The following is a 53,606-nucleotide window of genomic DNA, read 5'->3' on the forward strand; positions in this document are numbered from 1 at the left end:
CGATCTTGACCAATTCCCAGACAAACAACCCCACCAAAGCAGAGCCCGCTTGTCGCATGCGCATTTGTCGGGACAAAGCCCTGACAAACACGACGGCAGGAATCACCACCGCCACTGCACCCCAAGCCACCGATGCCGCCAGTCGAAACTGGCCGCTGAACCAACCGGTCAGCACGGCGATCAAACCACCCACCAGCACTTGGAGCCACAAAACACGCCAAGGCGATGCCATCGGGTGTTGTTGCCGCCAAGCCTGCGCCTGTTCGGCCGTCAGGGGCTTGAAATCGGACTCAAGGTCTTCATTTGCAAGATCAGCGCTGTTGCCATCGGCCAAAACGCTGTGGGTTTGCACTGTTTCTGTGCTCGGCCGAGGGTCTGAGGAGATTTTCACCATCTCAAATTACACCGAGGTTACGTACACGGCAAATCCCGCAAAGCCTTCGATTATACGTAGAAACCCCCGCCTGACCACCCAATTCCCGCGTGTTTGGTCGGACTCTTGTCAAAATTTTGTGCCGACAAGAGCGACAATCCTTGTTTTTACGGCTGTAACAGCCGGCTACTTTTTGCCCTGACCAGGAGTTTCCATGTACGAATGGCTCAAATTTTTCCACCTCAGCGCCGGTGTCATCTGGCTCGGTGGCATGGCCTTGGTTATCTTGGCGCTTCGCCCAGTGGCGATGGCCCGCCTGTCGCCACCCGAACGTTTGCCGTTGATGGCCGACGTGTTGTCTCGTTTTTTCGTGATGGTCTGGCTCAGCATTGCGGTGCTGTTGGCTTCTGGTTTTTGGATGCTGTCGGGTGCCGACATGAAACTCGCCCCCAAAGGCTGGCATGCCATGTCGGGCATCGGCGTCTTGATGTGCGTTGTTTTTGCCCACATCTGGTTTGCGCCTTTTCGCCGTCTGAAAGCGGCCGTCTTGGCCGCCGATTGGCCCACCGCGGGCAAAGCCCTCGGTCAAATACACCCCTTGGTGTTGACCAATTTCGCCTTGGGTTGGTTGGCCGTGGCGACCGTCCTCATCTGGCGCTGAGCGCCAAACGTTCACAGGATTTTCATGAGTGCATCCATCACCCCCCCTGAAGGCATCGACCCGCGCAAGGACAGCCTGATCGAATACCCCTCGATCTTCCCCATCAAGGTCATGGGCGCCATGGTCGACGGTTTTGCCGAAGCCATGGTGCAAGTGGCTTTGCAGTTTGACCCCGGCTTTGATGCTTCCACGATGGAACTGCGCCCCAGCAAGGGCGGCAACTACTTGGGCGTGACGCTCAACATCACCGCCACCAGCCGGGCGCAGCTCGACGATTTGTACCGCGCTTTGACCGGCCACCCCATGGTGAAAATCGTCCTTTGACCATGCTCGTTCGCAACCTAGGGCGTGTGGACTACTTGCCGACCTACGAGGCCATGCAGGCTTTCACGGCGCAGCGGCAAACCGACACGCCCAATGAACTGTGGGTGTGCGAGCACCCCCCTGTGTTCACCCAAGGCTTGGCGGGCCAAGCTTCACATCTCTTGATGCCTGGCGACATCCCTGTGGTGCAAACCAATCGGGGCGGCCAGGTGACCTTTCATGGGCCCGGGCAGGTGATGGCTTACCCCTTGGTCAACCTGCAAAACGCGGGCTACTACGTCAAGGAATACGTCTACAAACTCGAAGAGTCGGTCATCCGCACGCTAGGGCACTTCGGAGTGACCGGGCACCGTGTGGCGGGCGCTCCTGGCATTTATGTGCGCCTGGACGACCCGTTTAGCCACGCCGCATTGGTTGGCCCGGCCCTGCCCAGCGACCCCTTCAAAGGCCTGGGCAAGATCAGCGCCTTGGGCATCAAAGTCAGCCGCCACTGTACCTACCACGGCGCCGCACTGAACGTGGCCATGGACCTGGAGCCCTTTGACCGCATCAACCCCTGCGGCTATGCAGGACTTAAAACCGTAGATCTTTCTACAATCGGGGTTGAAACCACTTGGGATGAAGCAGCCCAAGTGCTGGCCCAGCAGCTGGCCGCCCGTTTATGACCATCGGCTTTGCGCGCAACGCAAAAGCCATGACCGAAAGACCCTGATGAGCAACAACCCGACCGATCGCAACGTGGTGCGCGAAGCACAAAGCGTTGAAAACTACGACCCTCTGGCCAAGCAAAAAGCCGCCGCCAAGCTCTCACGCATCCCGGTCAAGGTCGAACAGGCCGAAGTGCTCAAAAAGCCCGAATGGATCCGCGTCAAGGCCGGCTCCCCGACCACACGTTTTTATGAAATCAAAGACGTGTTGCGCGCCAACAAGCTGGTCACGGTGTGCGAAGAAGCCAGTTGCCCCAACATCGGCGAATGCTTTGGCAAGGGCACAGCCACTTTCATGATCATGGGCGACAAATGCACCCGCCGCTGCCCATTTTGCGACGTGGGCCATGGCCGCCCTGACCCACTGGATGTGAACGAGCCCGACAACCTGGCCAAGACCATTGCGCAGCTCAAACTGCAGTACGTGGTCATCACCAGTGTCGACCGTGATGACCTGCGCGATGGCGGTGCAGGCCATTTTGTGGAATGCATTCGCAAGACACGCGAGCTGTCACCCACCACCCAGATCGAAGTGCTGGTGCCTGACTTCCGCGGCCGCGATGACCGCGCGCTTGAAATCCTCATAGCCGCGCCACCCGATGTGATGAACCACAACATGGAAACCGTGCCACGCCTGTACAAAGAAGCACGCCCCGGCTCGGACTACCAGTTCTCACTGAACCTGTTGAAAAAATTCAAGGCCTTGTTCCCGAACGTGCCCACCAAGAGCGGCCTGATGGTGGGCTTGGGCGAAACCGACGAAGAAATTCTGGAGGTCATGCGCGACATGCGCGCGCACAACATCGAGATGCTGACCATTGGCCAATACCTTGCCCCCAGCAACAGCCACCTGCCCGTGCGCCGCTACGTGCACCCCGACACCTTCAAGATGTTCGAAGCCAAAGCCTATGAAATGGGCTTCACACACGCTGCGGTCGGTGCCATGGTGCGTTCGAGCTACCACGCTGACCAGCAAGCCCACGCAGCACTGAACCGCTGAACCTCCAAGGCGGCCAAGCCACTGCCTCAGCGCGTGGCGGGCATCAGCGTCGCAGGCTCATCGGACGCCAGGACTTCTTGGGCCCACAGCGCCAGCTTGGCGGTGTCCGAGCGCAAGACCTGGTGCTTGATGGACAAAACCTGTGAAGGGTGCATCGAAAAACTGCGCAGACCCAAACCCAAAAGCAAACGGGTCATGGTCACATCGCCGGCCATCTCGCCGCACACCGACACGCCTTTGCCTTGCCTGACGCATTCGGCGATCGTGTCGGCCACCAGACGCAGCACGGCGGGGTGAAGCGGGTCGTACAAGTGCGCCACCGATTCATCGGCCCGGTCAATGGCCAGGGTGTACTGGATCAAATCGTTGGTGCCGATCGACAGGAAGTCGAAGTACTTGAGGAACAAGCGCAAGGACAAGGCGGCTGCGGGAATTTCGATCATGGCGCCCAGGTGCACGGGGCCATAGGCCACGCCTCGACGGTCCAGGTCTTGCCTGGCCTGATCGATCAAGGCAATGGTCTGACGGATCTCGCTGCCGTGGGCCAGCATGGGGATCAACAAATTGACTTTGCCATGCGCCGCAGCGCGCAAGATGGCACGCAGCTGCGTGAGGAACATGGAAGGGTCTGCCAGGCTCCAGCGGATGGCGCGCAAACCCAGGGCCGGGTTCAGGTGCGCCGCATCGTGTCGGGCTTCGTCCAGCGGCTTGTCGGCCCCCACGTCCACCGTGCGGATCGTCACTGGCAAGCCATTCATGCCATCGACGGCGCGGCGATAGGCCTCGTATTGTTCGTCCTCGCCGGGCAGGTTGCCCTGACGGCCCATGAACAAAAATTCACTGCGGAACAGGCCGACACCCACAGCGCCCGCGTTGATGGCGGCTTCGGTGTCTTCGGGCATCTCGATGTTGGCCAACAGTTCGATTTTTTGACCATCCAGCGTGATCGCTGGCGTGTGACGCAAGCGGGCCAGGCGTTCACGCTCCAGGTCGCCTTGTCGTTGTTTGAAACCATAGTCGGCCAAGATGATGGGCGACGGGTCCACGATGACCACACCGGCGTCACCGTCAATGATGACCCAGTCGTCTTGCTTGACCAACTGGCTGGCACTGCGCGCACCCACCACCGCCGGAATGTCCAGGCTGCGGGCCACGATGGCGGTGTGTGAGGTTTTCCCCCCCACATCCGTGACAAAACCGGCGAACACACTTTGCTTGAACTGCAGCATGTCTGCGGGCGACAAGTCATGCGCCACCAGCACCAAGGGCACATCCATGGTGTCGCCCAATTGCAGCTCTTGCTGGGGCCTTGCGGGGCGTTTGGCCTGTGTCACCAAGGAGCTCGTGCCTTTGAGGCAATGCAAGACCCGCTCTGCCACTTGCTCCATGTCGGCTTTGCGTTCCCGCAGATAGGGGTCTTCCATCTCGTCAAACTGGCGCGCGATGATTTCCAGCTGGCTGGTCAGCGCCCATTCGGCGTTGTACAGCCGCTCTTCGATCCACAAGCGCACCCCAGAGGTGAGCTCGACGTCTTGCAGCAGCATCAGGTGCACATCGAGCAAAGCCACCAGCTCGTGCGGCGCATCCTTGGGCATGTCTTTTTGCAAACGCTGCAATTCATCGACCACCTCGTCGCGGGCTTTGCGCAGACGCTCGATCTCGCTGGCCACTTGGTCGGGCTTAATGAAGTAGTGGGCCACATCGACCCGGCTGGACGCGACCAGCACCGCACGCCCGATGGCAATGCCCCGCGCAACCGCCAAACCATGGATGCTGAAGGTCATGCGCTCACCTCATGGGGCGTGCAAGAGGTGTGCTTCATTCGCCCTCGCCAAATTTGTCGGCCATCAATGCCAGCAATGCGTCCAGGGCTTCCTGATCGCGCTCGCCATTCGTCTCCAACGTCACTTCGCTGCCCAGGCCTGCGGCCAGCATCATCACGCCCATGATGCTTTTGGCATTGATGCGACGTTCGCCCTTGCTGAGCCACACTTCGCAAGGAAAACTGCCCGCCAGCTTGGTCAGCTTGGCCGATGCGCGGGCGTGCAGGCCCAGTTTATTGCTGATGGTCGTGGTGGCTTGGGGCATGTCTCTTTCCTGTTTGATTTTGGGGGGCGGTGCTGCCCACGCTCATGACGCCTTGGGTGCCGCCAGCCTGTGCGCGGGTCACCAATTGGTCCAGACCTTCGTGCCGGTAGCACACACTGCGCAGCAACATGGGCAAATTGGCACCCGCCACCAAGCGGGTGTGGACACTGTCGTTCAATTGTTGCGCCACATTACAAGGCGTGGCCCCGAAGACGTCGCTCAGCAGCAAAACTTCTTCGCAGCCCAGTTGGTCCATGGCCCGGCGTGCGTCGGCCAGGCTGACTTCGGGGGCATCGTTGGGCAACACATCGATGGCCAAAACGCCCGATGCACAGTCAGGAAAGACGTGCAAGGCACATTCGCGCAAAGCGGTGGCCAAGGGTGCGTGGGCGATGATGAGGATGCCGATCATGAGGGTTTGATTATCGGGTCTGATCGGGCCGGCTGAGCACAAAATACAACCAAGACACAAAGGAACACAGCGCAAAGCCGGCCATGGCCACTTGGTAGGCGGCCGGTTTGTCCAGGCCAGCAGCGCGGGCAAAGTCAACCACCAGCCCAATGCCCCACTGCACCACAAAAATACCTGCAAAAATCACCAGGTTGTAGGCCGACAAAGCCCGCCCCGCCAGATGCGAGGGAAACGCCATGCCCACGGCGGGCTGCGCCAGCGCCACAAAGGTGCTGCACACACAAAACAAGGCCAATGTTGCCGCCGCGGCATCGCCCAAAGACGGACCGTGCCAGATCAAATAGGCCAGCACCGCGAAGGTCAAGGGCAAGCCCCAGGCGATCAGCCGGTCGGCATGGATGCCGCGCCTGGCCAGTTTCGGCGTGACCAGGCCCCACAGCCAAAAGCTCACCAACATGCTCAGGTTGATGGCAAACAAGCCCGTCGCTGCCTCTTGGGCCGACCAGCCGACCACCTGTGTCATCCAAGGGCCCGCCCACAAGGTTTGAATGGCCACCATGCCGCCGTAACTGAAGAAACCAATCGGCGTCATGCGCCAGAAATATCGGTTGCGCCAGATCTCGCGGTACGAGCCATCGTCGTCCACCGGCGTGCTGGCGCTTGGGGCTTGTGCGGTTTGCCACCGAGGCACCAACAGCGCGATCAACACCATCGCCACCGCGATCATGATGCCCAGCATCAGAAACAAAGCGCGCCAGCCCCAGATCGGCATCAGCCACTGCACAGGCAAAGTGGCGGCCACCATGCCAAAGGAGCCGGTCATCAGCATCCAGGAGTTGGTGCGCAACTGGGTGGGTGCGTCAAACCAACGCCGGTAGCCGGTCAACGGGGCCATCAGGCAAGCGCTCACGCCCATGCCGCACAGCACACGGGCGGCCAGCAAGCCTTGGAAACTCTCGGCCTTGGCAAAGGCCAGACAACCCAGCACCGCCACCGACAGGAAAGCCAAAATGACCTTTTTGGGGCCATGCCTGTCCAGCCAACGGCCCAGCGGCAACTGAGTCAGTGAAAAACCCAAAAAGTAGCCGCCAGCCAGCAAGCCCAGATCTTGGGCATTGAGCTGGAATTCGGTGGTCAGCGTGGGCGACAAGGTGGCCGTGATGGCCCGGACCAAGGCCGAAAAGAAATAGGCCAAGGCGAAGGCCAAAAAGACCACCACCGCCATGCGGCGTGGCAAATGTTCTGCATGTGTCTGCGTGCTCATGGACGAATCCCATCAAACAATGTTGTGGCCAATTCAGACGAATCGCGCCGGTCGTACACCACGGCATGCACCACGCGCACATGGTCACCTTCGGCCACAGCACCCCAAACCGCCTGCAAATTCACCGCCTGACCATCGGGACTTTGGCCTGAGGCCTGCACCCGAGACGCACTGGCCAGTGGCAAGAAACCAGGCCGCGACCAGGCTTGTTGCTGTTTGGCGGACAAAGGTTGCGCCACACCCGCATGGCTGAGTGTTGCCTGCTGCCAACCGGCCAAGATGGCTTGTGCATCGGCCCCAGCGGGCAGCGGCGCGGTCATCACGGCCACCATGGCACCCCCACTTTCACAACCGGCCACCTGCAAATCCACCGGCATCCCCCCCAGGGGCACGGACCGGGTGGTGCGGTCCGGTTTGCAAGGCAGTTGCGCTTTGAGGACAGCCCCCTCAAAGCCGACTTCGCGCCAGTTTTGATCTGGGCTGCAAGCGCCCAACAAGAGAACGCCGGACAGGCTGGCCACCAGGGCCTTGGAATGGATTCGCATGGGGTGATTATCCTGATCAGCCGCGGTCTTGGTTTTTCGCGACAATGGCCCCATGAATTCACTCGATGGCATCCGCGTTCTCGACCTGTCCCGCGTATTGGCAGGCCCTTGGTGTACACAAACGTTGGCCGACCTTGGCGCCGACGTGATCAAGATCGAACGCCCCGGCAGTGGCGACGACACCCGCAGCTGGGGGCCGCCCTTCTTGAAAGACGCCCAAGGGCAAGACACGGCCGAAGCCGCGTACTACTTGGGCGCCAACCGCAACAAACGCTCGGTCACCTGCGACATCGCCCAGCCCGAAGGCCAGGCCATGATCCGCGAATTGGTCAAGCACTGCCATGTGTTTGTTGAAAACTTCAAAGTGGGTGACATGGCCCGTTACGGCTTGGACTTTGCCAGCCTGAGTGCCATCAACCCACGGCTGGTGTATTGCAGCGTGACCGGTTTTGGCCAGACCGGCCCCTACCGCGAGCGTGCAGGTTACGACTACGCCGTTCAAGGCATTGGCGGCTTGATGAGTGTGACCGGCGAGCGCGATGACCTGGGCGGCGGCCCGCAAAAGGTGGGCGTGGCGGTGGCAGACCTGTTCACCGGCATGTACGCCACGGTTTCCATCTTGGCAGCCCTGCGCCACGCCGAGCGCACGGGCGAAGGCCAGCACGTGGACATGGCCTTGCTCGACACCCAAGTGGCGATGCTGGCCAATCTGGGCTCCAACTACCTGGTCAGTGGCAAGGTGCCGGGCCGCGCTGGCAACGCCCACCAAAACATCGTGCCTTACCAAGTGTTTGAAGTGCAAGCCCCTGAAGGCTCCGCACCAGGTACACGTGACCACCTGATTCTGGCTGTGGGCAACGACGGTCAATTTGCCAAATTCTGCGCGGTAGCCGGTCGGCCCGAGATTGCCCAAGACCCGCGCTATGCCTTGAATGCGGACCGGGTGCGTCACCGCGCCGAGTTGGTGCCTCTGCTGGAAGCCATCATGCTCACCCGCACCAAAGCCCAATGGTTGCCCGCGCTGGAAGCCGCCAAAGTCCCTTGTGGCGCGATCAACCACTTGGGTGAGGTGTTTGAAGACCCGCAGGTGCGCGAACGAGGCATGGTCACCGACTGGGTTCACCCCGTCAAACCCGATTTGCGCTTGGTGTCCAGCCCCATCAAGATGAGCCGCACCCCGGTGCGCCAAGACTTGCCGCCGCCCATGCTGGGCCAACACACCCAAGAAGTGCTGACCGAAGTGCTGGGCTGGTCGACCGAACAGCTGGGGCCCTTGCGCGGCAAAGGGGTGATTTGATGGCCCACTTCCTTCTGGTCCATGGCGCCTGGCATGGCGCTTGGTGCTGGCAGCGGGTGTTGACGCCTTTGATTCAAGCAGGGCACCGCGCCCATGCCGTCACTTTGACAGGGGTAGGCGAGCGCTCGCATTTGCTTCGTCCGGGCATTGACTTGGAGACGCATATCCAAGATGTGATGTCGGCCATGGATGCCGAGGAAATGGACGGTGTGGTCTTGGTGGTGCACTCCTATGCCGGCATGATTGGCACCGCCGTGGCAGACCGCCGACCCGAGCGCCTTCGTCATCTGGTCTATTTGGATGCTGTTTTGCCTGCGCCTGGCGAAAGCTGGAGCAGCACCCATGCACCTGAAACCCGCGCGGCACGCATGGCTGCATCTCAGGCAGACCCTTTGCACAGTTTCCCTGCACCCGATCCGGCTGTTTTCGGCTTGTCCGGTGTTGACCACGCGTGGGTCGCTCGGCGCCAAACCCGGCATCCGGGCGGCCCCTATGCGCAGGTGCTGAACTTTGAACCCCAGAGGGTGGCGTCAGTGGCGCGCACCTTCATCAACTGCACACAGCCACCCTTGGCCACGATCGATGTCAGCCGGCAACGCATGCTGGATCCGCAGTTTTGGGACGGCCATTGGCTGCCCGGCTCACGGGTTTTGGACATGCACACCGGCCACGACCCCATGGTCAGCGCCCCCGAGGAGCTGACCCGTTTGCTGATGGACTGCACGCGCTGAGCTGGCGGTGCTCAGCGCAACGGGCCCACGTCTGACCTCATGACGCAATGCCCCAAGGGTTCACGGCCATGCCCTTGGCCTTAAACTCTTGGCGATGATGCAATTGAACTTTTCACGGAATTGGCGGCTTTTTTCAAACCGCTTGTGCTTTTGGCTGAGCGCCTTGACTCTGGTCAGCCTGCTGAGCGCTTGCGCTTCAGACCGCGCGCCCGAATCTTCATACGTTTTGCTCGATGGCTCGAAAATCTCCACGTCGCAATTGCAAGGCAAAGTATTTTTGGTGAATTTCTGGGCCACCAGCTGCACCACTTGTGTGGCCGAAATGCCCGAATTGATCGCCACCCACAACAAATTCAAGGAGCGGGGATTTGAAACCCTGGCCGTGGCCATGAGCTACGACCCACCGAGCTATGTGGTGAACTTTGCCCAAACCCGCCAACTGCCTTTCAAAGTGGCCATTGATAACACGGGGGCGGCCGCCAAGGCCTGGGGCGAGATTCAACTGACGCCCACCACGTTTGTGGTCAACAAACGCGGTGAGATCGTCAAACGGTATGTCGGCACACCCAACTTCAGCGAACTGCACCAACTGATCGAGCAATTGCTGAGTGCATCCTGAACGGGCATGGCGCCTCGTTCAGGCAAAGGCTTCAGTCTTTTCTGAAAGTGTCGTGGCAAGCTTTGCAGCTTGCGGCAGCTGGACCAAAGGCCGCTTTGAGCGCGTCCACATTGCCCGCTTTGGCCGCCACATTGAGTTTGCCAATTTCAGCTTGCATCTTGTCCGATGCTTCCTTGAATTTGGCTGCATCCTTCCAGATTTCAGGCTTGGCTCGGGTTTCGCCTTTGTCTGTGCCTTCGCCAAAGGCTGCCCAAGGCAATTTGGCCAATGCAGCCACCAAGTCTGCGTTCTCCACAGCGGCTTTGGCGTCATAAGGCGCCCGGCCACTGGCCATGGCACCCAAACGACCGAAATGCGCGCCCATCACCGTGAAGCTGGCTTTTCGGTATTTGACCGCGTCTTCGGGTTTGGCAAATTGCGCATGGGCTGGCACGCTCGCGGCCAGTGTCATGCACACTGCGGCAGTCACTTGAATCAGATTTTTCATGGCGTCTCCAATAGGTCTGGGTTGGCGAATGTTGTGTTTACACTCGATTCAGTCTCGCACATTTCCAACAGGTCTGCATGAGTACCCCTTCCACCGTCACTGTTCGCATTTGGGATTTGCCCACACGCGTTTTTCACTGGGCCTTGGCCATCTGCGTCTTTTTACTGCTCATCACCGGCACGATGGGCGGCAATGCCATGACCTGGCATTTTCGTTTGGGCTATGCCGTGATGACGCTCTTGCTTTTCAGAATGGTTTGGGGGATCGTCGGTGGCCATTGGTCCCAATGGCGTCGTTTGCCCTTGAGTCCAAGCCTCATTAGGGCGTATCTGAAAGGTCGCTCTGACTTGGCCCATGTGGCAGGGCACAACCCCATGGGCTCATGGTCCGTGCTCGCCATGCTCTTCATTTTGATCTTGCAGGTGAGCTCAGGACTGGTGAGCGACGACGAGATTGCCAACGCAGGACCCTTGTCTTCACGGGTGTCTGGCGCTTGGGTGTCATTGGCCACCCAATGGCACAAATCACCGGGCAAGTGGATCATCGTCGCCTTGGTCGCATTGCATCTTCTGGCCATCCTTTGGTACCGTTGGCGCAAGGGTCAGTCGCTGATGGGCCCCATGTGGCATGGCGACAAACAATTACCTCGAGGCCTTTCCCAATCAGTCGATAACTGGTCCACTCGACTGGGAGCCATCGTTATCCTTGGGCTTTGCGCCACTGGGGTTGGGTACGTGATCGGCTTGGGCAGTTGACCCTTTCCCTCCTCCTTTGGCTCGCCTGGTACAGAAGCTACACTGGTCACACTTTCATTTTTTCCTGTCTATCTTGGAAACGCCATCCGTTCAATTGCTTGCACCTCAATCGACCACCGACTGGGCAGAGGTTCGCAGCATCTTCGTTGAATACGCTCAGTCACTCCCTGTGGACTTGGACTTTCAAGGCTTCGATGCTGAACTGGCGGATCTGCCAGGCGAGTATGCCGATCCTCGGGGAGCATTGTTGCTGGCCTGGGTCGACGGAGTGGTTGCAGGCTGCTGCGCACTACGGCCTCTGGATGCATCTGACTACAGCAATGCGGCAGAAATGAAGCGCTTGTACGTTCGCCCCCCCTTTCGCGGTTTGCGTCTGGGCAGGCAGCTCACTGAAGCCATTTTGGATGCTGCACGAAGCCGCGCTTACAGCTGCGTTTTGCTCGACACCTTGGACGACATGGAATCGGCTCGGGCCTTGTATGAGGACTTAGGATTCGAGGAAATTCCGCCTTACTATCACAACCCCTATGCAGGGGCCCATTACCTCAAAGTCGAGATCGATTGACCTTGAAAGACGCGCATAAAAAAGGAGGCTTCAGCCTCCTTTTTTTCTGTCATCTCAGCATCAAGCTTTGGCTTGCGCGAGCAGGGTTGCCGCATCGCTCACTTCAAACTTGCCAGGACCTTCGATGTTGAGGGTCGCCACTTTGCCATCTTTGACGAGCATGGAATAGCGGTTGCTGCGCAAGCCCATGCCACGGCTGGTCAGGTCCAGCGTCAGGCCTGTGGCTTTGGTGAAGTCAGCGCTGCCATCGGCCAGCATGCGCACTTTGGTGCCGGTTTTCTGATCACGCGCCCATGCCCCCATGACGAATGCATCGTTGACGCTGACGCACCAGATCTCGTCCACACCTGCGGCTTGCAGGGCGTCAAAACCTTCCACGTAACCGGGCACGTGTTTGGCTGAACATGTAGGTGTGAATGCACCGGGCAAAGCAAACAAGGCGATGGTCTTGCCTGCGCTGGCCTTGGCCACGTCCACGGGGTTAGGGCCGATGCTGCAGCCGTTGCCTTCCACTTCGACATATTCCATCAGCGTGGCAGCAGGCAGGGTGTCTCCAACTTTGATCATGTGAGCTCCATTCAAGTGATGGCCCTAGGGGGCCAGTTAAAAAAAAACGACCCACAATTGTGGGTCGTTTTCGAGAAGTTTGCTTGTGCTAAAGCTTTTGGGCTTAAACAGCAGCAGCCTTTTCAACCAGGCGCGTAGCGACCCAGTTCTTGGTCTTCGAAATCGGCTTGCTTTCAGTGATTTCGATCACGTCGCCCAGGTGAAATTCACCCTTTTCGTCGTGAGCATGGTATTTGCTCGACTTGGCCACGATCTTGCCATAGAGAGCGTGTTTCACACGACGCTCCACCAGCACGGTCACGGTCTTGGCGCGCTTGTCGCTGACCACCTTGCCAATCAAGGTGCGCTTGAGGGATGTTTTAGCTTCCGTCATGGTCACTCCTTACTTGGCGGCTTGCTTTTGGGCAAGGATGGTTTTGGCACGAGCGATGGCACGGCGAGTCTGGCTCAACGTACCGGTGTTGCCGAGTTGTTGCGTGGCTTTTTGCATGCGGAGACCAAAGTGGGCTTTTTGCAGCGCTTTGATTTCGTCTTTCACACCAGCAACGTCTTTTTGGCGCAGTTCAGCAGCTTTCATTTCTTCTATCTCCTGAATTACTGGCCGATCATGCGTGCCACGAAAGTGGTACGCAGGGGCAACTTGGCAGCGGCCAATTTAAAGGCTTCACGGGCCAACTCTTCAGGCACGCCCACGATTTCGTAGAGCACCTTACCGGGTTGGATCTCAGCCACGTAGTACTCGGGGTTACCTTTACCGTTACCCATACGCACTTCAGCAGGCTTGGTGGAAATCGGCTTATCAGGGAACACGCGAATCCAGATACGACCACCACGCTTGACGTGACGGGAAATCGCACGACGTGCGGCTTCGATCTGGCGGGCCGTCAAACGGCCGCGATCTGTGGACTTCAGACCGAAGTCACCGAACGCCACCGTGTTGCCACGGGTAGCGACGCCGGTGTTACGGCCTTTCTGTTCCTTGCGGAACTTTCTGCGAGCAGGTTGCAGCATGTTGTTACTCCTTATTGACCGTCAGCTGCTGCAGCTGGCGCGGCGACTGTGCGTACGCGCTTAACGGCGGGTTTGGCATCACCACCTGCACCGGCGGGCTTGTCGCTGCCATCGGTAGGTGCTGTGTTGGTGCCTGCGGGACGACGAGGGCCACCACGACGATCGCCTGTTGGGCGGTCGCCAGGACGGGCATCACGACGAGGACCACGTGGACGGCGCTCTTCTTCGGCACGTGGCTCAGCCAGTGCAGGAGCGTCATTGCGGCCCAGTGTGTCGCCTTTATAGACCCAGACCTTGACACCGATGATGCCGTAAGTGGTCTTGGCTTCGGAAGTGGCGTAGTCGATGTCAGCGCGCAGGGTGTGCAATGGCACACGACCTTCGCGATACCACTCGGTACGCGCAATTTCGATACCGTTCAGACGGCCAGCGGACATGATCTTGATGCCTTGGGCACCCAGACGCATGGCGTTTTGCATGGCACGCTTCATGGCGCGGCGGAACATGATCCGCTTTTCGAGCTGCTGAGTGATGCTGTCAGCGATCAGTTGAGCATCGATCTCGGGCTTGCGCACTTCTTCGATGTTCACTGCCACAGGCACACCCATGCGAACAGCGAGTTCTTTTTTCAAGCTCTCGATGTCTTCGCCTTTTTTACCGATCACCACACCTGGACGAGCCGAGAAAATGGTGATGCGGGCGCTCTTGGCTGGACGCTCGATCAGCACGCGGGAAACCGCGGCGTTCTTGAGCTTGGCCTTGAGGTACTCACGCACCTTGATGTCTTCGGCCAGCATGCCGGCGAAGTCTTTGTTGCTGGCGTACCAACGGCTTGCCCAGTTACGGCTGACAGCCAGGCGGAAACCGGTAGGATGGATTTTCTGTCCCATAGTTCTTCCTGATTAATTGCCGACCGTCACATACACATGGCATGTGGGCTTGCTGATACGGTTGCCACGGCCTTTGGCGCGGGCGGTGAAACGCTTGAGCGTGGTGCCTTGCTCGACGTAGATGGTTTTCACCTTCAACTCGTCGATGTCGGCGCCGTCGTTGTGCTCAGCGTTGGCAATAGCGGACTCGAGAACCTTCTTGACGATGCCCGCAGCTTTTTTCTGCGTGAAAGTCAAAATGTTCAGAGCTTGATCCACTTTTTTGCCGCGAATCAAATCGGCGACCAGGCGGCCTTTATCGACCGACAAACGGACGCCCCGGAGGACTGCACGTGTTTCCATGGTCTTTCCTTATTTCTTCTGGACTTTTTTGTCCGCAGGGTGACCCTTGAATGTGCGGGTCAATGCGAATTCGCCCAATTTGTGGCCAACCATCTGGTCAGTCACGTAAACAGGAACGTGTTGCTTGCCGTTGTGAACGGCGATGGTCAGACCGATGAACTCGGGCAGAACCATGGAGCGACGCGACCATGTTTTGACGGGCTTTTTATCTTTGGTGGCAACGGCTTTTTCAACCTTGGCCAACAAATGGTGGTCAACGAATGGACCTTTTTTGAGTGAACGAGTCATTGGCTACCCCTTACTTCTTACGACGCGACACGATCATGACCTGTGTGCGCTTGTTGTTACGGGTACGGTAGCCTTTGGTCAGGTTACCCCATGGGTCAACTGCATGACGGCCTTCACCGGTGCGACCTTCGCCACCGCCGTGTGGGTGATCCACAGGGTTCATGGCCACGCCGCGAACGGTTGGGCGAATACCCATCCAGCGCTTGACACCGGCTTTACCCAGTTGGCGCAGGCTGTGTTCTTCGTTGGCAACTTCACCAATGGTGGCACGGCACTCGATGTGGATCTTGCGAACTTCACCGGAGCGCATACGCACTTGGGCGTAGATGCCTTCGCGAGCCAGCAAGGTTGCCGAAGCACCAGCCGAGCGAGCGATCTGAGCACCAGCACCGGGCTTGAGCTCGATGCAGTGAATGGTCGAACCCACGGGGATGTTGCGGATCGGCAAGGTGTTGCCAGCGCGGATCGGGGCTTCAGCACCCGACAACAATGTTGCGCCCACTTCAATGCCACGTGGGGCAATGATGTAGCGGCGCTCACCGTCGGCGTAGCACAGCAAAGCGATGTGCGCGGTACGGTTTGGATCGTACTCAATGCGCTCAACTTTGGCCGGGATCGCGTCCTTGTTGCGTTTGAAGTCAACCACGCGGTAGTGATGCTTGTGACCACCGCCTTTGTGGCGAGTTGTGATGTGACCGTTGTTATTGCGGCCCGACTTCTGGTGCTGGGGTTCCAGCAACGGAGCGTAGGCTTCGCCTTTGTACAGGTGGTCACGGGTGACCTTCACCACGCCACGACGGCCTGGGGAGGTAGGTTTGATCTTGATGACAGCCATGATTACGCAGCCTCCCCAGACAGGTTCAGCTCTTGACCGGCTTTCAGCGTGACATAAGCCTTGCGAACGTTGTCGCGACGGCCAATGGTCTTGCCAAAACGCTTGGTCTTGCCCTTGGTGTTCACCACAGACACGCCTTTGACCTCAACCTTGAACATCAATTCCACAGCGGCTTTGATTTCAGGCTTGGTAGCGTCCTGCAGCACTTTGAATGTCACAGCGTTGGATTTCTCAGCAACCTGCGTGGCCTTTTCGGACACGATGGGAGCCACCAACACCGACATCAGACGACCTTCGTCAAACTTCACGGCGCTCATGCGAACATCTCCTTGAGTTTGTCCATGGCACCTTTGGTCACGAGGACTTTCTTGAAGTTCACCAAAGACACGGGATCGGCGTAACGTGGCTCAACAATCAGGATGTTGATCAGGTTGCGGGATGCCAGGTACAGGTTTTCGTCGACTTCGTCAGCGATCACCAGCACGTTGTCCAGGCTCATGGCCTTGAACTTGGCAGCCAGTGCCTTCGTTTTGGGGGTCTCGACTTTGAAGGAATCCACCACAGCCAGACGGCCTTCGCGGGCCAGCTGCGAGAAGATCGAAGCCATACCAGCGCGGTACATCTTCTTGTTGATCTTCTGGGTGAAGTTTTCGTCAGGCATGTTCGGGAAAATCCGACCGCCGCCACGCCACAAAGGCGAAGACGTCATACCAGCACGGGCGTTGCCTGTGCCTTTTTGCTTGAACGGCTTTTTGGTGGAGTGCTTGACCTGTTCACGGTCTTTTTGAGCACGGGTGCCTTGACGGGCGTTGGCCTGATAGGCCACCACGATCTGGTGGATCAGGGCTTCGTTGTATTCACGACCGAACACAGTTTCAGGCGCATCCACTTTGGAAGCGGCTTGACCTTGGTCGTTCAGGAGTTCGAGCTGCATCAGTTCGCTCCTTTAGCTTTAACGGCGGGACGCACAGTCACGAAACCACCTTTGGAACCGGGAATAGCACCCTTGATCATCAACAGACCACGGGCTTCGTCGACGCGGACCACGGCCAGGTTCTGGGTGGTGCAAGTGACATCACCGAGGTGACCCGACATTTTCTTGCCAGGGAACACGCGGCCAGGATCTTGCGCCATCGAAATCGAACCAGGCACGTTGTGCGAACGGCTGTTACCGTGCGATGCGCGCTGCGATTTGAAGTTGTGACGCTTGATGGTGCCGGTGAAGCCCTTACCGATGGATGTGCCCTGCACGTCCACTTTTTGGCCCACGGCAAACACTGCAGCCACAGGCACAGTAGCGCCTGCGGCGTACTGGGCGGCCGTGTCAGCGGTCACGCGGAATTCTTGAATAATTTCACCGGCTTCGACGCCGGCTTTGGCCAGGTGACCAGCGATAGGCTTGGTCACACGCGATGCCTTGCGGGCACCAAATGTCACTTGCAAAGCGACATAGCCATCGTTCTCTTGGGTTTTGACCTGGGATACGCGGTTGTTAGAAACATCCACCACTGTGACAGGCACTGCGTCCCCATCATCAGTGAACAGACGCATCATGCCCACCTTGCGACCCAGCAACCCGAGGGAGTTGCTCAGACTCATTGTTTTCTCCAAAACTTCCACCGTGACCACTTCAATTGGCAGGCACGTTTTTGCGTGAAAGACTGTTAATAAATCTCACCCCAAATCGGAGTGAGCCTGAAATTATAGCCCGCCTCACCATTTCTGGCAAGTCAGGCTATTTTTCAAGTGATTTGGGTGACTCTGGATCACCCCAAACCGCATTACTGCAGCTTGATTTCGACGTCCACGCCAGCGGGCAGATCGAGTTTCATCAAGGCATCCACAGTTTTATCTGTAGGGTCCACGATGTCCATCAAACGCTGGTGCGTGCGAATTTCCAACTGGTCACGGCTGGTCTTGTTGACGTGAGGTGAACGCAGGATGTCGAAACGCTTCATGCGGGTTGGCAATGGCACGGGGCCCTTGACAATCGCGCCGGTGCGCTTGGCAGTGTCCACGATCTCAGCAGCAGACTGGTCGATCAGTTTGTAGTCAAACGCCTTCAGGCGAATGCGGATTTTTTGCTTGGATGACATGTCAATTCCTTGTGGTGAGTGTTCTGATGACAGCGCGCAAAGGCCAGGCCTTTGCGCCACTGATCCACAAAAAATTAAGCGATGATCTTGGCAACCACGCCAGCGCCGACGGTACGGCCGCCTTCGCGGATAGCGAAACGCAGACCTTCTTCCATGGCGATGGGGTTGATCAACTTCACAGTGATCGACACGTTGTCACCAGGCATCACCATCTCTTTGCCTTCTGGCAATTCGATCGCGCCGGTCACGTCAGTCGTACGGAAGTAGAACTGAGGGCGGTAGTTGTTGAAGAAAGGCGTGTGACGGCCACCTTCGTCTTTGGACAAGACATAGATCTCGCCCGTGAAGTGGGTGTGGGGCTTGATCGAGCCGGGCTTGCACAGCACTTGGCCGCGCTCGACGTCTTCGCGCTTGGTGCCGCGCAACAAGATACCGACGTTGTCGCCAGCTTGACCTTGGTCCAGCAGCTTGCGGAACATCTCAACGCCTGTGCAAGTGGTCTTGACGGTGTCTTTGATACCCACGATTTCGATTTCTTCGCCGACTTTGACGATACCGCGCTCGATACGGCCAGTCACCACAGTGCCGCGACCAGAGATCGAGAACACGTCTTCCACGGGCATCAAGAATGCACCGTCCACTGCGCGGTCAGGCGTAGGGATGTATGTGTCCAAAGCTTCGGCCAACTTGAAGATGGCTTGCTCGCCCAGAGGACCTTTGTCGCCTTCCAGAGCCAGCTTGGCGGAACCTTGCACGATGGGGGTGTCGTCGCCTGGGAAGTCGTACTTGGACAACAACTCGCGAACTTCCATCTCGACCAGTTCCAACAACTCAGCGTCGTCAACCATGTCGCACTTGTTCAGGAACACGATGATGTAAGGCACGCCCACTTGACGAGCCAACAAGATGTGCTCGCGGGTCTGAGGCATAGGGCCGTCAGCAGCGGAGCAAACCAAAATAGCGCCGTCCATCTGAGCAGCGCCAGTGATCATGTTCTTCACATAGTCAGCGTGGCCAGGGCAGTCCACGTGAGCGTAGTGACGGTTTTCTGTTTCGTACTCAACGTGAGCGGTGTTGATCGTGATACCACGAGCTTTTTCTTCGGGCGCTGCGTCGATCTGGTCGTACGCTTTGGCAGCACCGCCGAACTTGGCAGCCAACACGGTGGTGATGGCAGCAGTCAGTGTGGTCTTGCCGTGGTCAACGTGACCGATGGTGCCGACGTTGACGTGCGGTTTGGTCCGTTCGAATTTTTCCTTAGCCATTTTTCAATCCTTAAAAAGAGCAATGCCCGTGTGTTGGTTTTATGTTTGCATCAGGTTGCTGGATCACTCCGCACGGGCACAGAGTGGCACTTGATCGCAGACAGTTTTTGAATCACTGACAAGTCATCCTGATGACTCAGGATGACTCAGAAGCATTTACTTGGCACGTGCCGCAACAATGGCTTCTGCCACGTTGCGAGGTGCTTCAGCGTAGTGCTTGAATTCCATCGTGTAAGTTGCACGACCTTGCGACATAGAGCGCAGGGTGGTCGAGTAACCGAACATTTCGGACAAGGGGACTTCGGCCTTGATGGCTTTGCCGCCACCGACCATGTCGTCCATACCCTGGACCATGCCACGGCGTGAGGACAAGTCACCCATCACGTTACCAGCGTAGTCTTCAGGTGTTTCAACTTCCACGGCCATCATGGGTTCCAAGATGACGGGGTTGGCTTTGCGGCAACCTTCTTTGAAACCAAAGATGGCGGCCATCTTGAAGGCCATTTCGTTAGAGTCCACATCGTGGTACGAACCGAAGTGCAAAGTGACCTTGACGTCCACTACGGGGTAGCCGGCCAACACGCCTTGACCCAAAGCTTCGATCACGCCTTTTTCCACCGCAGGGATGTATTCGCGAGGAACCACACCGCCCTTGATGGCGTCGACGAATTCAAAACCTTTGCCGGGTTCTTGAGGCTCAACTTTCAGCACCACGTGGCCGTATTGACCCTTACCACCGGACTGACGCACGAACTTGCCTTCGGCTTCGTCCACGGTCTTGCGGATGGTTTCGCGGTAAGCCACTTGAGGCTTGCCCACGTTGGCTTCCACACCGAATTCACGCTTCATGCGGTCAACGATGATCTCCAGGTGCAATTCGCCCTGACCACCAATGATGGTCTGGCCGGATTCTTCGTCGGTTTGCACGCGGAAAGATGGATCTTCAGCGGCCAGACGCGACAGGGCCATGCCCATTTTTTCCTGGTCGGCTTTGGACTTGGGTTCCACGGCCTGACGGATCACGGAGTCAGGGAACACCATGCGTTCCAAAGTGATCACCGAGTTGGGATCACACAAGGTCTCACCGGTGGTCACGTCTTTCAAGCCCACGCATGCGGCGATGTCACCAGCGCGGATTTCGTCGACTTCTTCTCGGTTGTTGGCGTGCATCTGCACGATACGACCGATACGTTCTTTCTTGCCGCGCACGGCGTTGTACACGGTGTCGCCCTTTTTCAGAACGCCGGAGTACACGCGCACGAAAGTCAACTGGCCCACAAAGGGGTCGGTCATCAACTTGAATGCCAAAGCGGAGAATTTCTCTTCGTCGTCGGCCTTGCGAGTAACTTCTTTTTCTTCTTCGTCGAAGCCTTTGATGGCTTTCACGTCGAGGGGCGAAGGCATCAGTTCGATCACGGCGTCCAGCATGCGTTGCACGCCTTTGTTCTTGAACGCGGTACCGCACAGCATGGGCTGGATTTCACCAGCGATGGTGCGCACGCGCAGACCGTGGGTGATTTCTTCTTCGGTCAAGTCGCCTTCTTCGAGGTACTTGTTCATCAGGTCTTCCGACGCTTCGGCAGCGGCTTCAACCATCTTCTCGCGCCATTCTTTGGCGGTCTCGACCAAGTCGGCCGGGATTTCTTCGAAGTTGAACTTCATGCCCTGGGAAGCCTCGTCCCAGATGATGGCCTTCATCTTGCGCAGATCGACCACGCCAGTGAAGTTTTCTTCAGCGCCAATTGGGATCACGACGGGCACGGGGTTGGCCTTCAGGCGCAACTTCATTTGCTCGACAACTTTGAAGAAGTTGGCGCCGGTACGGTCCATCTTGTTCACGAAGGCCAAACGTGGCACTTTGTACTTGTTCGCCTGACGCCACACGGTTTCAGACTGGGGTTGCACGCCGCCCACAGCACAGTAGACCATGCAAGCGCCGTCCAGCACGCGCATCGAACGCTCCACTTCAATGGTGAAGTCCACGTGTCCGGGGGTGTCAATGATGTTGATGCGGTGCTCAGGGAAGGAGTTGTCCATACCCTTCCAGAAGCAGGTGGTCGCAGCCGAGGTGATGGTGATACCACGCTCTTGCTCTTGCTCCATCCAGTCCATGGTGGCAGCGCCGTCGTGCACTTCACCAATCTTGTGGTTCACGCCGGTATAAAAAAGGATACGCTCAGTCGTCGTGGTCTTGCCGGCGTCGATGTGAGCCGAGATACCAATGTTGCGATAGCGCTCGATGGGGGTAGTGCGAGCCATTTATTTCTCCAATGATTAAGTACCAAAGCCCGCGACCCCAAAGGGACCAGCGGGCTGGCTTCTGAGAGTGTCGGGCTTCTTTGTGAAGCCCTTGTGAATCAGAAGCGGAAGTGCGAGAACGCCTTGTTGGCTTCGGCCATGCGGTGAACTTCGTCACGCTTTTTCATGGCACCGCCGCGGCCTTCGTTGGCCTCGAGCAATTCGTTGGCCAAACGCAGGGCCATGGACTTCTCACCGCGCTTGCGAGCGGCTTCTTTGATCCAGCGCATCGACAAGGCCAAGCGACGTACAGGGCGCACTTCAACAGGCACCTGGTAGTTCGCACCACCCACGCGGCGGGATTTCACTTCCACCATGGGCTTGACGTTGTTGATGGCGATGGAGAAGAGTTCCACAGGGTCTTTGCCTGTTTTCTTTTCCATGGTGTCCAGAGCGCCGTAAATGATGCGTTCTGCGACCGCTTTTTTGCCGCCTTCCATGATCACGTTCATGAATTTGGACAACTCGACATTGCCGAACTTGGGATCCGGCAGGATTTCACGTTTAGGGACTTCGCGACGACGTGGCATATTTCACCTCATATTGCTTCAGTTGGTATCTTTTCAGACACCGCGAGCGTTAATCAAAACACTCACTTACTCGACCCACCTGGACAATTCCGGGCTTCGGGTCACTTCGCTGAATCACCGCGCCACGCGGGAAACAGCACCGAAAAATTTCAACCCGAGAGGGCTTACTTGGCCTTTGGCTTCTTCGCGCCGTACTTGGAGCGAGACTGCTTGCGGTCTTTCACGCCTTGCAAGTCCAAAGAACCGCGGACGATGTGGTAACGCACACCTGGCAAGTCTTTGACACGACCGCCGCGCACCAGAACCACCGAGTGTTCTTGCAGGTTGTGGCCTTCACCGCCGATGTAGGAGATGACCTCAAAACCGTTGGTCAAGCGCACTTTGGCAACTTTACGCAGAGCGGAGTTAGGCTTTTTAGGCGTTGTGGTGTACACACGGGTGCAGACACCACGACGCTGTGGAGAGTTTTGCATCGCAGGGCTTTTGGACTTGATCGTTTCGACCTCGCGCCCCTGACGCACCAATTGATTGATGGTTGGCATTTTAAAAAACGTCCCTAAACGTTTGGATTAGACAAAAGAAACTTCCCCGCCCCAAAAGCGGAAAAGCCCACCAGTATAACCGTCTGGTGGGCTTGTGGCAAGTTATCCACAGCCGGGGCATCCAGCAATGCCCTGGAACTCACTTGATCCAGAGGCGCAAGGCGTCCCAGGCTCGCCCCAAAACACCCGCTTGCTCAACCCCTTCCAGGGCAAACAAGGGCACGTCCAGCAGCGGCTGATCGCCCCGCAAGACTTTGACAGCACCCACGGCTTGGCCTTTGGCAAAAGGGGCCACCAAGGGATCCGGGCGGACCAGTTGGGTTTTGAGCTGGGATGCACTGCCCGCTGGAACGGCCACCACCAAGGGGGTAAAAGTGCCCAACTTGAGCACATTGGCCTGGCCTTTCCAGACAGCCGGCGTGGCCACAGCCTGGTTGGCTTCAAAAAGTTTGACTGCATCAAAGGCGGTGTACCCCCAATTGAGCAGCTTTTGGCTTTCATTCGCACGGGCGTTTTCACTGTCGGTGCCCACCACGATCGACAGCAGGCGGCGCGCGCCCACATTGGGAAAGTCACGCTTGGCCGTGGCCACCAGGCAATAGCCCGCATTCTGGGTGTGGCCTGTGGCGAGCCCGTCGACTGTGGGATCGCGGAACAAGAGCAAGTTGCGGTTGGACTCGTTGGCCGCTGGCGTGCCGGGGTAGCGGTACTTTTTAATCGCAAAGTACGTCTGTTGTTCTGGGAAGTCGCGCATCAGGCGGGTGGCCAAGATGCTCAGGTCCCGCACCGAGGTGGTGTGGCCTGGTGCCGCCTGCCCCTCGGGGTTCATGTAGCGTGTTTGCTTCATGCCCAGCACTTTGGCTTGGTCGTTCATCATTTGCACGAAACGCTCTGCACTGCCGCCTACACCCTCGGCCAGGGCCATGGTGGCGTCGTTGCCGGACTGCACGACCATGCCTTTGACCAGGTCTTCCACGGGCACTTTCATCTTGGGGTCGATGAACATGCGGGAGCCAGGCATCTTCGAAGCACGTTCAGACACAGGCAAAGTCTGTTTGAGGCTGATCTTGCCGGACCTGAGCGCATCAAAGACCAGATAGGCCGTCATCAACTTGGTCAAAGAAGCGGGTTCGACCGCCGTATCCGGGTCTTTGGCCGCGAGCACCTGGTTGGCGGTGACGTCCAGCAGCAAATAGGCCTTGGCCGCTACGTCCGGGGCCTGTGGCATTTGAGCTCTGGCCACAAGTGAGGCCACGCCCCAAGCCAAAACGAACAATGTTTGAATCAATCGTTTCATGGTTTCCGTCTTGCCCCCAGGAAAGGCCCGCTCAAAGATCAAGCCCTCAGGCCTGAAGGTGGCGCACCACCAATGATTTCAACAATGGCAATTGGCCGTGAAAGAAATGCTCGACCCCGGGAATCACGGTGACCGGCAAGGTTTGGGGTCTGGCCCAGTCCATCACGCTCGCCAGCGCCACGGTGTCGTCCTGCTCCCCGTGGATGACCAAGGTGCGCTCGTGCAAATCGGGCGGCACGGGCGCCACGGCAAAGCGCGAAGCCGCTGTGCCCACCAGCACCAGCTTGTCCAGAGGACGCTGCCCATGCAAGGCCTGCGCCACATGGCTGGTCACAAAAGCCCCAAACGAAAAACCGGCCAAAGCCAGCGGCCCCTCTGGGGCCACTTGGGAAACCACCGACAGCATGTCCTGTGCTTCACCGCGGCCTTCGTCGTAGATGCCAGCGCTGGCACCCACACCCCGAAAATTGAAACGCACCGCTTGCCAGCCGCATTGCACAAAAGCCCTGGCCAAGGTCTGGACCACTTTGTTTTGCATGGTGCCGCCAAACAGGGGGTGGGGGTGTGCGATCACCACCGTGCCGCGCATTGCCCCCTCGGGGGGCACATCGCGCAAGGCCTCCAGCACGCCTGCGTCGCCTTGCAAAGCGAGAGATTGGGTGGCCGAATTCATCAGCGGCCCAAATGCTCAGGGGTCACCAAGCGCTCGACGACCTGGCCGTTTTTCAAATGCGAATCGACAATTTCTTCGATGTCAGCGTTGTCCACATAGGTGTACCAAACGCCCTCGGGGTAGACCACCGCGACGGGCCCGCCCGCGCAGCGGTCCAGGCAACCCGCCTTGTTGACACGCACTTGACCAGGACCAGCCAGGCCCAGTTCTTTGACGCGGTTTTTGCAATGGTCAAACGCCGCTTGGGCGTTGTGCTGGGCGCAGCAGGCTTCGCCGTTTTTCCGCTCATTGAGGCAAAAAAAGATGTGGCGCTTGAAATAAGAGGGTTGGTTGTCAGAGCTCATCGCCGAATTTTAGGCGCGTGACGGCTCAAACGGATGCGGCAGAGGCGGAAGAAGACAGCCGGCGCACCAGATACAGCAAGGCCGCATAAGGCCACAACCAACCCAGCCACTGGATCAAGCCATGAAAGCGGATGAAGCGTCCTTGCTCCCAAGTTTGCAGTGTCATGGCGAAATAGGCGTCGGCCGAGGCGTTGTTGAGCAAACTCAGCTGCCAAACCAAAGCCACCAAAGCCAGCACCCCACACGCACGGGCCGGAACGAAGGCCAAGGCCACCATGCCGACCACCGCCACGCCCAGGCCCACCGCCACCTCGATGCCCACCCAACCCCAAGCATGGCTGGGGCCATAGGTCAAAGCGGCCGACAAAGCGCTGGCCGCCACACCCAGACCCATCACCCCAAGCGCCGCCACAAACCGCTGGTAACGCTGGCGCAACACACCGAAGGCCAGCAAGCAAGGCAGCCACAAGCCCATGGCCACGCACAGCAGTTCGCTCATGGGCAGCAATGGCTGCAACTCCACCTCGCGCAAAGGCAACCATTCCAGCCAAGGCGTGTCTTGAAAGGCATTGGCCAAGGCGGCCTCCAGCCGCTCCAGCACCTGGCCCAAACCAAAAGCGACCGGTACCGGAAACAACAAGGCCATCGGCCAAACGGCCAGCAAAGCCAAAGCGCCATCGGCCTCCTGCACAAACCATTTGTCGCGAAACCGGCTCCAACGCTCGAGCAAGCCGACCCAGGCCAAGCCGCGGGCGGTCAATGCACCCAGCAAGGCGCCGCCCACATTCAAGGCCGCATCCAAGTTGGACGGCACCCGCACCGGCAAAAACATTTGCAAAGATTCCAAGAAAAGGGACAAGGCCGCAGCAGCCAAAGCGGTCAACCCAATGCCCGGCCAGCGGCGGCGCGTGCGGTGGAAGGCCAGGGTCATCAAAAACCCGAATGGCGCGTAGCCCAGCACATTGGAAAGGACATCAAAACCCGTCCAGTACCGGGGCAAAGGGGCCCACAAAAAAGCCCAGGGCGCGATGCCCTGAACGCGCCAATTGTCAAAGGGGTACAGGCTGGCGTAGACGATCAGGACGGTGTAAATCCAGGTCAAAGGCCAGGCGGCTGTCTTGCGCATGGCGCGGCCCCAAACCCAAGCCCTCAAAAGGGCTTGACCACCACCAAAATGACCGCTGCCAACATCATCAGCACCGGCACTTCATTGAACCAACGGAACCAGACATGGCTGCGCTGCATGTTGCCCGCTTCGAATTTGCGCAAAATCAAGCCGCAGCTGTGGTGGTAGCCGATCAGCAGCAAGACAATGGCCAGCTTGGCATGCATCCAGCCTTGACCGGGGCCGCGCCCAATCCCGTAGCCCAGCCAAAGCCACAAGCCCAACACCAAGGCAGGCACTGCAAGAATGGTCATGAATTTGTAGAGCTTGCGTGCCATGAGCAGCAAGCGATCGCGTTCGGCCTTCGAATCGGCGGCGACCATGGCCAGGTTCACAAAAATGCGGGGCAAATAAAACAGGCCTGCAAACCAGCTGGCGATGAAGACGATGTGAAGGGCTTTGATCCAGAGCATGGGACAAGTGTAGTCAGTCACGTTGCCGGTGGCCAACCGGGGTAATTGGGGCAAAAAAAACCCCCGGCCATGGGCCGAGGGTGGGAAGCCTTTTTGCTGTCACACATCAAGGCGCCCGCTCAGGGAGGAAAAGCGGGAGGCAGCAAGCTGCCCGAGTCGAATTTATCAAATAACAAAACCGATAACAAGCTTGCACCCAATTTATTTATCACTTTTGTCGGTTGATGGTGCGCATGGGCGACGCAACGGGTTCGCGCCATCTGCATGGCACCCCAGAGTTCAGGCACAATTTTCGCCATGAACCCCGTTGCCCCCTTCCCCTCAAGCCGCCCACGGCGCCTCCGCCGTGACGAATTCACCCGCAACCTGGTCCGCGAGCACCGGGTCACGCCGCACGACCTGATTTACCCGGTTTTCGTGCTCGACGGCCAGAACCAGCGCCAGCAGGTGGGCTCCATGCCCGGGGTGGAACGTCTGAGTTTGGACCTGCTGCTGCCCGTGGCCGAAGACTGCGTGAAGCTCGGCATACCGGTCATGGCGCTGTTCCCGGTGATCGACGCCAGCCTGAAAGACCCCACTGGCAGCGAAGCGATGAACCCCGAAGGCCTGGTGCCCCGCGTGGTGCGGGAGCTGAAAAAACGCTTCCCCGAGTTGGGCGTGATGACCGACGTGGCACTTGACCCCTTCACCAGCCACGGCCAAGACGGCCTGCTGGACGAAACCGGTTACATCCTCAACGATGAAACCACCGCCGTGCTGGTGCAGCAAGCCCTGACCCAAGCCGAAGCCGGTGTGGACATGGTCGCCCCCAGCGACATGATGGACGGGCGCATCGGCGCGATCCGGCAGGCGTTGGAAGCGCGTGGCCTGATCCACACCCGCATCATGGCCTACAGCGCCAAATACGCCAGCGCCTTTTATGGCCCCTTCCGCGACGCGGTGGGCTCGGCCGGCAACCTGGGCAAGAGCAACAAAAAGGTCTACCAGATGGACCCCGGCAACAGCGACGAGGCCCTGCGCGAAGTCGCCATGGACTTGGCCGAGGGCGCCGACATGGTGATGGTCAAGCCCGGCATGCCGTATCTGGACATCGTGCGCCGCGTCAAAGACGAATTCAAAGTGCCGACCTTCGCCTACCAAGTGTCGGGCGAATACGCCATGCTGAAAGCCGCTGCACAAAACGGCTGGCTCGACCACGATTTGGTGATGATGGAAAGCCTGCTGGCCTTCAAGCGCGCCGGTGCCGACGGTGTGCTGACCTACTTTGCGCGCGACGCGGCCCGTTTGATCCGTCAGCAAAGCTGATCGCATGCGGGTCATCACCGTCAACGGCCTGCAAGTCCACGACAGCCTGGCCCTGCCCGATGCCTTGCCAGCGCACGGCTTTGTCTGGATCGCCTGCTCGAGGGCCTACTTTGAGGCCGAGCTGCCACTGGTTCAGGCGGCGCTGGTGCGGCTGACCGGGCAAAGCCTGGTCGATTTGCACACCTCGGACCTGCTGAACCCGCAGCTGCCCTCGCGCTACGACTTCAGCTCGCAATACGACTTGATGGTGTTCCGCCGCCTGGCGCAAAGGCAGGATGCGGCCCCTGCAGACGCCGCCAAGGGCAAGCGCCCAGGCCCGCCGGTGTTGCAACGCATCGACACCAGCCCGGTGGGCTTTGCGGTGTTTGACCGCGTGCTGCTGAGCGTGCACCCGGCCGACTGTGCGGTGCGGGAAGCCTATGCTGCCCGGCTGCTGGCCAGTGCGGTGGCCGACGATGCGAACGATGCGCGATCTGCTGGTGCACGCGGTGTGCCCCACAGCCCGGCCGACATGATGCTGCGCATCGTGAGTCACATGGTGGACGGCTACTTGGACTTGCGCCGCGAACTGAGCCGCCAACTGGACCACTGGCAAGCGGAGCTGTTGCACCCCAAGACCCGCTTCAACCGCTGGGACGCCCTGCTGCAGGCCCGCTTGGCTTTGCACCAGCTTGAAGACCTGTGCGACGACCAGCACAACGCGATCCAGTCATGGACCGAATCTTTGGACACTTGGGGCATTGGGCACGACAGCGCTGCCGTGCTCGAGCATGAACTGCTCAAGATCCGCAGCCGCGACGTGCTCGAACACATCGACCGCGTGGTGCAGCACGTGCGCCGTCTGGAGCACAACACCGAGACCGCCGTGCAGATGCACTTCAACGTTCAAGGCAACCGCACCAACGACATCATGCGCACCCTGACGGCGCTGACCGCGATCTTTTTGCCGCTGAACCTGATTGCCGGCATCTTCGGCATGAACTTCGAATTCATCCCTTGGCTGCACCAGGCATCCGCCTTCTGGTGGACGCTCGGCAGCATGGGCGCGATCGCGCTGGGCATGGGCCTGGTGTTCTGGCGCAAGCGTTATCTGGCTCGCACCGGGGATTGACTCAAACCAGATGCTGCGCAAAGAACGCCAGCGTGCGTTCACGTGCCAACTGGGCTGAAGGCGCGTGCCATGCACCGCGTTGGTCGCAGTTGAAACCGTGGTGCGCCGCGTAGGTGAAGACCTGCACCTCGGGATGCGCTTTTTGAAAGGTTTCCACCGTGTCCAGCGGAATCCACTTGTCGTCTTCCGCGAAGTGCGCCATCACCGGCACCTGGGCCTGGCGAGCCGTCTCGGCTTCGGTCGTGACGCCGCCGCCGTAATAAGGCACTGCCGCGCTCAAGCCCGTGAGCGTGCAGGCAGAGCGCCAAGTCAGCAAGCCGCCCCAGCAATAACCCACGATGCCCACTTTGCCGCCCGAAACCTTGGCGGCATGGTCAATCGCCGCCTGGATGTCGGGCATCGCGCCCGGCGCTGGCAATGCCTCCACCGCCGTTTTGTAGCCAAATCCCTCGCCCATGTCGGCGTCGCTGTAGCCCAACTCGACACCTGGCTTGGCGCGGTGGAACATGGCGGGCGCCACGGCCACATAGCCCTCAGCCGCGTAACCATCGGCCACATTGCGGATGTGGCTGTTCACGCCAAAAATCTCCTGAATCACCACAACAGCGCCCTTGGGCGTGCCTGCGGGACGGGCCTCATATGCGGGCACGCCAGTGCCGTCGGCCGATTTCAATTCGATCATATTGCCCATGCTGTTCTCCAATCCAAGTCAGTCCGCAGCCAGCACACGCTCGACGAAATCGAGGCGATCCTGACCCCAAAAAATCTCATCAGCGACCACATAGCTGGGCGCGCCAAACACACCCGCATCGATGGCGGCCTGAGTGTAGGACTCGTAACGCTCTTGCACCGCCTGGCTGTGCGATTGCCCCAACACGGCCTCAGGCATTCCTTGCTCGGCCAACAGCTCGGCCAGCACCTTGTCGTCAGCGATGTTGCGCTCTTGCGACCAACAAGCGGTGAGCACCGCGCCCGCCACTTTCATCGCGGCCTCAGCGCCGTGCGCCAAATCCGCCGCAATGATCAACCGCGCGGCATCGTCACCGCCGACCGGGAAGAAGCGGGGCTTCAGATTCAAAGGCGCATTCAGGTGTTGGCTAAAGCGCTGCAACTCCACCAGCCGGTAAGCCTGGCGCTGCGGTGCACGCTGGCCCAAAGGCAAGCCGCCCGAGATTGGGAACACCTTGCCGCCCAAGTCGATGGGCATCACCCGGATGCTGGCGCCTGCGCGCTGGGCGATGTCTGCCAAACGTTGATGACCCAGATAAGCCCACGGGCTTTGCGGGGCGAAGTAATAGTCCACTGTGCGACCCATGTTGTCTCCTGGCGTGTTGTGTAATGTTTTCCAAGGCCTGCTCAGGCCACTTTTTTAATCATGCAGGAGACACGCCATGAACAAAGTCCTCTTAGTGACCGGAGGCGGCCGCGGCATCGGTGCGGCCACCTCATTGCTGGCCGCACAACAAGGCTGGTCCGTCGCTGTGAACTACACCGCCAACTCCCTGGCCGCTGATGAAGTGGTGCGTCAGATCCGTGCTGCGGGCGGTCAAGCCATCGCGGTCAAGGCCGATGTGGCCGAAGAAGACCAAGTGCTGCGCATGTTCGAGCACATCGACGCCAAGCTCGGTCGCCTGACCGGCCTGGTCAACAACGCCGGCGTGGTGGATGTGTATGCCCGCGTGGCCGACATGAGCGTGGCGCGCTTGAAGCGCATGTTCGACATCAACGTCATGGGCAGCCTGATTTGCGCCCGCGAAGCCGTGCGCCGCATGAGCACCCAATACGGCGGCGAAGGCGGCAGCATCGTCAACGTGTCCAGCGCCGCCTCGCGCCTGGGCTCGCCTGGGCAGTATGTGGATTACGCCGCGGCCAAAGGTGCCATCGATGCCTTCACCCTGGGCCTGGCCAAAGAAGTCGCCGCCGAGGGCATCCGCGTCAACGCGGTGCGCCCTGGCCTGATCGACACCGAAATCCACGCTTCAGGCGGTCTGCCCAACCGCGTCAAAGACCTGCAGCACCTGGTGCCCATGCAGCGCGGCGGCACCGCCGAAGAGGTGGCGCAAAGCATCGTCTGGCTGCTGTCCGATGCCGCCAGCTACACCACCATGAGCTTGATCGACGTTTCTGGAGGGCGCTGATGGCCGAGTTCAAGTATTACTGGGAAGACTTTGCCGTTGGTCAGGTGCGCGACCTGGGCACCATTTCGCCCACACGTGAAGAAATCATCGCCTTCGCCAGCCAATTCGACCCGCAACCCTTTCATTTGGACGACGAGGCCGCCAAAGCCTCGGTGTTCGGCGCCCTGTCGGCCAGTGGCTGGCACACCTGCTCAATGGCCATGCGCCTGATGGTGACCAACTTCCTGTGCCAAACCTCCAGCCTGGGCTCGCCGGGACTTGAAAACATCAAATGGCTCAAACCGGTTTACCCCGGCGACACTTTGCGCCTGCAGTCCACCATGCTTGAAACCAAGCCCATGAGCAAACGGCCCGATGTGGGCATGACCCGCAATCTGTGGGAAATGTTCAACCAGAACGGTGACAAAGTGCTGCACATGGAAGGCTGGGGCATGTTTCGGCGGCGCACGCCGGCGGCCTGAAACAACTCGCTGGGCAGGCCCTTCTCAGCGCTGCACCCACCAGCGCCAAAGCCACCCAGCCACCCCGGCCCACACCAGCAAGACCAGCACAAGCCCTGCACGGCTGACTGGCTTGGCTTGACGTTCGGCCATCCAGGCCTCGGCTTGCTGACGGCCATCACGGGCGATGTCTGGCGGCAAGTAGCGCACGATGCGCCAGATCAAGACCGGCAGCAAAATCACATCGTCCAAAAAGCCCAACACCGGGATGAAGTCGGGCACCAGATCGATCGGGCTGAGCGCATAGGCCACCACGAACATGGCCAGAGCCTTGAGCCACCAGGGTGTGCGCGGGTCACGGCAGGCGAACCAGAGCATCACACCATCGCGCTTGATGCGGCAGGCCCAATTTTTGAGTTCTGAGAGCATGTCTTTTCCTAGCCATTTTCAAACTTTAAAACCAGCGGCCAGGCCCGCCCGCAAGTGCGCCACCAGCGCCGCCACCGCCCGAGGCACATGGGGTGAATACGGCCGGATTGCATAGATGCTTTCGGCAAAGGCGCCCACCGGCTTCCAGTCGGGCAGCACACTCACCAATTTGCCCTGTCGCAAGGCCGCCTGCGCGCTGAAGTCGGGCATGAGGGCGATGCCTGCACCCAAAAGGGCCGCTTCGCGCAGGGCTTCGCTGTTGTTGGCAGAAAAGTTGCCGCTCACGGGCACGGTGATGCGCTCACCACCTTGCCGATCGAGGGACTCGAAAGTCCAAGCCGGGGTGTCATGCGAGCGTGGGTAGTGCAGGCAGTTGTGGGCCTGCAAATCGGCTGGGGTTTGCGGCTCCCCACGGCGGCGCAAATAGGCGCGGGTCGCCACCAGCACCGACTGGGTTTCGCAAAGCGTCCAGGCCACATGGGTGTCCGGTGGCCTTGCTGTGTGTCGGATCGCCAGGTCAAAGCCTTCGGTGGCCAGTGCACTCAGGCGGTCTGAAAGGTCCAGCTCCAGGCGCACCTCGGGAAAGTCTTTCAAAAATTCAGCCAGCAAAGGCACCAGTTGCTGGCGCGCCAGCGCCACTGGGGCCGTCACCCGCACCAGACCGCTGGGCTGAGCGGCCAGATCGCGCACTTGGGCAAAGCTTTGTTCAATCTGCTCAAACGAGGCCCGCGTCTCGTCCACCAAGCGCTGGCCGGCCTCGGTCAGGCGCAGGCTGCGGGTGGTGCGCTGCACCAGCGTGACTTTGGCAGCACGCTCCAGCTCGGCAATGCGCTGGCTCATGGCGGCCTTGCTCACGCCCAGTCGCGCGGCAGCGGCCGTGTAGCTGCCCTGCTGGGCCAGCACGCTCAACCAGTGCAAATGCGTCCAGAGGGTGCTTATTTTTTCATTTTCCATCCCTCCATTGTTCACTATTTTGAACAATCAATTCAGATTTGCGGCATTGCGGGGGGGAATGTGGGTGCCTACACTGCAAGGCGAAATGTAGGAGCCCACCCAGTGGGCGACTTTTTGGTCAGCCGATCATTGGGCAATCGCCCACAGGGTGGGCTCCTACAAGAGACACATCGACAAGCAACCGGCGCAAGCCACAAGGAGTCCCCCATGAGCATCACCCCCATCGGCCATTACATCAACGGCCAAGTCGCCGCAGGCACTTCCGGCCGCAGCCAAAGCGTGACCAACCCCGCCACTGGCGCCGTGACCGGCAACGTGGCCCTGGCCAACAGCGCCGAAGTGGCCCAAGCCGTGGCTGCAGCGCAAGCGGCATTTCCCGCTTGGGCCGACACGCCGCCCCTGCGCCGCGCCCGCGTGATGTTCAAGTTCCTTGAACTGCTGAACACCCACAAAGACGAGTTGGCCCACATGATCACCGCCGAGCACGGCAAGGTGTTCACCGACGCCCAAGGCGAAGTCTCGCGCGGCATCGACATCGTGGAATTTGCCACCGGCATCCCGCAGCTGCTCAAGGGTGACTTCACAGACCAAGTGTCGACTGGCATCGACAACTGGACCCTGCGCCAGCCCTTGGGTGTGGTCGCGGGCATCACGCCCTTCAACTTTCCGGTGATGGTGCCCATGTGGATGTTCCCGGTCGCCATCGCGGCGGGCAACACCTTCATCTTGAAGCCCAGCCCCACCGACCCGACCCCCTCGCTGTTCATCGCCGAGCTGCTCAAGAAAGCCGGTCTGCCCGACGGCGTGTTCAACGTGGTGCAGGGCGACAAGGAAGCCGTGGACGCGCTGCTGGAGCACCCCGATGTGAAAGCCATCAGCTTCGTCGGCTCCACGCCGATTGCCAACTACATCTATGAAACCGGTGCCCACCACGGCAAGCGGGTACAGGCCTTGGGCGGTGCGAAGAACCACTTGGTGGTCATGCCCGACGCGGACATCGACCAGACCGTGGACGCGCTGATCGGCGCGGGTTACGGATCGGCTGGCGAGCGTTGCATGGCGATTTCGGTGGCCGTGCTGGTCGGTGATGTGGCCGACAAAATTTTGCCCAAGTTGATCGAGCGCACCAAAGCCCTGCAAGTGCTCAACGGTGAAAACCTGGCCGCCGAAATGGGCCCCATCGTGACGGACGCAGCACGCCAGCGCATCAAGGGCTACATCGACGCGGGTGTGGCAGAGGGTGCCAAGCTCTTGGTCGATGGCCGCGAGTTTGACGGTGCCAAAGCGGGTGCCGGTTGCGACAACGGTTTCTGGCTCGGCGGCACGCTGTTTGACCACGTGACCACCAACATGAAGATCTACAAAGAAGAGATTTTTGGTCCGGTCTTGAGCTGCGTGCGCGTGCCCGACTTTGGCACCGCCGTGCAGATCATCAACGACCACGAGTTCGGCAACGGTGTGAGCTGTTTCACCCGCGACGGCAACGTGGCGCGTGAGTTCTCGCGTCGCATCCAGGTGGGCATGGTCGGCATCAACGTGCCGATCCCGGTGCCCATGGCTTGGCACGGCTTTGGCGGCTGGAAGCGTTCGCTGTTTGGCGACATGCATGCTTATGGCGAAGAGGGCGTGCGCTTTTACACCAAGCAAAAGTCCATCATGCAGCGCTGGCCTGAGTCGATTGGCAAGGGTGCTGAGTTTGTGATGCCGACGGCCAAATAAATTGCCGTAGTCAACAGCCGTGGTGATTTTCGCGCGGGTGACTGGCCGGGGCCGCCGGGCCTCATCAGTCGCTTCGCGCCAGCAAATCGGCCCTGCGGCCCCGGCCAGTCACCCCCGCTGCGCTGGCTGTGTCCATACTGCAAATGGGAGGCCTTGTAGGTCGGCACCTTCAGGTCCGACACGGTGTGCCGATCCAAACAGTTCCCTTGCCATGCGTGCATCAACCCGTTGAAAGTCGGCGCTCAAGCGCCGACCTGCAAAAATCCACAGGCACAATCGTTCCATCAGGAGACTGGGAAGAACATGAACGACAACACCTTCGACTACATCATCGTGGGCGGCGGCACAGCCGGCAGCTTGCTGGCCAACCGCTTGAGCGCTGACGCCAGCAAGCGTGTGCTGCTGCTGGAAGCGGGCAAAAAAGACGATTACCACTGGGTGCACATCCCCGTGGGCTATCTGTATTGCATTGGCAACCCGCGCACCGACTGGATGTACCAGACCGAGCCGGCCGAGGGTTTGAATGGCCGCAGCCTGCGCTACCCGCGTGGCAAGGTGCTGGGCGGTTGCTCCAGCATCAACGGCATGATTTACATGCGCGGCCAATCGCGTGACTACGACCAATGGGCGCAGATCACCGGCAACGACGAATGGCGCTGGGACCAGACCCTGCCTTACTTCAAGCTGCACGAAGACCACTACAAAGGCGCCAACGCATTTCACGGGGCCAAAGGGTCCAAGTCGGAATTGCTGGCCCCCACCGATTTGCCCAAAGGCAGTTACCTGCACACCTTGCGCGGGCGCAACACCGGCGGCGAGTGGCGCATCGAAAAGCAGCGCCTGCGCTGGGATGTGCTCGATGCGTTTGCGCAAGCCGCTCAGCAAGCGGGCATTCCTGCCACCGACGACTTCAACCGGGGCAACAACGAAGGCGTGAGCTATTTCGAGGTCAACCAAAAAGACGGTTGGCGCTGGAACACCGCCAAGGCCTTTTTGCGCCCTACCTGTTACGCCCGTCCCAACTTCGAGCTGTGGAACAAGGCCCAAGTGGCCAAGCTGATTCTGGAGACCCAAGCCGACGGCAGCCAACGCTGCACCGGTGTGCAGGTCTGGTCGGGCGTGGAGATGGTCGAAGTCAAAGCCACCCGTGAAGTGATTTTGAGCGCGGGCAGCATCGGCTCGGCGCAGATTTTGCAGTTGTCGGGCATCGGCCCCAGTGCTTTGCTGAAAGACAAAGGCGTCGAGGTCAAGCACGACTTGCCTGGCGTGGGGGCCAACTTGCAAGACCATTTGCAGATCCGCTCGGTCTACAAGGTCAAAAACGCCAAGACCCTCAACACCTTGGCGAACAGCCTGTGGGGCAAAGCCATGATCGGTCTGGAATACGCCCTCAAGCGCACCGGCCCCATGAGCATGGCCCCCAGCCAGCTGGGCGCGTTCACCAAGAGCGACCCCTCGCAGCCGCACGCCAACTTGCAGTACCACGTGCAGCCGCTGAGCCTGGATGCGTTTGGCGAGCCGCTGCACAGCTTCCCGGCCATCACCGCCAGCGTGTGCAACCTGAACCCTACCAGCCGCGGCAGCGTGCAGATCAAGACCAACCAATTCGACGACGCCCCCGCCATTGCGCCCAACTACCTGGCCACCGAGGTGGACCGCAAGGTGGCCGCCGACAGCCTGCGCGTGACCCGCCGCATCATGGACCAAGAGGCCATGAAACCCTTCCAACCCGAAGAGTTCAAACCCGGCGTGCAGTACCAAACCGATGAAGATCTGGCCAAGCTGGCCGGCGACATCGCCAGCACCATCTTCCACCCCGTGGGCACCACCCGCATGGGGCGTGACGATGACCCGATGGCCGTGGTCAATGCCCGTCTGCAAGTGCGTGGGGTGGCCGGGCTGCGCGTGGTGGACGCGGGCGTGATGCCCACCATCACGAGCGGCAACACCAACAGCCCCACCTTGATGATTGCCGAGAAAGCGGCGCAATGGATCGCGCAAGACGCTGAGCGTTCGGCAGGCTGAAACCGGCTTTTGTCAGCTCACATCCAGTTTCGATCAGGGATTTCCCGCGAATCGGGAAATCCCTGAGGGTTTGTGTCACAGACAGCCCTTACATTTCATTCACTCAATGCATAGCAGTACCTTGCATCCCGAGGGCCGAGGAGACAACTCGAACCCCTAAGAACTCCAACATGAACCAACATCCCAACGAGATGTGACTTCTCAGGCGCCGCGCAAGCGGCGCTTTTTTTTCGCCCGTCGCTGGGCCGACAGGGCTGTCGCGCCCCCGATGCCACAATCTCCCGCATGGAATTGTTGATTGTTTCGCTGGCCTCGCTGCTGGCTGGTTTGGTGGACTCGATCGTGGGCGGTGGCGGTCTGATCTTGTTGCCCGCCTTGTTTGCCACCTTCCCTGGGGCGGCCCCTGCCACCTTGTTTGGCACCAACAAAAGCGCCTCAATCTGGGGCACCGCCTTTGCCACCGTGCAATACAGCCGCAAGGTGGTCATGCCTTGGCGCTCTTTGTTGCCTGCTGCGGGCATGGGCTTGCTGGGCTCTTTGGCCGGGGCCTGGGTCGTCACGCAGGTAGACCCCAGCTTGTTTCGCAAAGCGCTGCCCGTGTTGCTGGGCCTGTTGCTGGCCTACACCTTGGTCAAAAAAGACCTGGGCCGCAGCCACGCACCCCGCTTTCGGGGGGCGACCGAGGCCTGGATCGCCGCAGGCATTGGCTTGGTGATCGGGTTTTACGACGGCTTTTTCGGGCCAGGCACTGGCAGTTTTCTGGTGTTCGCCTATGTGCGCTTGTTGGGCTATGACTTTTTGAACGCCTCGGCTGCGGCCAAGATGATCAATGTGGCGACCAACTTGGCGGCCTTGACCTTGTTCACGTTCAAAGGCCATGTGTGGTGGCACTTGGCCCTGGCCATGGGCGCGGCCAATGTGGTGGGCAGCCTGATCGGCACGCGTTTGGCGCTCAAGCATGGCGCCGGCTTTGTGCGCCATGTCTTCATCTGGGTGGTGCTGGCCCTGATCTGCAAAACCGCTTACGACACCTGGCTGCGCTGAAACCTCAACGCAAGCGCCACTTGATCTGCCCGGCGTACTGCGCCAGCGCCACGCCCGACAAAATCACCCCGGCCCCAGCGATCTTGATCCAAGTGTAGTGCTCGCCCGACCAGGCCCAGGCAAACAAGCCGGTCATCGGCGGCATCAGGTACATCAGCGGCGCCGTGCGGGCCACGCCGCGCACGATGTTGATCCAGCCCCAGATGAGCCAACCCAAAAAAGCCGAGACCAGAACCGACCAAAACAGACCTGCCCAAGCCCACAGGTCGAGCGAGCCCCAAGGCGATTGCAGCCCCAAGGGGACCGACAACAGCAAGATCGGGATACTGCCGAGCAAGGTGGTGTAGCCCATGGTCAGCACCGGGCCGTAGCGCTCCATGACGGGTTTGGCCGCCACGGTGTAATAAGAAAACAGGCTGGCTGCGACCAGCAACACCAAGTCACCGCCGCCCGCCCGCCATTGCCCGCCCAGGAGTTTGTCGGACAAGAACATCAAGACCCCGCCCAGCGCCAGCGCCACACCGGCGATTTGGGCCACGCTCAGTCGCTCAAACCCTTTGTAGCGCAGGATCAACAAAGTGAACACCGGGCCGCAGGCCAAGATGACGGCGCTGGAAAAGGCCGTGGACCAATGGATGCCATAGCTGACCAAACCCACATGCAAGGTGTGGCCTGCAAAGCCCAGCCAAGCCATGTGCACCAAGTCTTTGCGCGGCAAAGGCGGCAACCAACCCCCCAAACGCCAGCGCATCAACAGCAGCGCACAGGTGGGCATGAGGATGTAGCGCCCCATCAAGAACCCGGCTGGTGAGAGCAGGTTGAACAGGTGCTTTTGCAGTGTGAAGTTGGCGCCCCAGATGACGATCAGGACCAGTGCCGCCATCAGAGCCCTCTGGTCGTGGCGGTGTGTGGGCAATCGGTGAGGCATGGTCCATTGTCACCGTGAACACCGCGCGCACTTGTCGCGGGTGCAGCTGGGTCAGTCTTCAGCGACCTGGACCGGCACGCGCTGAGCCAACGCGCACATCAGCTCATAACCCACCGTGCCAGCGGCCTGGGCCACCTCGTCGATGCTCAGCACCGTGCCGTTGGCCGCCTGGCCCCACAAAGTGACCTGGCTGCCCACGCCCGCGGCAGGCATGGCACTGAGGTCCACGGCCAGCATGTCCATGCTCACGCGGCCCAAGGTACGGCCGCGCACGCCGTCCACCAACACCGGTGTGCCCGTGGGGCAGATGCGCGGGTAGCCATCGGCATAACCACAGGCCACCACCCCAATTCGCATGGCATGGTCAGCCACAAAGCTGGAGCCGTAGCCCACGCTGTCGCCCACTTGCAAGTGCTGCACCGCCATGATGTTGGCGTGCAGGCTCATGGCGGGCTTCAAGTCCCAACCGGCTGCCGAATGCGCGGGGAAATCGGGCGAACTGCCATACAGCGCAATGCCCGGCCGGATCCAGTCGGCCTTCACACCCGCTTGGTGGGCGTGGCGCAAGGTGGCCGCGCTGTTGCACAGGCTGCGCTCACCGGGCAGGTCGCGGGTGGCCTCTTCAAAGCGGGCCATTTGCGCGGCGATGCCTTTGTCGCCATCGGCATCGCTGAAATGGGTCATGAGCGAAATTTCGTCCACCTGGGGCAAAGCGTTCAGCCGCGTCCAGGCCGAGCGAAAGCGCTGCGGGGCAAAACCCAGGCGGTTCATGCCCGAATTCATCTTGAGGAACACGCGGTGCGGCTCGTGCGTTTTGTGCAGCGCCAGCATGTCGATTTGCTCGTCGCAATGCACCGTGTGCCACAGGTGCAGGCGCGAGCACAGCTCCAAATCGCGGGCTTCAAATGCGCCTTCGAGCAGCAAGATCGGGCCGCGCCAACCCAGCGCACGCACACGCTCGGCCTCGCCCAAGTCCAGCAGGGCAAAGCCGTCTGCGCCGCGCAAGCCCTCGAACACCCGCTCGATGCCATGCCCATAGGCATTGGCTTTGACCACCGCCCAAGCCTGCGCGTCGGGGGCGGCTTGCCGTGCAAGGCCCAAGTTGTGGCGCAAAGCAGCGGTGTGGATGGTGGCTTGGATCGGACGGGGCATGCAGCGAGATCGGCAAAAGTGGCTGATCTCGCAAGTGTGCCAGCATTCCAGCGCCCCGCGGGATGACCCCCTGAACCCCGTTTCAGAAGGGCCATTCAAATGAATTACACTGGCCCGCTGCCTTTGCAAAGCGAGCATTCCGCTCACCCGCCAAGGTGTTGATTGAACTTTGATAATCGATGGAAGTTTTTCAATTTCTGATGCCCATCTTCACCGAATACGGTTATTTGGCCGTGTTCGTGATGCTCTTGATTTGTGGCTTCGGCATCCCGGTTCCTGAAGACGTGACCTTGGTCACCGGCGGCGTGATCGCCGGACTGGGCCATGCCGACGTGCACACCATGTTTGCGGTGGGCATGGCGGGTGTTTTGATCGGCGACGGTTTGATGTTCACCTTGGGCCGTCTGTATGGTCAACGCATCTCGCAGATGCCGGGTTTTCGCAAAGTACTGACGCCTGAGCGGTTTGCCAGTGCGCAAGACGCCTTCCATAAATACGGCAAATGGGTCATGTTCGTGGCGCGCTTCCTGCCAGGTTTGCGCACCCCTGTGTTCTTCTCGGCGGGCATGAGCCACCGCGTGAGCTTTGCCACTTGGTTCTTCATGGACGGCTTTGCCGCCATCATCAGCGTTCCGATCTGGGTTTACCTGGGTTACTACGGCGCCCAGAACTGGGACTGGATGTTTGCCGTGTTGCGCCAATTCCAGCATGGCATTTTTGCCCTCCTGGCCCTGGGCTTGGGCTGGGTCGGCTGGCGTTGGTGGAACAAGCACAAAGCTGCTGCCGCTGCCGCCAAAGACCCCCACTGAGCCAGCACATGGCTCACACCCCCCACACCCGCCTGGCCGTGGCCGGGCTGTTGTTCAATGCCTTGGTGTGGGGCATTTGCTGGTGGCCTTTCAAACAACTTGAGTCTTTGGGTCTGCATCCGCTGTGGGCCACTGCGCTGGTTTACGGCTTGGTTTTGGTGGTCATTGCTCTGGGCATGGGCTTGCGCGGCAACTTGGTAAGTTGGCGCCAACATCCTGGCTTGTGGTTGCTGCTCATCGCATCGGGGCTGACCAACATCGGTTTCAACTGGGCCGTCACGGTGGGCGATGTGGTCCGCGTGGTCTTGCTGTTTTACCTGATGCCCGCTTGGTCGGTGCTGGTGGCCTGGTGGATTTTGGGGGAAAAACCCACCGGCATGGCCTTGCTGCGGTTAGCGCTGGCGCTGGCCGGTTTGTTCATTGTGCTCAAGACGCCCGAGACCCCTTGGCCGGTGCCCGAGAGCCTGGCCGATGTGCTGGCCCTCATCAGTGGGCTGACCTTTGCCATCACCAACGCCCTCTTGCTCAAGCTGAAAGACGCCCCCAGCGCTTCGCGCACCCTGGCCATGTTTGGCGGCGGTGCGCTGATGGGCACGGTGGCCGCTCTCTTGGGCTTGGCCACGGGCGTGGTGCAGGCTGGCGCAGCGCCCAGCTGGGCATGGCTGCCCTTTGTGGCCTTGCTGTGCACATCGTTCCTGTTTGGCAACCTGGCCCTGCAATACGGCGCGGCCCGGTTGGCCGCCCACACGACCTCTCTGGTCATGTTGTCCGAAGTGCTATTTGCCAGCGTGTCTTCCGTCATACTGGGCGCTTCAAGCTGGGAAGGCCGCACCCTGGTGGGCGGCTCGCTGATTTTACTGGCCGCCGTGTTGGCGGTCGTCGGCCCCGGCCATCGAGACTGAACCTGGAGCGTCCCCATGAGCCTTTACGACTTTGAAGCCCTCGGCATCGACGGCCAAACCGTTCACCTGAGCCAATACAAGGGCCAAGTGATGCTGATCGTGAACACGGCCAGCGCCTGCGGCTTCACGCCCCAGTTCACTGGCTTGGAAAAACTGCACCAGCAGTTCGGTGCACAAGGTCTGGCCGTGATCGGCTTTCCATGCAACCAGTTCGCCAGCCAAGACCCGGGCGACGACGCGCAGATCGCCAACTTCTGCCAGAAAAACTACGGCGTGAGCTTTCAGATGATGAGCAAAATCAAAGTCAATGGTGACGGCGCACACCCGCTGTACCAATGGCTCACCGCCGAGGCCCCCGGCATCTTGGGCAGCAAGGCCATCAAGTGGAACTTCACCAAGTTCCTGATCGGCAAAGACGGGCGCGTGCTCAAGCGTTATGCACCGCAGGACGCACCGGCCAAGATCGCGCAGGACATTTGGGCGGCCCTGGCCGCTTGAGCAGGCCGCAGCAGGCAGGTCTAGGGCGCTTTTGGCGCCAAGGCATCCGTAGCGAAAACGAAGCCGCGCCTTTCTTGAATATTCAGGTTTTCACGAACTGAGTATCAGCCTGAATCTGCTTTTTCAGCAGTTTCATCGCGCATATGATGGCGGTTGTTTTGAATCACGGAACTCTCACATGCGTCCATCGCGTACTGACACGCCAAAGAGCCCGCGCTCGGGCTACCGCTGGCCGGTCCAACTTCAGCCCCATTGGTCATGGTCTCTTGTGCTGCTGGCGAACACCGCCGTGGCACAACCGGCTACAACCCCAAGCCACAGTCCAGCTCGGGCGATCGTTCAAAGCCAAGCCACGGCTTCACCAGAATTGGGCACCGAGCAACTCCTGCCGATCATCCTGGCGCACAACCCGCAATTGCGTGCGGCCCAAAGTGCACGCGACGCGGCGCGTTCGGGCATTCAGGCGGCACGCGCCTTGCCCAACCCCAGAATCGACTGGCATCAAGGCCAAAACACCGCCCGCATTGCTGGCGTGACCCCAGGCCCTCTGAAAAGCTGGTCCGTCAGCCAGCCCATTGAAAACCCCTTTGCAAGGCAAGCACGCATCGATACCGCCAGTGCCACCGAACAAGAAAGCAAGCACCAGATCGGCCAAACCCGCAATGAACTGGTCAGCCAGGCGCGTTTGCGGATTTACCAAGGTCTGCTGCACAAGGCGCAAGCCGAGGCCGCTTCCGAAGATGTCGTGCTGCTGGAGCAAGTGCGCGAACGTGTGCGCCTGCGGGTTGCAAGTGGCGAAGCGGCACGCTACGAAATCATCAAAGCCGATGCCGAAATCATCACCGCACGTGAACGCTTGCAGACCGCCAGTCTGATGGTCGAGCAAAGCAAGATCCAACTGAACCAGCTGGCCGCAGGGCAGTTGCCTGCGCAATGGCAGCTGACCGGTGATCTGCGTGAAACGCAAGAGCTGGTGGACCTGCAGCAGATCCACCACATGGTGCGGCAACACAACCCGGAGTTGAGTTTGCTGCAAGCCGACGTGAGCAAAGCCCAAGCCATGCTGCGCAGCGCCGAATCCAGCCGTTGGCCAGGCGTCGAGTTGCGCTACAGCCAAAGCCGTGACCCGGAGTTTCGCCAAGGGCAATGGGGCATTGGCATGCAAGTGCCTCTGTTGGACCGGCGCAGCGGACCCATTGCCCAAGCCAGTGCGGAGCTCGAACGCGCACAAGTCAGGCTCGAAGGCCGCAAGGCCGAGCTGGAACAGCAGGTTTTGCTGACCTGGAAGTCGCTGGAGATGGCTCGCCTGCGCATCGAGGCCCTGAGCCAGGGCTCTGTGCGCGAAGCCGAAGCGGCTTTGCGCGTGGCCCAAGCCGCTTACCGCTTTGGTGAGCGCGGCATTTTGGATGTGCTGGACGCGCAGCGCGTGCTGCGCAGTGTGCGTGCCGACCTGATCCAGGCGCGCTACCAGCTGCAAGAAGCCCGCGTCATGCTGGACCAATTGATCGGCCAGCACATCGAAAACACACCTTCTTGAATTTTTGCAGGACATCGTCATGACACGCCCATCCCTCCACTTTCAACGCACCGCGCTGTCCATGCTCTTGGGCACCAGCGTGCTGTTTTTGTCCGCCTGTGGCGACAAAGCCCCCAAAGCCCCCGCTTCGGCCACCGCCGAAGCCGATCCTTTGAATGTTGTGATCAAGCCGGAGATGGCCTCTCAGTTCAAAGTCGAGAAGTTGGAAAAGCAAGAGATCACCCCTTGGGTCGAAATTTCGGGCCGGATTGAAGCCAACGACCGTTCGGTCACCCGCATTGGCGCGGCGGTCACCGGACGCGTGACCGAAGTCTTGGCCGAAGTGGGTGACCGGGTGCAGCGTGGCCAAGCTCTGGCACGCGTGGCCAGCAGCGAGTTGACCTCGGCGCAAATGGGCTTTCTCAAGGCGCATTCGGCTGCATCGCAAGCGGAACGGGCTGTCGAGCGGGCCCGTCAACTCATTCAGGCCGATGTCATCGGTTCGGCAGAACTGCAAAGGCGCGAGTCGGAGTTGGCGGTGGCCCGTGCGGAATTGCGTGCGGCGGGCGATCAGTTGCGCCTGATGGGTTTGCCCACAGAGGCCATCGACCGCTTGAAAGACCAAGGCACCTTGCACCCGGTGGCAGCGGTCAGCGCAACCTTGGCCGGTGTGGTGATCGAGCGCAAAGTCAGCAACGGACAGGTGGCACAACCAGGTGACCATTTGTTCACCGTGGCGGATCTGGACACCGTGTGGGTGGTGGGCGCTTTGCCAGAACAAACCGCACGTTCGGTGCAAGCGGGTCAAACCGTGCTGATTGAAGTGCCCGCTTTGGGCAACCGCGCCTTGACAGGCAAGATCGTCTATGTGGGCGACACCGTGTCGCCCGAGACCCGCAGCGTGACCATCCGCACCCAAGTGGACAACCCCAAGCGCGACCTGAAACCCCAGATGCTGGCCAGCATGCGGGTGCGCGGCGGCACACAAGACATGCTGGCCTTGCCCAGCCAAGCCGTGGTGCGCGAGAACGACCGCGACCATGTCTTCGTGCGCACGGCCGATCAGCGCTATCGCCTCACCCCTGTGGAGTTGGGCCCCGCGCAAGACCAAGTGCGCCCCGTCATCAAAGGGCTGTCTGCTGGCGCTGAAGTCGTCGTCGAAGGCGCTTTCCACATGAACAACGAACGCAAACGCGCCGAGCTGGAGTAAAGCATGATCACCTCCATGATCCGAGGGGCGCTGAGCCAGCGCCTCATTGTTGTGGTGCTGGCCCTGGTGCTGTGCGCCTTTGGCCTGCGCGAAGCCACACGCCTGTCGGTCGATGCCTTCCCGGACGTCACCAACGTCCAGGTCCAGGTCGCCACCGAGGCACCCGGTCGTTCACCCGAAGAAATCGAACGCTTTGTGACGGTGCCACTCGAAATCGCCATGACCGGCTTGCCGGGTCTGGTGGAGATGCGCTCGCTCAACAAAAGCGGCTTGTCCATCATCACCTTGGTGTTCACCGACAAGACCGACGTTTATTTCGCCAGGCAGCTGGTCACCGAGCGGCTGATCGAAGTCACGCCGCGCATGCCTGCAGGCATCGCGCCAGTGCTGGGCCCCGTCTCGACGGGCTTGGGTGAGGTGTACCAATACACGCTGGAGCGGCCCGATGACGGCCAACGCGCCTTGACGCCCCAAGAGCTGGCCGAGCGCCGCGCCGTGCAAGACTGGGTGGTGCGGCCCTTGCTGCGGTCGATTGCGGGCGTGGCCGAGATCAACTCACAAGGCGGCTACGTCAAGCAATACCAAGCCCTGGTCGATCCCGGGCGACTGCGTCACTACAACCTGTCGGTGCAGCAGGTGGTGCAAGCCATTGCGGCCAACAACTCCAACGCCAGCGGCGGCATCTTGCCGCAGGTCAACGAGCAGTACCTGATCCGGGGCGTGGGCCTGATCCGATCGTTGGAAGACATCGGCAACATCGTGGTCAAGGAGCAAGCCGGTGTGCCGGTGTTTGTGCGCGATGTGGCGCAAGTCGAGATCGGCAGCGAAGTGCGCCAAGGCGCCATCATCAAAGGCGGCTACACCGAAGGCGTCTCGGGCATTGTGCTGATGACACGCGGCGGCAACGCCAAAGAAATCGTGTCCCGCATCAAGAAACGGGTCGATCAGATCAACAGCCAGCACATGCTGCCCGATGGCCTGAAGATCGTGCCCTATTACGACCGCACCGAACTGGTGGACTCTGCACTGTGGACCGTGGGCAAGGTGCTGATCGAAGGCATTTTCTTGGTCGTGGTGGTGCTGTTCATTTTCTTGGGTGATGTGCGGTCGAGTTTGATCGTGGTGGCCACCCTGATCATCGCGCCGCTGACCACTTTCATCTTGATGAACCGCTACGGCATCTCGGCCAACCTGATGTCGCTGGGCGGTCTGGCCATTGCGATTGGCCTGATGGTGGACGCCACCGTGGTGGTGGTCGAAAACGTGTACCACCGACTAGGCCATGCGGGCAAAAGCATCGGCGAGCGGGTGCGCACCGTGCTGGATGCCACCACCGAAGTGGCCACGCCCACCATCTTTGGCATCGCCATCATCATCTTGGTGTTCTTGCCGCTGATGACCTTGCAAGGCATTGAAGGCAAGATGTTCGCGCCCCTGGCGCTGACCATCGCCATGTCCTTGGCGGTGTCCTTGTTGGTCTCGCTGTTTTTGTCGCCCGTGCTGTGCTCTTACTTCCTCAAAGGTGGCTCGGGCGAAGACACGCGATTGATTGCGTATTTGAAGCAACGCTACCTGCGCTTGCTGGACGCAGCCACGGCGCAAAGCCGACTGACCTTGGGCGTGGCCGTGGCGCTGCTGGTGGGCTCCTTGGCGCTGTTCCCCTTGCTGGGCAAGTCCTTCATGCCGACCATGAAAGAAGGGGCGCTGACGCCGCAGATCAACCGCGTGCCCAGCATCTCCTTGGACGAATCCATCCGCATGGAAATGGCGGCCATGAAAACCATCGCCGAAGTGCCCGGCGTGCGCATGGTGGTGTCCAAACTGGGCCGAGGCGAATCGCCCGCCGACCCAGCAGGGCCCAACGAATCCGACCCGATTGTGTTGCTCGATCCCAAATCCGATCGCAGCCAGGACGAGATCGACGAGGACATTCGCCAGCGCTTGTCCACCATCCCGGGCGTGCAAATTGTGCTGTCGCAACCCATCTCGGAGCGCGTCGATGAGATGGTCACCGGTGTGCGCTCGCAAGTGGCCATCAAGATCTTTGGGGACGAACTCGGTGAGCTCAAAACCCTGTCGGAAAAAGTCGCCCGCATCCTCAAGAGCGTGCCGGGCAGCCGCGACATCCGCATCGAGCGTTTGTCGGGCCAGCAAGCCCTCACGGTGGACATTGACCGCAAGGCCATTGCGCGTCACGGCCTGAACGTGGCCGATGTGCAAAGCATCATCGAAACCGCCATTGGCGGCAAAGACGTGACCACGCTCTACGAAGGCGAGCGCCGCTACAGCGTGGTGGTGCGTTTCCCAGCGCAGGTGCGGCAATCGGCTGAAGCGATTGGCAACACCTTGCTGCCCACACCCGGTGGTGCGCAAGTGCCCTTGTCGAGCCTGGCCACGATTGCACTGGTGGATGGGCCTGCCCAGATCAGCCGTGAAAGCGGCAAACGCCGCGTGGTGGTGGGCGCCAACGTGGAGGGTCGCGACTTGGCGGGGTTTGTGACCGAGGTGCAGCAACGCATCGACCAGGAAGTGAAGCTGCCCGAGGGCTACTACTTTGTCTATGGCGGTCAGTTTGAAAACATGGAGCGGGCCATGGCCACACTGGCCATCATCGTGCCGCTGACGATCGCCGCGATCTTCTTCTTGTTGTTCATCTTGTTCCGCTCGGTCAAGCTGGCAGGTCTGATCATCTTGGTCCTGCCCTTCGCCTCCATCGGCGGCTTGATCGGTCTGTTTGTCTCGGGCGAATACGTGAGTGTTCCAGCGTCTGTGGGCTTCATCGCCTTGTGGGGCATTGCGGTGCTCAATGGCGTGGTGCTGGTCACCTCCATTCGTCGCTTGCGTGAAGATGGCATGGACACAGCCGCCGCCGTGCGGGAAGGCTGTGTGCAGCGCTTCCGGCCTGTGATGATGACCGCCACTGTCGCCCTGCTCGGCCTGGTGCCCTTCCTGTTTGCCACCGGCCCAGGCTCAGAAGTTCAACGCCCCTTGGCCATCGTGGTCATCGGCGGCCTGATCTCTTCGACCCTGCTCACGCTGGTGGTGCTGCCCACTTTGTACCGCTGGTTTGACGACCACCCCAGCGAAGCTTGAAACCCCAAGGATCAACATGAAAGAAATCCGCGCCATCGTCCGCCCCAACCGTCTGCAACGCTTGCGTGACGCCTTGCGGGCCATCCCCAATTTTCCGGGGGTGACCATCTTCAAGGCTGAGGGCTTCACCGCGCCTGCAGCGGTGAACAAACGCACCGTCAAAGACGAGTTGACCGACTTCACCCACAAGCTGATGGTCTGCGTGCTGGTCAACAACGACATGGTCGAGCCCATCCGCAACGCCATCATCGAAGCCTGTTACACCGGCCAGATTGGCGACGGGCTGGTTTGGGTGATCGACATCGCCAGCATCCACCGCATCCGCGACCAGCAAAGCCTGAGCTGATGGCGCGAATCTGCGCAGGCCTCAAGCCTGCGCGGTCTGCAAGATGCTTTGGACCAAAGGGTGGTGGCTGCTGCGGCGGGTGTACAGCGCGTAGATCTCTTCTTTGACTTCGGACTGGCCCAGCAGTTTCAGACCCTTCATCAAAGACAAGTCGTCGCGCCCAATCAAGCTGGCCGGGAACACCCCCAAGCCACCCGCACCAAACACCGACATCAAAGCGCTGTCTTCGAACTCGCCCACCACCCGGGGTTGGATCTGCAGTTCATCGAACCAGCGGTCCAAAGAAGCACGCAGGGGTGAATGCGCCGTGGGCAACAAAACCGGCAAGCGGCTCAAACTTTGCGGGAACTGGTCCACATCGGCCTTGTGCACCCACTGGCTGGGGCCAAACCAGCCCACATCTGAAGAAGAAATCAAACGGCTGGACAAACGCAAGTTGCTGTTGTGCGCCGCAGGCTGCCCCGCCAACACCAAGTCCAAGTGGTGCAAGGCCAACTCGGCCGTCAACTGCTCGATTTCACCTTCATGGCAAACCAGCTTCAGCTGCGACTCTTGGAGGGCTGGGCCCAACAATTTGTGGGCTGCCAATTTGGAAATACCGTCCGACAATCCCACCGATAAGCGGATGGTGGGCACCGTGGCGGCCTGCATCACTTCTTGCGGAATGCGCTGGCCGATCTGAAAAATTTCTTCGGCGCGGGCATAGGCCACATCCCCCGCCTCGGTCAGCGTGACACCACGGCCCTGAGGTTTGAGCAGCTGATGGCCCAAGGACTTTTCCAGCTCGCGCACCTGCGCACTGATGGTCTGGATCGCCATGTCCAGCCGCTGGGCGGCACGGGCAAAACCGCCCTCTTTGGCGACGACCCAAAAGTAATACAGATGTCGGTAATTGAATGCAGCCACATCGCCTCCTGGACTTGATTGTGCCGCAGTGGCAGGCATGCAAAACGCTAAGAAATCGCCTCGTCCAGCAACTCCACCCAATGCCGCACCGGCAAGCCGCTACCGCTTTGCAGGTGGGTGATGCAGCCGATGTTGGCGCTGATCACGCCTTGCGGTTCCAGCGCATTCAGGTGGCCCAGTTTGCGGTCGCGCAGGGTTTTGGACAGCTCGGGGTTGAGCACGCTGTAGGTGCCCGCTGAGCCGCAGCACAGGTGCGACTCGTTGGCGCTGACCTTGATCTGGAAGCCCAGGTCGGTCAGGTGCTTTTCCACGCCGCCTTTGAGTTGCTGGCCATGTTGTAGCGTGCAGGGCGGGTGGTAGGCCTGCAGGCCTGCGGCTTGCAGGGTTTCGGGTTTCAGCTTGTCCTTGAGCAGCGGCACCAACTCGGGCAGCAGCTCGCTCAGGTCGCGCGTCAGCGCGCCGATGCGGGCAGCTTTGTCGGCATACACCGGGTCGTCTTTGAGCACATGGCCGTAGTCTTTGACAATGACGCCGCAGCCCGAGGCGTTCATCACGATGGCTTCGACCTCGCCCGAGTCGACCAAGGGCCACCAAGCGTCGATGTTGGCACGCATGTGGTCTTTGCCGCCGTCGTGGTCATTCAGGTGGAACTTGACCGCACCGCAGCAACCGGCCTTGGGGGCGGTCACGGTCTGGATGCCTGCGGCGTCGAGCACGCGGGCGGTGGCGGTGTTGATGTTGGGACTCATGCTCGGCTGCACGCAACCGGCCAGCATCAGCACTTTGCGGGCGTGCTGGGCCGTGGGCCAGGCACCGGCGTTTTGTGGCGCAGGCACTTTGGCCTTGAGGCTGTCGGGCAGCAGGCCGCGCACCATCTGGCCCATCTTCATGGCGGGGGCAAACAGGGGCGAAGGCAGGCCTTCTTTGAGCGCCCAACGCACCAGCTTTTCGCCCACGGGGCGCTCGACTTTGGCGTCCACCAGCTTGCGGCCGATGTCCACCAAGTGGCCATATTGCACGCCGCTCGGGCAAGTGCTTTCGCAGTTGCGGCAGGTCAGGCACCGGTCCAGGTGTTGCTGGGTTTTGCGGGTGGGCGTTTGGCCTTCGAGCACCTGCTTCATCAGGTAAATGCGGCCACGCGGGCCGTCGAGTTCGTCGCCCAGCAGTTGGTAGGTGGGGCACGTGGCGGTGCAAAAGCCGCAGTGCACGCACTTGCGCAAGATGGCTTCGGCCTCCAGGCCTTCGGGCGTGTTTTGGTATTCGGGGGCGAGGTGGGTTTGCATGAAAGGGTCGCCTCAGAACGTGTGCATGCGACCGGTGGCGAACACGCCTTTGGGGTCGAATTGCTGTTGCAGCTTTTGCTGGATGCGCTCTTGCACGGCGTCCAGCGGGGTGTTCACACCGGCGATTTTGTCCACCTCGGCATGGGTGGCGCTGGCGCGGAACAAGGTGGCGTGACCGCCGACCGATTGCGCCAGTTCGCGCAGCGGCACCGCCGCCGAGGCCGGGGCCCACAGCCAACGCTGCGCACCTTGCCACTCGATGTACTGGGAGGGATGGTCCAGGCCGGGCACATCCAGCACCGGTGCGGTCTGCGGTACCGACAAGCGCCACAGGCAGGCGTCGGGCGCGGGGGCTTCAAAGAAGGGCAAGGTTTGCTCGCCGCTGGCACGCCAATCGGCAGCGGCTTCGCTGTTGTCCATCACGGTGACTTGGGCGCCGTGAGCCACAGCGTCGGCCGCCATGCGCGTCGTGGCCGACTGGACGGCCGCCACCGCACCGCGCAGGCGGACAAACAAATAGTCGGCCACGGGCTGGGCGGTGGTGTCGCGCACCCAGGCGCTGGCGTTCAAGGGCAATGGCTGACCGCCCCAGCGGTGCAGCAAATCGAGGGCCGTTTTTTGCGGCAGGCCCGCGCACATGAGCGTGGCCTCGGCCGGGGCCACGGGCAAGACCTTCAGGCTGACTTCGGTGATCAGGCCCAGCGTGCCCCAGCTACCGGCCATCAGGCGGCTCACGTCGTAACCGGCCACGTTCTTCATGACCTGGCCGCCAAAGGTCAGGTGCTCACCCAGACCGTTGATGAAGCGGGCGCCCAAAACATAATCGCGCACCGCGCCAGCGGTGGCGCGGGCCGGGCCGCTCAGGCCTGCGGCCACCATGCCGCCCACCGTTGCGCCTTCGCCAAAGTGCGGCGGCTCAAACGCCAGGCACTGGCCCTTTTCGGCCAAAGCGGCCTCCAGCTCGGCCAGCGGCGTGCCGCCGCGCACCGTGACCACCAACTCGCTGGGCTCGTAACTGACGATGCCCCGGTAGCCCCGGGTGTCGAGCACATCGCCCGTGAGGCTTTGGCCCCAAAAATCTTTGCTGCCGCCGCCGCGCAAACGCAGCACACGGCCATCCGCACCCGCCTGGCGCACGGCGTCGATGAGGGAATTGAGTTGAGCTTCCATGGGCAAAGATGGTAACCCCCGGCCTCTGGCGGGCGCGTGAAGATTTTTAACGGGGGGGTTGTGGGAAATTACCGCAGCAACACCCCAGAGCCTCAAGACTTGAAGAAATTCACCCCCAAGCCCGCCACCTCCACCCGCATCGCAAACACACAGCCCGCATAGGGGTGCAATGCCAGCTCTTGGGCGCTGCGGCCCTGGCGGGAGGTGGTGATGAACAGGGTTTTGAGGTCTGGCCCGCCAAAGCAGGGCATGGTGGGGCATGGCACGGGGGTGCGCACTTCGGCCAGCACCTGGCCTGCGGGCGACAGGCGCAAGAGGCGTTGGCCTTCGTATTGGGCGCTCCAGTAGCAGCCTTCGCTGTCCACGGCGGCGCCATCGGGGCGGCCACCATACAAGGGCGCATCGGGGGTGTCGCTGCCCCAAGTCCAGCCAGCGGGCTTGGGGGCCATTTGGTGGAACACGCGCTTGGCACTCAGCACTCCGGTGGCCGCATTCGAGTCAAACGCCCGCACTTGGTGGGCGGCGGTGTCGGCCCAATAGGCGGTGCGGCCATCCGGTGACCAGGCCAGGCCGTTGGCGGTCACCACGCCGTCTTTCATGGGGTGCAGCCCCTGGCCGTCCAGCATGTACAAAACGCCCAGCGCTTGGTCTTTGGGTTCGTACAAACTGCCCGCCCAAAAGCGACCTTGCGCGTCGCATTTGCCGTCATTGAAGCGCAGCTTGGCGGTGTCGTAAGGTGCCGCAGCCAGTTGTTGCAGCGGGCCACCCCAGCTTTTGCCCAAGTAGATGCCGTCGCGCAGCGCAACGATCAAGCCGCCGCCTTGCACCGGCGCGATGCAGCCGGGCTCTTCGCGCATGGGCCAGTATTCGACATCGCCTTGCGGCTGCATGAGCCCCTGAAAAGCCAGCCGAGCCAGCCTGCGGCCGGGGATGTCAACCCAGTACAGACGGTTTTCTTGCGGGTGCCAAAACGGCGATTCGCTCAGGCCGTCGGGCACGGTGGTGACGGCGGACCAGGAGGGTGTGGTGTTCATGCGGGCATTGTGCCGCCCAGTGACAGGATTTCCTGTCCCGAGGGGGTTTTGGTACCCCAAATGAAACAGCCCGCAGGGCGCGAAGCGCTGCGGGCTGAGTGAGGCGGTGACGGGTGTCACCGCTTGAGAGACCTCGGAATCAACCGTGGTAGGCCGACTCGCCGTGCGAGGAGATGTCCAGACCTTCGCGCTCTTCTTCTTCCGAGACGCGCAGACCGATGGTCATGTCGACGATCTTGTAGGCCGCCACAGAGACCACACCCGACCAGACGATGGTCAGCAGCACAGCCTTGGCTTGGATCCACACTTGTGCAGCGATGGAGTAAGCGTCTGCAGTGACCATGGACACGGTGACCCAGTCGCCCACGGCGCTGGGGCCGCCCAAGGCTGGCGAGTTGAACACGCCAGTCAGCAAGGCACCCAAGATACCGCCGACGCCGTGCACACCGAAGACGTCCAAGGAGTCGTCAGCGCCCAGCAATTTCTTCAGGCCGTTGACACCCCACAGGCAGGCGAAACCAGCGATGAAACCGATGATCACGCCACCGCCGATGCCGACATTGCCAGCGGCTGGCGTGATGGCGACCAAGCCAGCCACCGCACCAGAAGCGGCGCCCAACATAGAGGCTTTGCCACGCATCAGGGCTTCACCCAGGCACCAAGCGATCACAGCAGCGGCCGTCGCCATCATGGTGTTGATGAAGGCCAGGGCTGCGAAACCGTTGGCTTCCAGGGCAGAACCTGCGTTGAAACCGAACCAACCCACCCACAGCAAGGCGGCACCGACCATGGTCAATGTCAGGCTGTGAGGCGCCATGGATTCACGGCCGTAACCAACGCGTTTGCCGATCATGAAAGCACCGACCAGACCAGCCACAGCGGCGTTGATGTGCACCACGGTACCGCCAGCGAAGTCCAGCGCACCCCACTGCCACAGCAAGCCCGCTTTGGAAGTCATTTCGTCCACAACTTCTTTGGAAGCGTAAGCGTCAGGACCCATCCAGAACCAGACCATGTGGGCGATCGGCAGGTAGCTGAAGGTGAACCACAGCACCATGAAAGCCAGCACAGCAGAGAACTTCACACGCTCGGCAAAGGCACCCACGATCAGGGCGCAAGTGATGCCGGCAAAAGTGGCTTGGAAGGCAGCGAACACGACTTCAGGAATGTAGACACCCTTGGAGAAGGTGGCCGCATTGGCGAAGGTGCC

62 protein-coding genes (2 of these 62 running past the window's edge) are annotated in these 53,606 nt (G+C 60.3%); 23 read left to right on the forward strand and 39 right to left on the reverse strand.

Annotation, left to right across the window (positions count from 1 at the left end):
* On the reverse strand, positions 1-394 hold the 5' portion of the coding sequence (locus QLQ16_RS11655) for an ATP synthase subunit I (protein WP_431310411.1). Its footprint begins 149 nt before the window's first position; 394 of the gene's 543 nt are visible here — the first part of the coding sequence; it begins with the start codon at positions 392-394; its stop codon lies off the left edge, out of view.
* 193 nt (positions 395-587) lie between these two features.
* Between QLQ16_RS11655 and QLQ16_RS11660 the strand changes: the two genes are divergently transcribed.
* From QLQ16_RS11660 to lipA, 4 genes are read left to right on the forward strand one after another with little or no spacing between them, the layout of a single operon-like run.
* Positions 588-1,034: a CopD family protein gene (locus QLQ16_RS11660; protein ID WP_283224850.1), complete on the forward strand. Its 447-nt coding sequence runs from the start codon at positions 588-590 to the stop codon at positions 1,032-1,034.
* Positions 1,035-1,058: 24 nt separating this feature from the next.
* Entirely contained in the window at positions 1,059-1,358 is a 300-nt protein-coding gene (locus tag QLQ16_RS11665) for a DUF493 family protein (protein ID WP_283224851.1), read from the forward strand.
* Positions 1,359-1,360: 2 nt separating this feature from the next.
* Positions 1,361-2,023 carry a lipoyl(octanoyl) transferase LipB gene (gene lipB / locus QLQ16_RS11670; protein ID WP_283224852.1) on the forward strand — a complete coding sequence of 221 codons (663 nt, stop codon included), beginning with the start codon at positions 1,361-1,363 and terminating at the stop codon, positions 2,021-2,023.
* A 46-nt stretch (positions 2,024-2,069) separates the two neighbouring features.
* Entirely contained in the window at positions 2,070-3,065 is a 996-nt protein-coding gene (gene lipA, locus QLQ16_RS11675) for a lipoyl synthase (RefSeq protein WP_283224853.1), read from the forward strand.
* A 26-nt stretch (positions 3,066-3,091) separates the two neighbouring features.
* Here lipA and ptsP read toward each other — a convergent pair whose 3' ends face one another.
* The 5 genes from ptsP to QLQ16_RS11700 are packed head-to-tail and all read right to left on the reverse strand — an operon-like array spanning position 3,092 to position 7,374.
* Positions 3,092-4,849 carry a phosphoenolpyruvate--protein phosphotransferase gene (ptsP, locus tag QLQ16_RS11680; protein ID WP_283224854.1) on the reverse strand — a complete coding sequence of 586 codons (1,758 nt, stop codon included), beginning with the start codon at positions 4,847-4,849 and terminating at the stop codon, positions 3,092-3,094.
* A gap of 34 nt (positions 4,850-4,883) precedes the next feature.
* Positions 4,884-5,153: an HPr family phosphocarrier protein gene (locus QLQ16_RS11685; protein WP_108412550.1), complete on the reverse strand. Its 270-nt coding sequence runs from the start codon at positions 5,151-5,153 to the stop codon at positions 4,884-4,886.
* The gene (locus QLQ16_RS11690; protein WP_283224855.1) at positions 5,122-5,565 is read right to left on the reverse strand and encodes a PTS sugar transporter subunit IIA; all 444 of its coding nucleotides are present in this window, start codon (positions 5,563-5,565) and stop codon (positions 5,122-5,124) included. Before QLQ16_RS11690 ends, QLQ16_RS11685 begins: the two co-directional genes overlap by 32 nt.
* Before the next feature lie 10 nt (positions 5,566-5,575).
* Positions 5,576-6,829: an MFS transporter gene (locus QLQ16_RS11695; protein ID WP_283224856.1), complete on the reverse strand. Its 1,254-nt coding sequence runs from the start codon at positions 6,827-6,829 to the stop codon at positions 5,576-5,578.
* Positions 6,826-7,374, reverse strand: coding sequence for a hypothetical protein (locus tag QLQ16_RS11700; protein WP_283224857.1), 549 nt, complete (start codon positions 7,372-7,374; stop codon positions 6,826-6,828). The genes QLQ16_RS11695 and QLQ16_RS11700 overlap by 4 nt, the downstream gene beginning before the upstream one ends.
* Before the next feature lie 52 nt (positions 7,375-7,426).
* Between QLQ16_RS11700 and QLQ16_RS11705 the strand changes: the two genes are divergently transcribed.
* From QLQ16_RS11705 to QLQ16_RS11715, 3 genes are all read left to right on the forward strand, one after another.
* Entirely contained in the window at positions 7,427-8,671 is a 1,245-nt protein-coding gene (locus tag QLQ16_RS11705; protein WP_283224858.1) for a CaiB/BaiF CoA transferase family protein, read from the forward strand.
* Entirely contained in the window at positions 8,671-9,402 is a 732-nt protein-coding gene (locus QLQ16_RS11710; RefSeq protein ID WP_283224859.1) for an alpha/beta fold hydrolase, read from the forward strand. Before QLQ16_RS11705 ends, QLQ16_RS11710 begins: the two co-directional genes overlap by 1 nt.
* A 97-nt stretch (positions 9,403-9,499) precedes the next feature.
* Complete coding sequence (locus QLQ16_RS11715) at positions 9,500-10,021, forward strand: TlpA disulfide reductase family protein (RefSeq protein WP_431310414.1); 522 nt, start codon at positions 9,500-9,502, stop codon at positions 10,019-10,021.
* A gap of 31 nt (positions 10,022-10,052) precedes the next feature.
* Here QLQ16_RS11715 and QLQ16_RS11720 read toward each other — a convergent pair whose 3' ends face one another.
* Positions 10,053-10,508: a c-type cytochrome gene (locus QLQ16_RS11720; RefSeq protein ID WP_283224860.1), complete on the reverse strand. Its 456-nt coding sequence runs from the start codon at positions 10,506-10,508 to the stop codon at positions 10,053-10,055.
* 77 nt (positions 10,509-10,585) lie between these two features.
* Between QLQ16_RS11720 and QLQ16_RS11725 the strand changes: the two genes are divergently transcribed.
* Positions 10,586-11,263, forward strand: a complete 678-nt coding sequence (locus QLQ16_RS11725) for a cytochrome b/b6 domain-containing protein (RefSeq protein WP_283224861.1) — start codon at positions 10,586-10,588, stop codon at positions 11,261-11,263.
* A gap of 73 nt (positions 11,264-11,336) precedes the next feature.
* Positions 11,337-11,828 (forward strand): GNAT family N-acetyltransferase, encoded by a 492-nt coding sequence (locus tag QLQ16_RS11730; RefSeq protein WP_283224862.1) that lies wholly within the window; start codon positions 11,337-11,339, stop codon positions 11,826-11,828.
* Between the two features lie 60 nt (positions 11,829-11,888).
* Here the strand turns inward: QLQ16_RS11730 and QLQ16_RS11735 are convergent, their stop codons facing one another.
* The 21 genes from QLQ16_RS11735 to QLQ16_RS11835 all read right to left on the reverse strand — a co-directional run bounded on the left by QLQ16_RS11735 (position 11,889) and on the right by QLQ16_RS11835 (position 26,384).
* Positions 11,889-12,395 (reverse strand): peroxiredoxin, encoded by a 507-nt coding sequence (locus QLQ16_RS11735; RefSeq protein ID WP_283224863.1) that lies wholly within the window; start codon positions 12,393-12,395, stop codon positions 11,889-11,891.
* 103 nt (positions 12,396-12,498) lie between these two features.
* Complete coding sequence (gene rpsQ / locus QLQ16_RS11740; RefSeq protein WP_108326813.1) at positions 12,499-12,768, reverse strand: 30S ribosomal protein S17; 270 nt, start codon at positions 12,766-12,768, stop codon at positions 12,499-12,501.
* Positions 12,769-12,777: 9 nt separating this feature from the next.
* Positions 12,778-12,972 (reverse strand): 50S ribosomal protein L29, encoded by a 195-nt coding sequence (gene rpmC / locus QLQ16_RS11745; protein ID WP_283224864.1) that lies wholly within the window; start codon positions 12,970-12,972, stop codon positions 12,778-12,780.
* A gap of 17 nt (positions 12,973-12,989) precedes the next feature.
* On the reverse strand, positions 12,990-13,406 hold the full coding sequence (rplP, locus tag QLQ16_RS11750; protein ID WP_019426900.1) for a 50S ribosomal protein L16: 417 nt from the start codon (positions 13,404-13,406) through the stop codon (positions 12,990-12,992).
* Positions 13,407-13,417: 11 nt separating this feature from the next.
* On the reverse strand, positions 13,418-14,296 hold the full coding sequence (gene rpsC / locus QLQ16_RS11755; protein ID WP_283224865.1) for a 30S ribosomal protein S3: 879 nt from the start codon (positions 14,294-14,296) through the stop codon (positions 13,418-13,420).
* Positions 14,297-14,308: 12 nt separating this feature from the next.
* Entirely contained in the window at positions 14,309-14,638 is a 330-nt protein-coding gene (gene rplV / locus QLQ16_RS11760) for a 50S ribosomal protein L22 (RefSeq protein WP_019426902.1), read from the reverse strand.
* A gap of 9 nt (positions 14,639-14,647) precedes the next feature.
* Positions 14,648-14,926 (reverse strand): 30S ribosomal protein S19, encoded by a 279-nt coding sequence (gene rpsS / locus QLQ16_RS11765; protein ID WP_005796963.1) that lies wholly within the window; start codon positions 14,924-14,926, stop codon positions 14,648-14,650.
* Between the two features lie 10 nt (positions 14,927-14,936).
* On the reverse strand, positions 14,937-15,761 hold the full coding sequence (gene rplB / locus QLQ16_RS11770; RefSeq protein WP_283224866.1) for a 50S ribosomal protein L2: 825 nt from the start codon (positions 15,759-15,761) through the stop codon (positions 14,937-14,939).
* A gap of 2 nt (positions 15,762-15,763) precedes the next feature.
* Positions 15,764-16,078: a 50S ribosomal protein L23 gene (gene rplW, locus QLQ16_RS11775; protein WP_108326810.1), complete on the reverse strand. Its 315-nt coding sequence runs from the start codon at positions 16,076-16,078 to the stop codon at positions 15,764-15,766.
* Positions 16,075-16,695, reverse strand: coding sequence for a 50S ribosomal protein L4 (rplD, locus tag QLQ16_RS11780; RefSeq protein WP_283224867.1), 621 nt, complete (start codon positions 16,693-16,695; stop codon positions 16,075-16,077). The genes rplW and rplD overlap by 4 nt, the downstream gene beginning before the upstream one ends.
* The gene (gene rplC / locus QLQ16_RS11785; RefSeq protein ID WP_283224868.1) at positions 16,695-17,360 is read right to left on the reverse strand and encodes a 50S ribosomal protein L3; all 666 of its coding nucleotides are present in this window, start codon (positions 17,358-17,360) and stop codon (positions 16,695-16,697) included. Before rplC ends, rplD begins: the two co-directional genes overlap by 1 nt.
* A gap of 182 nt (positions 17,361-17,542) precedes the next feature.
* A complete protein-coding gene (gene rpsJ, locus QLQ16_RS11790) occupies positions 17,543-17,857 on the reverse strand; it encodes a 30S ribosomal protein S10 (RefSeq protein ID WP_019426908.1) in 315 nt (104 codons plus the stop codon).
* A 74-nt stretch (positions 17,858-17,931) separates the two neighbouring features.
* The gene (gene tuf, locus QLQ16_RS11795) at positions 17,932-19,122 is read right to left on the reverse strand and encodes an elongation factor Tu (protein WP_283224766.1); all 1,191 of its coding nucleotides are present in this window, start codon (positions 19,120-19,122) and stop codon (positions 17,932-17,934) included.
* Positions 19,123-19,278: 156 nt separating this feature from the next.
* Positions 19,279-21,381 carry an elongation factor G gene (fusA, locus tag QLQ16_RS11800; RefSeq protein ID WP_283224869.1) on the reverse strand — a complete coding sequence of 701 codons (2,103 nt, stop codon included), beginning with the start codon at positions 21,379-21,381 and terminating at the stop codon, positions 19,279-19,281.
* A gap of 98 nt (positions 21,382-21,479) precedes the next feature.
* A complete protein-coding gene (gene rpsG, locus QLQ16_RS11805) occupies positions 21,480-21,950 on the reverse strand; it encodes a 30S ribosomal protein S7 (protein ID WP_053172830.1) in 471 nt (156 codons plus the stop codon).
* Positions 21,951-22,114: 164 nt separating this feature from the next.
* A complete protein-coding gene (rpsL, locus tag QLQ16_RS11810) occupies positions 22,115-22,492 on the reverse strand; it encodes a 30S ribosomal protein S12 (RefSeq protein ID WP_011466063.1) in 378 nt (125 codons plus the stop codon).
* 139 nt (positions 22,493-22,631) lie between these two features.
* Positions 22,632-23,789 (reverse strand): D-alanyl-D-alanine carboxypeptidase family protein, encoded by a 1,158-nt coding sequence (locus tag QLQ16_RS11815; protein WP_283224870.1) that lies wholly within the window; start codon positions 23,787-23,789, stop codon positions 22,632-22,634.
* A 46-nt stretch (positions 23,790-23,835) separates the two neighbouring features.
* Positions 23,836-24,462, reverse strand: coding sequence for an alpha/beta hydrolase (locus tag QLQ16_RS11820; protein WP_283224871.1), 627 nt, complete (start codon positions 24,460-24,462; stop codon positions 23,836-23,838).
* Positions 24,462-24,806, reverse strand: coding sequence for a (2Fe-2S) ferredoxin domain-containing protein (locus tag QLQ16_RS11825; RefSeq protein WP_283224872.1), 345 nt, complete (start codon positions 24,804-24,806; stop codon positions 24,462-24,464). Before QLQ16_RS11825 ends, QLQ16_RS11820 begins: the two co-directional genes overlap by 1 nt.
* A 25-nt stretch (positions 24,807-24,831) precedes the next feature.
* Entirely contained in the window at positions 24,832-25,932 is a 1,101-nt protein-coding gene (locus QLQ16_RS11830; RefSeq protein WP_283224873.1) for a VanZ family protein, read from the reverse strand.
* Between the two features lie 23 nt (positions 25,933-25,955).
* Positions 25,956-26,384 (reverse strand): CopD family protein, encoded by a 429-nt coding sequence (locus tag QLQ16_RS11835; protein ID WP_283224874.1) that lies wholly within the window; start codon positions 26,382-26,384, stop codon positions 25,956-25,958.
* 297 nt (positions 26,385-26,681) lie between these two features.
* On the opposite strand from QLQ16_RS11835, the gene hemB reads away from it, so the two are divergent.
* Together hemB and QLQ16_RS11845 are read left to right on the forward strand one after the other, a co-directional pair.
* Positions 26,682-27,689, forward strand: a complete 1,008-nt coding sequence (gene hemB, locus QLQ16_RS11840; RefSeq protein WP_283224875.1) for a porphobilinogen synthase — start codon at positions 26,682-26,684, stop codon at positions 27,687-27,689.
* Positions 27,690-27,693: 4 nt separating this feature from the next.
* Positions 27,694-28,800: a magnesium transporter CorA family protein gene (locus QLQ16_RS11845; protein ID WP_283224876.1), complete on the forward strand. Its 1,107-nt coding sequence runs from the start codon at positions 27,694-27,696 to the stop codon at positions 28,798-28,800.
* 1 nt (position 28,801) lies between these two features.
* Here the strand turns inward: QLQ16_RS11845 and QLQ16_RS11850 are convergent, their stop codons facing one another.
* On the reverse strand, positions 28,802-29,491 hold the full coding sequence (locus QLQ16_RS11850) for a dienelactone hydrolase family protein (protein ID WP_283224877.1): 690 nt from the start codon (positions 29,489-29,491) through the stop codon (positions 28,802-28,804).
* 18 nt (positions 29,492-29,509) lie between these two features.
* Complete coding sequence (locus tag QLQ16_RS11855) at positions 29,510-30,115, reverse strand: 2-hydroxychromene-2-carboxylate isomerase (RefSeq protein ID WP_283224878.1); 606 nt, start codon at positions 30,113-30,115, stop codon at positions 29,510-29,512.
* A 76-nt stretch (positions 30,116-30,191) separates the two neighbouring features.
* Here QLQ16_RS11855 and QLQ16_RS11860 point away from each other — a divergent pair, with 76 nt between their 5' ends.
* Both QLQ16_RS11860 and QLQ16_RS11865 read left to right on the forward strand, forming a co-directional pair.
* Positions 30,192-30,938 carry an SDR family oxidoreductase gene (locus tag QLQ16_RS11860; protein ID WP_283224879.1) on the forward strand — a complete coding sequence of 249 codons (747 nt, stop codon included), beginning with the start codon at positions 30,192-30,194 and terminating at the stop codon, positions 30,936-30,938.
* Positions 30,938-31,399 carry a MaoC family dehydratase gene (locus tag QLQ16_RS11865; RefSeq protein ID WP_283224880.1) on the forward strand — a complete coding sequence of 154 codons (462 nt, stop codon included), beginning with the start codon at positions 30,938-30,940 and terminating at the stop codon, positions 31,397-31,399. Before QLQ16_RS11860 ends, QLQ16_RS11865 begins: the two co-directional genes overlap by 1 nt.
* 24 nt (positions 31,400-31,423) lie before the next feature.
* Here QLQ16_RS11865 and QLQ16_RS11870 read toward each other — a convergent pair whose 3' ends face one another.
* Together QLQ16_RS11870 and QLQ16_RS11875 are read right to left on the reverse strand one after the other, a co-directional pair.
* Positions 31,424-31,807, reverse strand: a complete 384-nt coding sequence (locus tag QLQ16_RS11870) for a YkvA family protein (protein ID WP_283224881.1) — start codon at positions 31,805-31,807, stop codon at positions 31,424-31,426.
* A gap of 18 nt (positions 31,808-31,825) precedes the next feature.
* On the reverse strand, positions 31,826-32,761 hold the full coding sequence (locus tag QLQ16_RS11875; RefSeq protein WP_283224882.1) for a LysR family transcriptional regulator: 936 nt from the start codon (positions 32,759-32,761) through the stop codon (positions 31,826-31,828).
* 207 nt (positions 32,762-32,968) lie between these two features.
* Here QLQ16_RS11875 and QLQ16_RS11880 point away from each other — a divergent pair, with 207 nt between their 5' ends.
* From QLQ16_RS11880 to QLQ16_RS11890, 3 genes are all read left to right on the forward strand, one after another.
* Positions 32,969-34,480 carry a CoA-acylating methylmalonate-semialdehyde dehydrogenase gene (locus QLQ16_RS11880; RefSeq protein WP_283224883.1) on the forward strand — a complete coding sequence of 504 codons (1,512 nt, stop codon included), beginning with the start codon at positions 32,969-32,971 and terminating at the stop codon, positions 34,478-34,480.
* Between the two features lie 303 nt (positions 34,481-34,783).
* On the forward strand, positions 34,784-36,505 hold the full coding sequence (locus QLQ16_RS11885; protein WP_283224884.1) for a GMC family oxidoreductase: 1,722 nt from the start codon (positions 34,784-34,786) through the stop codon (positions 36,503-36,505).
* A 285-nt stretch (positions 36,506-36,790) separates the two neighbouring features.
* Positions 36,791-37,549, forward strand: coding sequence for a sulfite exporter TauE/SafE family protein (locus QLQ16_RS11890; RefSeq protein ID WP_283224885.1), 759 nt, complete (start codon positions 36,791-36,793; stop codon positions 37,547-37,549).
* Positions 37,550-37,553: 4 nt separating this feature from the next.
* Here QLQ16_RS11890 and QLQ16_RS11895 read toward each other — a convergent pair whose 3' ends face one another.
* The gene (locus tag QLQ16_RS11895) at positions 37,554-38,477 is read right to left on the reverse strand and encodes a DMT family transporter (RefSeq protein WP_283224886.1); all 924 of its coding nucleotides are present in this window, start codon (positions 38,475-38,477) and stop codon (positions 37,554-37,556) included.
* 51 nt (positions 38,478-38,528) lie between these two features.
* Positions 38,529-39,629, reverse strand: coding sequence for an alanine racemase (gene alr, locus QLQ16_RS11900; RefSeq protein ID WP_283224887.1), 1,101 nt, complete (start codon positions 39,627-39,629; stop codon positions 38,529-38,531).
* A gap of 179 nt (positions 39,630-39,808) precedes the next feature.
* On the opposite strand from alr, the gene QLQ16_RS11905 reads away from it, so the two are divergent.
* From QLQ16_RS11905 to QLQ16_RS11935, 7 genes are all read left to right on the forward strand, one after another.
* Positions 39,809-40,438, forward strand: coding sequence for a DedA family protein (locus QLQ16_RS11905; protein WP_283224888.1), 630 nt, complete (start codon positions 39,809-39,811; stop codon positions 40,436-40,438).
* A gap of 8 nt (positions 40,439-40,446) precedes the next feature.
* A complete protein-coding gene (locus QLQ16_RS11910) occupies positions 40,447-41,340 on the forward strand; it encodes a DMT family transporter (RefSeq protein WP_283224889.1) in 894 nt (297 codons plus the stop codon).
* A 15-nt stretch (positions 41,341-41,355) separates the two neighbouring features.
* Positions 41,356-41,838, forward strand: a complete 483-nt coding sequence (locus tag QLQ16_RS11915) for a glutathione peroxidase (RefSeq protein ID WP_283224890.1) — start codon at positions 41,356-41,358, stop codon at positions 41,836-41,838.
* A 178-nt stretch (positions 41,839-42,016) separates the two neighbouring features.
* Positions 42,017-43,375: a TolC family protein gene (locus QLQ16_RS11920; protein WP_283224891.1), complete on the forward strand. Its 1,359-nt coding sequence runs from the start codon at positions 42,017-42,019 to the stop codon at positions 43,373-43,375.
* 19 nt (positions 43,376-43,394) lie between these two features.
* Positions 43,395-44,564 carry an efflux RND transporter periplasmic adaptor subunit gene (locus QLQ16_RS11925; RefSeq protein WP_283224892.1) on the forward strand — a complete coding sequence of 390 codons (1,170 nt, stop codon included), beginning with the start codon at positions 43,395-43,397 and terminating at the stop codon, positions 44,562-44,564.
* Between the two features lie 3 nt (positions 44,565-44,567).
* The gene (locus tag QLQ16_RS11930; RefSeq protein ID WP_283224893.1) at positions 44,568-47,657 is read left to right on the forward strand and encodes an efflux RND transporter permease subunit; all 3,090 of its coding nucleotides are present in this window, start codon (positions 44,568-44,570) and stop codon (positions 47,655-47,657) included.
* A gap of 10 nt (positions 47,658-47,667) precedes the next feature.
* A complete protein-coding gene (locus tag QLQ16_RS11935; RefSeq protein ID WP_348534217.1) occupies positions 47,668-48,003 on the forward strand; it encodes a P-II family nitrogen regulator in 336 nt (111 codons plus the stop codon).
* Positions 48,004-48,024: 21 nt separating this feature from the next.
* Here QLQ16_RS11935 and QLQ16_RS11940 read toward each other — a convergent pair whose 3' ends face one another.
* The 5 genes from QLQ16_RS11940 to QLQ16_RS11960 all read right to left on the reverse strand — a co-directional run.
* On the reverse strand, positions 48,025-48,948 hold the full coding sequence (locus QLQ16_RS11940; RefSeq protein ID WP_283224895.1) for a LysR family transcriptional regulator: 924 nt from the start codon (positions 48,946-48,948) through the stop codon (positions 48,025-48,027).
* 8 nt (positions 48,949-48,956) lie between these two features.
* Entirely contained in the window at positions 48,957-50,192 is a 1,236-nt protein-coding gene (glcF, locus tag QLQ16_RS11945; RefSeq protein WP_283224896.1) for a glycolate oxidase subunit GlcF, read from the reverse strand.
* Positions 50,193-50,204: 12 nt separating this feature from the next.
* The gene (gene glcE / locus QLQ16_RS11950; RefSeq protein WP_283224897.1) at positions 50,205-51,362 is read right to left on the reverse strand and encodes a glycolate oxidase subunit GlcE; all 1,158 of its coding nucleotides are present in this window, start codon (positions 51,360-51,362) and stop codon (positions 50,205-50,207) included.
* A 92-nt stretch (positions 51,363-51,454) separates the two neighbouring features.
* A complete protein-coding gene (locus QLQ16_RS11955; protein ID WP_283224898.1) occupies positions 51,455-52,396 on the reverse strand; it encodes an SMP-30/gluconolactonase/LRE family protein in 942 nt (313 codons plus the stop codon).
* A gap of 139 nt (positions 52,397-52,535) precedes the next feature.
* A protein-coding gene (locus QLQ16_RS11960; protein WP_283224899.1) for an ammonium transporter crosses the window boundary here: on the reverse strand, positions 52,536-53,606 show its 3' portion. 468 nt of this gene lie beyond the right edge of the window; only the last 1,071 of its 1,539 coding nucleotides appear in the window; the start codon falls outside the window, past its right edge; the stop codon is at positions 52,536-52,538.

The sequence above is a fragment of the Limnohabitans lacus genome (assembly GCF_030053395.1).
GTDB classification, from domain to species: domain Bacteria; phylum Pseudomonadota; class Gammaproteobacteria; order Burkholderiales; family Burkholderiaceae_C; genus Limnohabitans_A; species Limnohabitans_A lacus.

Excerpts from the sequence above, each read along its gene's own strand:
- QLQ16_RS11660 (WP_283224850.1), top strand. The coding sequence starts at position 588 with ATGTACGAATGGCTCAAATTTTTCCACCTCAGCGCCGGTGTCATCTGG.
- QLQ16_RS11665 (WP_283224851.1), top strand. The coding sequence starts at position 1,059 with ATGAGTGCATCCATCACCCCCCCTGAAGGCATCGACCCGCGCAAGGAC.
- lipB (WP_283224852.1), top strand. The coding sequence starts at position 1,361 with ATGCTCGTTCGCAACCTAGGGCGTGTGGACTACTTGCCGACCTACGAG.
- lipA (WP_283224853.1), top strand. The coding sequence starts at position 2,070 with ATGAGCAACAACCCGACCGATCGCAACGTGGTGCGCGAAGCACAAAGC.
- ptsP (WP_283224854.1), bottom strand. The coding sequence starts at position 4,849 with ATGACCTTCAGCATCCATGGTTTGGCGGTTGCGCGGGGCATTGCCATC.
- QLQ16_RS11685 (WP_108412550.1), bottom strand. The coding sequence starts at position 5,153 with ATGCCCCAAGCCACCACGACCATCAGCAATAAACTGGGCCTGCACGCC.
- QLQ16_RS11690 (WP_283224855.1), bottom strand. The coding sequence starts at position 5,565 with ATGATCGGCATCCTCATCATCGCCCACGCACCCTTGGCCACCGCTTTG.
- QLQ16_RS11695 (WP_283224856.1), bottom strand. The coding sequence starts at position 6,829 with ATGAGCACGCAGACACATGCAGAACATTTGCCACGCCGCATGGCGGTG.
- QLQ16_RS11700 (WP_283224857.1), bottom strand. The coding sequence starts at position 7,374 with ATGCGAATCCATTCCAAGGCCCTGGTGGCCAGCCTGTCCGGCGTTCTC.
- QLQ16_RS11705 (WP_283224858.1), top strand. The coding sequence starts at position 7,427 with ATGAATTCACTCGATGGCATCCGCGTTCTCGACCTGTCCCGCGTATTG.
- QLQ16_RS11710 (WP_283224859.1), top strand. The coding sequence starts at position 8,671 with ATGGCCCACTTCCTTCTGGTCCATGGCGCCTGGCATGGCGCTTGGTGC.
- QLQ16_RS11715 (WP_431310414.1), top strand. The coding sequence starts at position 9,500 with ATGCAATTGAACTTTTCACGGAATTGGCGGCTTTTTTCAAACCGCTTG.
- QLQ16_RS11720 (WP_283224860.1), bottom strand. The coding sequence starts at position 10,508 with ATGAAAAATCTGATTCAAGTGACTGCCGCAGTGTGCATGACACTGGCC.
- QLQ16_RS11725 (WP_283224861.1), top strand. The coding sequence starts at position 10,586 with ATGAGTACCCCTTCCACCGTCACTGTTCGCATTTGGGATTTGCCCACA.
- QLQ16_RS11735 (WP_283224863.1), bottom strand. The coding sequence starts at position 12,395 with ATGATCAAAGTTGGAGACACCCTGCCTGCTGCCACGCTGATGGAATAT.
- rpsQ (WP_108326813.1), bottom strand. The coding sequence starts at position 12,768 with ATGACGGAAGCTAAAACATCCCTCAAGCGCACCTTGATTGGCAAGGTG.
- rpmC (WP_283224864.1), bottom strand. The coding sequence starts at position 12,972 with ATGAAAGCTGCTGAACTGCGCCAAAAAGACGTTGCTGGTGTGAAAGAC.
- rplP (WP_019426900.1), bottom strand. The coding sequence starts at position 13,406 with ATGCTGCAACCTGCTCGCAGAAAGTTCCGCAAGGAACAGAAAGGCCGT.
- rpsC (WP_283224865.1), bottom strand. The coding sequence starts at position 14,296 with ATGGGACAGAAAATCCATCCTACCGGTTTCCGCCTGGCTGTCAGCCGT.
- rplV (WP_019426902.1), bottom strand. The coding sequence starts at position 14,638 with ATGGAAACACGTGCAGTCCTCCGGGGCGTCCGTTTGTCGGTCGATAAA.
- rpsS (WP_005796963.1), bottom strand. The coding sequence starts at position 14,926 with ATGACTCGTTCACTCAAAAAAGGTCCATTCGTTGACCACCATTTGTTG.
- rplB (WP_283224866.1), bottom strand. The coding sequence starts at position 15,761 with ATGGCTGTCATCAAGATCAAACCTACCTCCCCAGGCCGTCGTGGCGTG.
- rplW (WP_108326810.1), bottom strand. The coding sequence starts at position 16,078 with ATGAGCGCCGTGAAGTTTGACGAAGGTCGTCTGATGTCGGTGTTGGTG.
- rplD (WP_283224867.1), bottom strand. The coding sequence starts at position 16,695 with ATGCAGCTCGAACTCCTGAACGACCAAGGTCAAGCCGCTTCCAAAGTG.
- rplC (WP_283224868.1), bottom strand. The coding sequence starts at position 17,360 with ATGAGTCTGAGCAACTCCCTCGGGTTGCTGGGTCGCAAGGTGGGCATG.
- rpsJ (WP_019426908.1), bottom strand. The coding sequence starts at position 17,857 with ATGTCATCCAAGCAAAAAATCCGCATTCGCCTGAAGGCGTTTGACTAC.
- tuf (WP_283224766.1), bottom strand. The coding sequence starts at position 19,122 with ATGGCTAAGGAAAAATTCGAACGGACCAAACCGCACGTCAACGTCGGC.
- fusA (WP_283224869.1), bottom strand. The coding sequence starts at position 21,381 with ATGGCTCGCACTACCCCCATCGAGCGCTATCGCAACATTGGTATCTCG.
- rpsG (WP_053172830.1), bottom strand. The coding sequence starts at position 21,950 with ATGCCACGTCGTCGCGAAGTCCCTAAACGTGAAATCCTGCCGGATCCC.
- rpsL (WP_011466063.1), bottom strand. The coding sequence starts at position 22,492 with ATGCCAACCATCAATCAATTGGTGCGTCAGGGGCGCGAGGTCGAAACG.
- QLQ16_RS11815 (WP_283224870.1), bottom strand. The coding sequence starts at position 23,789 with ATGAAACGATTGATTCAAACATTGTTCGTTTTGGCTTGGGGCGTGGCC.
- QLQ16_RS11820 (WP_283224871.1), bottom strand. The coding sequence starts at position 24,462 with ATGAATTCGGCCACCCAATCTCTCGCTTTGCAAGGCGACGCAGGCGTG.
- QLQ16_RS11825 (WP_283224872.1), bottom strand. The coding sequence starts at position 24,806 with ATGAGCTCTGACAACCAACCCTCTTATTTCAAGCGCCACATCTTTTTT.
- QLQ16_RS11830 (WP_283224873.1), bottom strand. The coding sequence starts at position 25,932 with ATGCGCAAGACAGCCGCCTGGCCTTTGACCTGGATTTACACCGTCCTG.
- QLQ16_RS11835 (WP_283224874.1), bottom strand. The coding sequence starts at position 26,384 with ATGCTCTGGATCAAAGCCCTTCACATCGTCTTCATCGCCAGCTGGTTT.
- hemB (WP_283224875.1), top strand. The coding sequence starts at position 26,682 with ATGAACCCCGTTGCCCCCTTCCCCTCAAGCCGCCCACGGCGCCTCCGC.
- QLQ16_RS11845 (WP_283224876.1), top strand. The coding sequence starts at position 27,694 with ATGCGGGTCATCACCGTCAACGGCCTGCAAGTCCACGACAGCCTGGCC.
- QLQ16_RS11850 (WP_283224877.1), bottom strand. The coding sequence starts at position 29,491 with ATGGGCAATATGATCGAATTGAAATCGGCCGACGGCACTGGCGTGCCC.
- QLQ16_RS11855 (WP_283224878.1), bottom strand. The coding sequence starts at position 30,115 with ATGGGTCGCACAGTGGACTATTACTTCGCCCCGCAAAGCCCGTGGGCT.
- QLQ16_RS11860 (WP_283224879.1), top strand. The coding sequence starts at position 30,192 with ATGAACAAAGTCCTCTTAGTGACCGGAGGCGGCCGCGGCATCGGTGCG.
- QLQ16_RS11865 (WP_283224880.1), top strand. The coding sequence starts at position 30,938 with ATGGCCGAGTTCAAGTATTACTGGGAAGACTTTGCCGTTGGTCAGGTG.
- QLQ16_RS11870 (WP_283224881.1), bottom strand. The coding sequence starts at position 31,807 with ATGCTCTCAGAACTCAAAAATTGGGCCTGCCGCATCAAGCGCGATGGT.
- QLQ16_RS11875 (WP_283224882.1), bottom strand. The coding sequence starts at position 32,761 with ATGGAAAATGAAAAAATAAGCACCCTCTGGACGCATTTGCACTGGTTG.
- QLQ16_RS11880 (WP_283224883.1), top strand. The coding sequence starts at position 32,969 with ATGAGCATCACCCCCATCGGCCATTACATCAACGGCCAAGTCGCCGCA.
- QLQ16_RS11885 (WP_283224884.1), top strand. The coding sequence starts at position 34,784 with ATGAACGACAACACCTTCGACTACATCATCGTGGGCGGCGGCACAGCC.
- QLQ16_RS11890 (WP_283224885.1), top strand. The coding sequence starts at position 36,791 with ATGGAATTGTTGATTGTTTCGCTGGCCTCGCTGCTGGCTGGTTTGGTG.
- QLQ16_RS11895 (WP_283224886.1), bottom strand. The coding sequence starts at position 38,477 with ATGCCTCACCGATTGCCCACACACCGCCACGACCAGAGGGCTCTGATG.
- alr (WP_283224887.1), bottom strand. The coding sequence starts at position 39,629 with ATGCCCCGTCCGATCCAAGCCACCATCCACACCGCTGCTTTGCGCCAC.
- QLQ16_RS11905 (WP_283224888.1), top strand. The coding sequence starts at position 39,809 with ATGGAAGTTTTTCAATTTCTGATGCCCATCTTCACCGAATACGGTTAT.
- QLQ16_RS11910 (WP_283224889.1), top strand. The coding sequence starts at position 40,447 with ATGGCTCACACCCCCCACACCCGCCTGGCCGTGGCCGGGCTGTTGTTC.
- QLQ16_RS11915 (WP_283224890.1), top strand. The coding sequence starts at position 41,356 with ATGAGCCTTTACGACTTTGAAGCCCTCGGCATCGACGGCCAAACCGTT.
- QLQ16_RS11920 (WP_283224891.1), top strand. The coding sequence starts at position 42,017 with ATGCGTCCATCGCGTACTGACACGCCAAAGAGCCCGCGCTCGGGCTAC.
- QLQ16_RS11925 (WP_283224892.1), top strand. The coding sequence starts at position 43,395 with ATGACACGCCCATCCCTCCACTTTCAACGCACCGCGCTGTCCATGCTC.
- QLQ16_RS11930 (WP_283224893.1), top strand. The coding sequence starts at position 44,568 with ATGATCACCTCCATGATCCGAGGGGCGCTGAGCCAGCGCCTCATTGTT.
- QLQ16_RS11940 (WP_283224895.1), bottom strand. The coding sequence starts at position 48,948 with ATGCCTGCCACTGCGGCACAATCAAGTCCAGGAGGCGATGTGGCTGCA.
- glcF (WP_283224896.1), bottom strand. The coding sequence starts at position 50,192 with ATGCAAACCCACCTCGCCCCCGAATACCAAAACACGCCCGAAGGCCTG.
- glcE (WP_283224897.1), bottom strand. The coding sequence starts at position 51,362 with ATGGAAGCTCAACTCAATTCCCTCATCGACGCCGTGCGCCAGGCGGGT.
- QLQ16_RS11955 (WP_283224898.1), bottom strand. The coding sequence starts at position 52,396 with ATGAACACCACACCCTCCTGGTCCGCCGTCACCACCGTGCCCGACGGC.